Annotated in this window: 40 protein-coding genes and 2 tRNA genes (1 of these 42 running past the window's edge); 22 read left to right on the top strand and 20 right to left on the bottom strand. The window is 43.1% G+C overall.

The window, feature by feature from the left end; translation table 11 throughout:
• Positions 1-524: the 5' portion of a S41 family peptidase gene (locus tag DXD25_RS03475; RefSeq protein WP_089544833.1), read on the bottom strand. It extends 1,141 nt beyond the left edge of the window; 524 of the gene's 1,665 nt are visible here — the first part of the coding sequence; it begins with the start codon at positions 522-524; its stop codon lies beyond the left edge, outside the window.
• A 211-nt stretch (positions 525-735) separates the two neighbouring features.
• Between DXD25_RS03475 and DXD25_RS03470 the strand changes: the two genes are divergently transcribed.
• Positions 736-809, top strand: a tRNA-Asn gene (locus DXD25_RS03470).
• Positions 810-859: 50 nt separating this feature from the next.
• Positions 860-933 (top strand) — tRNA-Asn (locus DXD25_RS03465).
• Between the two features lie 320 nt (positions 934-1,253).
• On the opposite strand, the gene pnp is transcribed toward DXD25_RS03465, so the two are convergent.
• Complete coding sequence (gene pnp / locus DXD25_RS03460; protein ID WP_117661809.1) at positions 1,254-3,572, bottom strand: polyribonucleotide nucleotidyltransferase; 2,319 nt, start codon at positions 3,570-3,572, stop codon at positions 1,254-1,256.
• A 194-nt stretch (positions 3,573-3,766) separates the two neighbouring features.
• Between pnp and DXD25_RS03455 the strand changes: the two genes are divergently transcribed.
• The 17 genes from DXD25_RS03455 (at position 3,767) to DXD25_RS03380 (ending at position 25,002) form a co-directional block, all read left to right on the top strand.
• Positions 3,767-4,945 carry a TlpA disulfide reductase family protein gene (locus DXD25_RS03455; protein WP_089544831.1) on the top strand — a complete coding sequence of 393 codons (1,179 nt, stop codon included), beginning with the start codon at positions 3,767-3,769 and terminating at the stop codon, positions 4,943-4,945.
• A gap of 120 nt (positions 4,946-5,065) precedes the next feature.
• Positions 5,066-6,520 (top strand): sialate O-acetylesterase, encoded by a 1,455-nt coding sequence (locus tag DXD25_RS03450; protein WP_117661808.1) that lies wholly within the window; start codon positions 5,066-5,068, stop codon positions 6,518-6,520.
• A 63-nt stretch (positions 6,521-6,583) separates the two neighbouring features.
• Positions 6,584-7,117: an NUDIX domain-containing protein gene (locus DXD25_RS03445; RefSeq protein WP_117661807.1), complete on the top strand. Its 534-nt coding sequence runs from the start codon at positions 6,584-6,586 to the stop codon at positions 7,115-7,117.
• A 106-nt stretch (positions 7,118-7,223) separates the two neighbouring features.
• The gene (topA, locus tag DXD25_RS03440) at positions 7,224-9,560 is read left to right on the top strand and encodes a type I DNA topoisomerase (protein ID WP_117661806.1); all 2,337 of its coding nucleotides are present in this window, start codon (positions 7,224-7,226) and stop codon (positions 9,558-9,560) included.
• Position 9,561: 1 nt separating this feature from the next.
• Entirely contained in the window at positions 9,562-10,089 is a 528-nt protein-coding gene (locus DXD25_RS03435) for a shikimate kinase (RefSeq protein WP_117661805.1), read from the top strand.
• A 108-nt stretch (positions 10,090-10,197) separates the two neighbouring features.
• Positions 10,198-12,090: a biosynthetic arginine decarboxylase gene (gene speA, locus DXD25_RS03430; protein ID WP_117661804.1), complete on the top strand. Its 1,893-nt coding sequence runs from the start codon at positions 10,198-10,200 to the stop codon at positions 12,088-12,090.
• Positions 12,090-13,859 carry a hypothetical protein gene (locus tag DXD25_RS03425; RefSeq protein WP_117661803.1) on the top strand — a complete coding sequence of 590 codons (1,770 nt, stop codon included), beginning with the start codon at positions 12,090-12,092 and terminating at the stop codon, positions 13,857-13,859. The genes speA and DXD25_RS03425 overlap by 1 nt, the downstream gene beginning before the upstream one ends.
• Positions 13,860-14,021: 162 nt before the next feature.
• A complete protein-coding gene (locus DXD25_RS03420) occupies positions 14,022-14,390 on the top strand; it encodes a hypothetical protein (protein WP_147327837.1) in 369 nt (122 codons plus the stop codon).
• A 200-nt stretch (positions 14,391-14,590) separates the two neighbouring features.
• The gene (locus tag DXD25_RS16490) at positions 14,591-14,776 is read left to right on the top strand and encodes a hypothetical protein (RefSeq protein WP_147327836.1); all 186 of its coding nucleotides are present in this window, start codon (positions 14,591-14,593) and stop codon (positions 14,774-14,776) included.
• A gap of 42 nt (positions 14,777-14,818) precedes the next feature.
• Positions 14,819-16,087 carry a radical SAM/SPASM domain-containing protein gene (locus DXD25_RS03415; RefSeq protein ID WP_117661801.1) on the top strand — a complete coding sequence of 423 codons (1,269 nt, stop codon included), beginning with the start codon at positions 14,819-14,821 and terminating at the stop codon, positions 16,085-16,087.
• A gap of 5 nt (positions 16,088-16,092) precedes the next feature.
• On the top strand, positions 16,093-18,990 hold the full coding sequence (locus DXD25_RS03410) for a carboxypeptidase-like regulatory domain-containing protein (protein WP_147327835.1): 2,898 nt from the start codon (positions 16,093-16,095) through the stop codon (positions 18,988-18,990).
• Between the two features lie 13 nt (positions 18,991-19,003).
• Positions 19,004-20,020, top strand: a complete 1,017-nt coding sequence (locus DXD25_RS03405; protein WP_117661799.1) for a hypothetical protein — start codon at positions 19,004-19,006, stop codon at positions 20,018-20,020.
• Positions 20,017-20,784: a galactosyltransferase-related protein gene (locus tag DXD25_RS17085; protein WP_158556281.1), complete on the top strand. Its 768-nt coding sequence runs from the start codon at positions 20,017-20,019 to the stop codon at positions 20,782-20,784. Before DXD25_RS03405 ends, DXD25_RS17085 begins: the two co-directional genes overlap by 4 nt.
• Before the next feature lie 40 nt (positions 20,785-20,824).
• Positions 20,825-23,041 (top strand): peptidase domain-containing ABC transporter, encoded by a 2,217-nt coding sequence (locus tag DXD25_RS03395; RefSeq protein ID WP_117661798.1) that lies wholly within the window; start codon positions 20,825-20,827, stop codon positions 23,039-23,041.
• A 116-nt stretch (positions 23,042-23,157) separates the two neighbouring features.
• Positions 23,158-23,931 (top strand): acetylglutamate kinase, encoded by a 774-nt coding sequence (gene argB, locus DXD25_RS03390; RefSeq protein ID WP_117661797.1) that lies wholly within the window; start codon positions 23,158-23,160, stop codon positions 23,929-23,931.
• A gap of 65 nt (positions 23,932-23,996) precedes the next feature.
• Entirely contained in the window at positions 23,997-24,512 is a 516-nt protein-coding gene (locus DXD25_RS03385; RefSeq protein WP_117661796.1) for an RNA polymerase sigma factor, read from the top strand.
• Entirely contained in the window at positions 24,502-25,002 is a 501-nt protein-coding gene (locus DXD25_RS03380; RefSeq protein WP_089544823.1) for a pyruvate ferredoxin oxidoreductase, read from the top strand. Before DXD25_RS03385 ends, DXD25_RS03380 begins: the two co-directional genes overlap by 11 nt.
• A gap of 199 nt (positions 25,003-25,201) precedes the next feature.
• On the opposite strand, the gene DXD25_RS03375 is transcribed toward DXD25_RS03380, so the two are convergent.
• The 7 genes from DXD25_RS03375 to DXD25_RS03345 all read right to left on the bottom strand — a co-directional run bounded on the left by DXD25_RS03375 (position 25,202) and on the right by DXD25_RS03345 (position 38,163).
• A complete protein-coding gene (locus DXD25_RS03375) occupies positions 25,202-26,392 on the bottom strand; it encodes a glycoside hydrolase family 88 protein (RefSeq protein ID WP_233522183.1) in 1,191 nt (396 codons plus the stop codon).
• A 189-nt stretch (positions 26,393-26,581) separates the two neighbouring features.
• Complete coding sequence (locus tag DXD25_RS03370) at positions 26,582-28,423, bottom strand: RagB/SusD family nutrient uptake outer membrane protein (protein WP_117661794.1); 1,842 nt, start codon at positions 28,421-28,423, stop codon at positions 26,582-26,584.
• A gap of 29 nt (positions 28,424-28,452) precedes the next feature.
• Entirely contained in the window at positions 28,453-31,488 is a 3,036-nt protein-coding gene (locus tag DXD25_RS03365) for a TonB-dependent receptor (RefSeq protein WP_233522173.1), read from the bottom strand.
• 76 nt (positions 31,489-31,564) lie between these two features.
• Positions 31,565-33,157, bottom strand: coding sequence for an alginate lyase family protein (locus tag DXD25_RS03360; protein WP_117661792.1), 1,593 nt, complete (start codon positions 33,155-33,157; stop codon positions 31,565-31,567).
• Between the two features lie 5 nt (positions 33,158-33,162).
• On the bottom strand, positions 33,163-33,684 hold the full coding sequence (locus DXD25_RS03355) for a sigma-70 family RNA polymerase sigma factor (protein WP_233522182.1): 522 nt from the start codon (positions 33,682-33,684) through the stop codon (positions 33,163-33,165).
• Between the two features lie 212 nt (positions 33,685-33,896).
• Positions 33,897-36,677, bottom strand: a complete 2,781-nt coding sequence (locus DXD25_RS03350; RefSeq protein WP_117661790.1) for a helix-turn-helix domain-containing protein — start codon at positions 36,675-36,677, stop codon at positions 33,897-33,899.
• A gap of 226 nt (positions 36,678-36,903) precedes the next feature.
• Entirely contained in the window at positions 36,904-38,163 is a 1,260-nt protein-coding gene (locus DXD25_RS03345; protein ID WP_117661789.1) for a glycoside hydrolase family 88 protein, read from the bottom strand.
• 130 nt (positions 38,164-38,293) lie between these two features.
• Here DXD25_RS03345 and DXD25_RS03340 point away from each other — a divergent pair, with 130 nt between their 5' ends.
• Positions 38,294-39,967: a glycoside hydrolase 43 family protein gene (locus tag DXD25_RS03340; RefSeq protein WP_117661788.1), complete on the top strand. Its 1,674-nt coding sequence runs from the start codon at positions 38,294-38,296 to the stop codon at positions 39,965-39,967.
• 127 nt (positions 39,968-40,094) lie between these two features.
• Here DXD25_RS03340 and DXD25_RS03335 read toward each other — a convergent pair whose 3' ends face one another.
• The 7 genes from DXD25_RS03335 to DXD25_RS03300 all read right to left on the bottom strand — a co-directional run bounded on the left by DXD25_RS03335 (position 40,095) and on the right by DXD25_RS03300 (position 51,790).
• Complete coding sequence (locus tag DXD25_RS03335) at positions 40,095-41,933, bottom strand: glycoside hydrolase family 127 protein (RefSeq protein ID WP_233522172.1); 1,839 nt, start codon at positions 41,931-41,933, stop codon at positions 40,095-40,097.
• 41 nt (positions 41,934-41,974) lie between these two features.
• A complete protein-coding gene (locus DXD25_RS03330; protein WP_147327834.1) occupies positions 41,975-43,429 on the bottom strand; it encodes a hypothetical protein in 1,455 nt (484 codons plus the stop codon).
• 155 nt (positions 43,430-43,584) lie between these two features.
• Positions 43,585-45,495, bottom strand: coding sequence for a glycoside hydrolase family 97 protein (locus DXD25_RS03325; protein ID WP_187360425.1), 1,911 nt, complete (start codon positions 45,493-45,495; stop codon positions 43,585-43,587).
• Between the two features lie 12 nt (positions 45,496-45,507).
• Positions 45,508-47,868: a heparinase II/III family protein gene (locus DXD25_RS16910; RefSeq protein ID WP_187360424.1), complete on the bottom strand. Its 2,361-nt coding sequence runs from the start codon at positions 47,866-47,868 to the stop codon at positions 45,508-45,510.
• A gap of 137 nt (positions 47,869-48,005) precedes the next feature.
• The gene (locus DXD25_RS03310; protein ID WP_117661785.1) at positions 48,006-49,568 is read right to left on the bottom strand and encodes an ATP-binding protein; all 1,563 of its coding nucleotides are present in this window, start codon (positions 49,566-49,568) and stop codon (positions 48,006-48,008) included.
• 477 nt (positions 49,569-50,045) lie between these two features.
• Positions 50,046-50,798, bottom strand: a complete 753-nt coding sequence (locus DXD25_RS03305) for a LytTR family DNA-binding domain-containing protein (protein WP_117661784.1) — start codon at positions 50,796-50,798, stop codon at positions 50,046-50,048.
• Positions 50,795-51,790, bottom strand: a complete 996-nt coding sequence (locus DXD25_RS03300; RefSeq protein WP_158556280.1) for a sensor histidine kinase — start codon at positions 51,788-51,790, stop codon at positions 50,795-50,797. Before DXD25_RS03300 ends, DXD25_RS03305 begins: the two co-directional genes overlap by 4 nt.
• Before the next feature lie 260 nt (positions 51,791-52,050).
• Between DXD25_RS03300 and DXD25_RS03295 the strand changes: the two genes are divergently transcribed.
• Complete coding sequence (locus DXD25_RS03295) at positions 52,051-52,743, top strand: hypothetical protein (RefSeq protein ID WP_117661782.1); 693 nt, start codon at positions 52,051-52,053, stop codon at positions 52,741-52,743.
• Positions 52,744-52,777: 34 nt separating this feature from the next.
• On the top strand, positions 52,778-53,467 hold the full coding sequence (locus DXD25_RS03290) for an outer membrane beta-barrel protein (protein ID WP_117661781.1): 690 nt from the start codon (positions 52,778-52,780) through the stop codon (positions 53,465-53,467).
• 255 nt (positions 53,468-53,722) lie between these two features.
• On the opposite strand, the gene DXD25_RS16905 is transcribed toward DXD25_RS03290, so the two are convergent.
• The 4 genes from DXD25_RS16905 to DXD25_RS03275 all read right to left on the bottom strand — a co-directional run.
• Positions 53,723-53,884, bottom strand: a complete 162-nt coding sequence (locus DXD25_RS16905) for a hypothetical protein (RefSeq protein ID WP_187360423.1) — start codon at positions 53,882-53,884, stop codon at positions 53,723-53,725.
• A 62-nt stretch (positions 53,885-53,946) separates the two neighbouring features.
• Positions 53,947-56,199 (bottom strand): outer membrane beta-barrel family protein, encoded by a 2,253-nt coding sequence (locus DXD25_RS03285; protein WP_158556279.1) that lies wholly within the window; start codon positions 56,197-56,199, stop codon positions 53,947-53,949.
• A 215-nt stretch (positions 56,200-56,414) separates the two neighbouring features.
• Positions 56,415-57,149, bottom strand: coding sequence for a hypothetical protein (locus DXD25_RS03280; RefSeq protein ID WP_117661845.1), 735 nt, complete (start codon positions 57,147-57,149; stop codon positions 56,415-56,417).
• A gap of 35 nt (positions 57,150-57,184) precedes the next feature.
• Positions 57,185-57,671, bottom strand: a 487-nt coding sequence (locus DXD25_RS03275) for a relaxase/mobilization nuclease domain-containing protein (protein ID WP_148460934.1), incomplete at its 5' end; no start/stop codon positions are given.

Raw genomic sequence — 57,671 nt, 5'->3', positions numbered from 1 at the left:
GTTACCTTTACCTTCAGTATCTTACCTGTACTTGGTCGCTTTACCTTCAACATAAAGGAAGAACCCGGTTCTCCACGAAGATGATCGCTTACATAGCTCACTTCCTTATTGGTCATATCCTCGTCATCGATACTCAGGATGATATCACCCTTCTTCAGTCCCACTTCTGCAGCAGGCATATTGGCATAAGGTTCACTGATACACACACGCTGCAACTGGAAGTTATAGCGCACCACAGCACCCACACCAGCATATTTGCCGGTGAGCATATTCTTCAGTTCGTTGACTTTTTCCTCCGGATAGTAGGTAGTATAAGGGTCGAGGCTTCCCAACATCGCCTTAACGCCATTGCCCACCACCTCTTCGGCATCGAGCGTATCAACGTACATCAAGTCAAGATTCTTATAGATGGCATTGAAGATATCCATATTCTTAGCCATCTTGAAGTCGTGATCTTTATCTGTTTGTGCAATAGATGGCACCACGAGGAGCGCCATCAGCAATGAAACCAATACTTTTTTCATGTTTACCTTAGTCATATGATTATTCGACCACAAAAGTACTCATTTCTTCTCGAAAACTGCCATAATTGATGCAAAAAGTAGTGAAAACCACCGAAAAATGCACTTTTTTAAGGAAAAACAGAAAAAAGTTGCCGAAAAATTTGGCTGAATGAAGAAAAGTTAGTACTTTTGCACACGCAAATAAGGAACGCAACATTCCGCAATGCAAAATGCTTCAATAGCTCAGTTGGTTAGAGCACCTGACTGTTAATCAGGGGGTCGTTGGTTCAAGCCCATCTTGAAGCGCAAAAGAGTCGCAGGTTTTACTTGTAACTCTGTTCTTTTTCAAACCAAATGCTTCAATAGCTCAGTTGGTTAGAGCACCTGACTGTTAATCAGGGGGTCGTTGGTTCAAGCCCATCTTGAAGCGCATTACATAAGCCTTGCAAGTTTTCACTTGCAGGGCTTTATTGTTTTTAGACATCTTAAAGTTCCCCCCTGTTTACACCCAATGTTCTTAGGCTATCCCCCCTTTACACTCATCGCAAATCTTTTACATATAATTCTGCAATTAAAAGTTTCCTTAAGGAGAATATATTTTTTCCTTAAGGGAAATTATTTTTTTCCTTAAGGATATTTATTTTTTTCCTTAAGGAAATAGTTTCATAGGGTTCTGACAAAAAAACGGGTGCATTCCGCTTTTTTGACGAAATGCACCCATCTATATTATTAATGTATATAATACTAGGATTATTCTACATCATTGTTATGATCCAAAGAATCGTTGAAATCCTTAGGAGCCTGTTCCTCGTTACGATGCTCATAACGACGTGGCTGACGAGCTGGACGCTCACCACGGCCCTCATGACGATCATCACGACGACCACGACGCTCACCGCGCTCTGGACGTGGACGATGCTCACGCTCTACGTAACCCTCAGGCTTCTCCATCAACACACGGTGAGAAAGCTTGTACTTACCAGTCTTAGGATCAATCTCCATCAACTTCACCTTGATCTTGTCGCCTTCCTTGATGCCAGCCTCTTCAACTGTCTCAAGACGCTTCCAATCGATCTCAGAGATGTGGAGCAAACCATCCTTACCAGGGAGAATCTCTACGAAGCAACCGTAAGGCATGATAGAGCGAACAGTACCCTCGTAAACCTCACCAACCTCAGGAACAGCTACGATAGCCTTGATCTTAGCCAAAGCAGCATCGATAGAATCCTTGTTAGGAGCAGATACCTGTACGTGACCCTTACCATCAGTCTCCTCGATAGTGATAGTAGCACCAGTATCCTCCTGCATCTGCTGGATAATCTTACCACCAGGGCCGATAACAGCACCGATGAACTCCTTAGGAATATCGAATGCTACAATACGTGGAACCTGTGGCTTCATCTCAGCACGTGGCTCAGAGATTGTCTCCATCATGCAGTTGAGGATGTGCTCACGGCCAGCCTTAGCCTGCATCAAAGCCTCCTCGAGAATCTCGAAGCTCAAACCGTCGCACTTGATATCCATCTGTGTAGCGGTCAAACCATCACGGGTACCTGTGGTCTTGAAATCCATATCACCCAAGTGGTCCTCATCACCGAGGATATCACTGAGGATAGCGTACTTGTCCTCACCAGGGTTCTTGATAAGACCCATAGCGATACCAGAAACTGGCTTCTTCATAGGAACACCTGCATCCATCAGGGCGAGAGTACCGGCACAAACAGTAGCCATAGAAGAAGAACCGTTAGACTCCAGAATCTGACTTACCAAACGTACGGTGTAAGGGAAGTCTGTAGGAATCTGGCCCTTCAAACCACGCCATGCCAAGTGACCGTGACCAATCTCACGACGGCCTACGCCGCGCTGAGCCTTAGCCTCACCTGTAGAGAATGGAGGGAAGTTATAGTGAAGGAGGAAGCGCTGGTAGCTCTTCTCGAGCACACCGTCGATAAGCTTCTCATCCATCTTTGTACCAAGAGTACATGTAGAGAGAGACATAGTCTCACCACGCTGGAAGATAGCGCTTCCGTGAGGCATTGGGAGTGGAGACACCTCGCACCAGATAGGGCGGATATCTGTAGTAGCACGACCATCAAGACGCAAGCCCTCATCGAGGATGCAACGACGCATAGCATCGCGCATTACGTCATCATAGTAACGGGTAGCCTCAGCGTGCTTCTCCTCCAGGTCTTCCTCAGAGAGATCGGTATGAGCTGCGTCATACTTCTCAAGGAAATCAGCCAAAACCTTGTCGAAAGCATCCTGACGAGCATGTTTCTCCAAAGCCTGGTGGTTGATATCATAAGCAGGCTTGTAAAGCTCAGACTTGATCTGCTCACGGAGTTCCTCGTCGTTGATCTCATGATCATACTCACGTTTTACGTCAGTACCCTTCTCCTTAGCCAACTCATACTGGAGCTCGCACATAGGCTTGATAGCCTCGGCAGCAGCCTTGAGGGCGCCGATCAGATCCTGCTCAGAAACTTCCTTCATCTCACCTTCCACCATCATGATGTTCTCCTTGGTAGCACCAACCATGATATCCATGTCAGCCTCTTCCATCTGCTGGAATGTAGGGTTAACAACATACTCACCATTGATACGAGCTACACGAACCTCAGAGATGTAGTGCTCGAAAGGAATATCTGAACAAGCCATGGCAGCTGAAGCAGCGAAACCTGCAAGGGCATCTGGCTGGTCAACACCATCGGCTGAGAGCAACATTACCTGTACGTAAACTTCTGCATGGTAGTTAGAAGGGAAAAGTGGACGCAAAGCACGGTCCACAAGGCGAGAGGTAAGGATCTCCTCGTCGCTAGCCTTGCCTTCGCGCTTGGTGAAACCACCAGGGAAACGGCCAGCAGCACTGTACTGCTCACGGTAATCTACTTGCAAAGGCATGAAATCTGTACCCGGAACTGCATCCTTTGCTGCACAAACAGTTGCGAGAAGCACTGTGTTACCCATGCGGAGAACCGCAGCACCATCAGCCTGTTTTGCAACTTTTCCGGTCTCAATTGTGATGGTTCTTCCATCAGGCAACTGAACACTTTTTGTAATTACGTTCATCTAATTATTAAAACTTATTGTTTTGTCTAACATCTAATATCTAAAACGGTGCAAAGATACCTCTTTAATAATTAATAAACGAATATTTGGGCAACTATTTTCTACTTTTTTAATAATTTTATCTATCTAAGGTGCATTATTCCCGATTTTATTACTACCTTTGCAGTCGATAATTTAGCAAAATACTAAAATTCATGAAGATATCTAGAATCTATTCAGCGGCAGTGATTATGGTAGCTGCGCTGGCTCTCACTTCTTGTAACAACAAGAAATTTCATATCAACGGTAATATTACCGAGGCTCAGGACTCTATGCTCTACCTGGAGAACCTCAGCCTGAATGGTCCGGTAAAGATCGACTCGGTGAAACTGGGTGAAGACGGCTCCTTCGCTTTCGAAGAGAATGCGATGGACAGCATCACTCCTGAATTCTACCGTCTCCGCATTGCCAACCAGAGCATCAACCTCAGTATCGACTCAACCGAGACCGTCAACGTGAAGGCAGCTTATCCTCAGATGAGCTACAAGTACGAGGTGGAAGGCTCTGAGAACTGCAGCAAGATCAAGGAACTTTCGCTCAAGCAGATGACTCTGCAGAGCAACATCAATGGCATCATCAAGAGCCCTAACATCGGGGTAGATTCCATGGATGTTATCGTAGCCCGCATGCTGGCTGCATACAAGCAGGATGTAAAGACCAACTACATCTTCAAGGAGCCGATGAAGGCTTCCTCTTACTATGCACTCTTCCAGACTATCCAGTTGGGCAACACCAACTCACTCATCTTTAACCCTCGCAATAACAAGGATGACGTGAAAGTATTCGCTGCCGTAGCTACAAGCTGGGATACTTACTATCCAGGCGCAGAGCGTGGCAAGAACCTGCACAACATCGCCATCGAGGGCATGAAGGATATCCGTATCATTGACAGGCAGCGTGCACAGCAGCAGATTGAGGCAAGCAAGGTGAGCGTAAACGGATGCATTGAAATTGCCCTACAGGACAACAAGGGACAGGTTCGCCGCCTCTCTGATCTCACCGGCAAGGTGGTATTGCTCGATTTTCATATCTTCGCCAGCAACGAGAGCACCAAGCGCATTATGATGCTCCGTGAGCTTTACAACAAATATCATGCTGCCGGACTGGAAATCTATCAGGTTTCCGTAGATCCAGATGAACACTTCTGGAAAACATCTACCGCTGCCCTTCCATGGATCTGCGTACGTGAAGAGAACGGCATCCAGGGAACAAGTCTCCAGCTCTATAACGTGCAGAGCATCCCTACCTTCTTCCTCATTGACAGAAGCAATACTCTGAGAGCCCGCGACATACAGATCAAGGACATTGATGCAGCCATCAAGAACCTTCTTTAATACGAGCGTTCATACAACAGACAAGTCGGAAGTCTGGACTTTTCTCCAGACTTCCGGCTCCTATCATCCAATACGAGCTACAATAGATTAACAGCAACAATAAATTTTAAGCACTAAAAAATGAACAAGAAACTTTTAGCTTTCGCAGCATTAGCTCTCGTAACAGCAGGAGCAAACGCTAAAGTAAAGTTGCCACACATCCTGGGTGACAACATGATTATCCAACAAGATTCAGAAGCCAACCTCTGGGGTTGGGACAAGCCTGGTACCCTGGTAGAGATAAGCACCTCATGGTCGCAGCAGAAATATTCTGCAAAGACCGGAAAGGATGGCAAGTGGGCTGTCAAGGTACAGACTCCAAAAGCTAGCTACACTCCACTCTCCATTACCTTCGATGATGGCGAAAAGACTACCCTCAATAATGTACTGGCTGGTGAAGTATGGGGCTGCGCCGGACAGAGCAATATGGAGATGCCGGTAAAAGGTTTCGGCAACTGCCCTGTAAAAGGCTACAACAAGGCTGTATTGGAAGCCAACCAATATAAAGGTGTACACTACGTGAAGATTCCTAGCGTGATGAGCAGCAAACCGCTGGATGACGCCAACTGCGAATGGAAGACCATCAATCCAGAGACGGTAGGCGATGCATCTGCCACCGGATATTTCTTTGCACAGGTAGTCAACAAGGCGCTCGACGTACCAGTGGGACTGGTGATGGCAAACAAGGGCGGAAGCCGTGTAGAAAGCTGGCTCGATCGTGACTATCTGAAAAAGAACACGAAAGAAGACCTCGACTCCCTCAAGATGACGAAGAATCCTAAGTTCAAGTGGGACTTCCTCTACCCTCTTCTTTGGGGCAACGGAACCTTCCATCCTATCCTCAACTATAGCGTGAAGGGAATTCTCTTCTATCAAGGCTGTTCCAACGTGGGCGACCCGGCAGGTCAATACACACAGCGTCTTGCCGACCTCGTAGCCCAGTGGCGCAGAGACTTCAAGCAGGGCGAACTGCCATTCTATTTCGTGCAGATTGCACCTTATCATAATGGCGATGTGAATGGTGATGCAGGTCCAAGACTTCGCGAGCAGCAGTTTAATGCAGCCAAAATCATCCCGAACAGTGGCATCGTCTGCACCGAAGATCTGGTTTATCCATACGAGGTAGAGCAGATTCACCCATGTCAGAAGCAGCCTGTAGGTGAGCGTCTGGCTCTTCAGGCACTCAGCAAAACCTACGGTATGAAGGGACTCTTCTGCGAGAGTATGACTTTCAAGGAGATGAAGATTGTTGGCGACACGGTGAAGGTTCACTTCGACAACACCTACGGAGCCTATAACCGCTTTGAAGGCATCAAGGGCTTCGAAGTAGCCGGCGAAGACAAGGTGTTCCATCCTGCCACAGCCAAGCATTTCTGGCAGGAAGGCAACGACGGATGGAACGAGTGCATCGTCGTAACCAGCCCTGAAGTCAAGAAGCCGGTAGCTCTGCGCTACTGCTTCCGTAACTTCCAGCTCGGCAATATGGCGAATGCAGGCGGTCTGCCTCTCTTCCCATTCCGAACAGACAATTGGTAATTAATAACATAGCGGTCGATCTTTGTGAAATCCAAAGACCGACCGCTCTTTAATATATATATTATGAGTCACGTTTTAGACAAATTCAAGTTTTGCCCGGTTTGCGGCTCTCAACATTTCGAGATCAACAACTTCAAGAGTAAAAAATGCAAGGACTGCGGATTCACCTACTATCTGAATCCCAGCAGTGCCACAGTAGCCTTCATTCTCAACGAGAAAGAAGAACTTCTGGTGGTTCGCAGAAAAAACGAACCTGCCAAAGGCACCCTCGACTTGCCAGGCGGATTCGTAGATATGGATGAAACCGGTGAAGAAGGCGTGGCTAGAGAAGTAAAGGAAGAAACGGGTTTGGAGGTAATCGAGGCAAACTATCAGTTCAGCATCCCTAACCTCTATCTCTATTCCGACTTTCTGGTTCATACCCTTGATATGTTCTATGTGGTAAAGGTGAAAGACCTCTCTCATGTGGAGGCGATGGACGATGCCGAGGAGTCATACTGGATTCCTCTCAGCAACCTCCATCCCGAAGAGTTCGGATTAGAATCAATAAGACAGGGAGTGGCCAAATTTCTTGCAAAACACAAGACGAAAGAATGAAAATACGCCCCAAAACATTTAAAAAACCAAAAAAATCACTATATAATAAGGTATAAGCAAAAAGTTTATTTACTTTTGCAGACCAAAAGAAATTGTGTAGAAGCGTATGCAAGAAAATTTAGTAATCGTCGAGAGCCCTGCAAAGGCTAAGAAAATCGAAGAGTTTTTAGGTAAAGACTTCAAGGTGATGTCTTCTTACGGTCATATCCGTGACCTGAAGAAGAAGGAACTCAGTATAGACGAGAAGACCATGGAACCTTGTTATGAGATTCCAGAGGAAAAGAAAAAGCTCGTCACAGAATTGAAATCAACAGCGAAGCAAGCTAAGAAGATTTGGTTAGCATCCGATGAGGACCGCGAGGGAGAAGCCATCAGCTGGCACCTTTGCGAAGTACTCGGACTGGATGAAGCGAAGACAAGCCGTATCGTCTTCCATGAAATTACCAAACCAGCCATCTTAGACGCTATTGAGCACCCACGCCACCTGGACATGAACTTGGTGAATGCCCAGCAGGCACGTCGTGTGCTCGACCGCATCGTGGGCTTCAAGCTCTCTCCTGTATTGTGGAGAAAGGTGAAACCAGCCCTCTCTGCCGGTCGTGTACAGAGTGTTGCCGTACGCCTCATCGTGGAGCGTGAGCGTGAAGTTCAGAAGTTCAAGAGCGAACCATACTATCGTGTCAACGCCGTATTCGCCCTGATCAGCGAGAATGGCGCAGCCACAGAGGTAAAGGCAGAGCTCGATCACCGTTTCAAGACCCATGAAGAGGTGGAAGCCTTCCTGGAGAAGTGCAAGGACGCCAAGTTCACCGTAGAGGCTGTCACCAAGAAACCGCTGAAGCGTACACCAGCGCCTCCTTTCACCACATCAACCCTGCAGCAGGAAGCAGCCCGCAAGCTCGGCTTCACCGTAAGCCAGACCATGATGGTGGCTCAGCGTCTGTACGAGGGTGGACGCATCACCTACATGCGTACCGACAGTGTGAACCTCTCTACCCTCTGCAGCAATGCCAGCAAGGATGAGATCATCAAGGAGTACGGCAAGGAATACAGCAAGCCACGTGCCTATCACACCAACTCCAAGGGTGCACAGGAGGCTCACGAGGCCATCCGACCTACCTACATGAGCGAGACAAGCATTGATGGCACCAGCCAGGAGAAGCGTCTATACGACCTGATCTGGAAACGTACCATCGCTTCACAGATGGAGGATGCACAGTTGGAGAAGACAACCATCAATATCAGCATCGACAACACCAGCGAGAAGTTTGTTGCCAATGGTGAGGTTGTTGTATTCGATGGTTTCCTCAAGGTATATCGTGAATCTACCGATGAGGATGAGAACGTAGAAGATTCAACCCATCTCCTGCCAGCCATGAAGAAAGGCGATGAGTTGCAGCGCCGTGAAATCATCGCCACAGAGAAATTCTCTCTGGCACCAGCAAGATACACCGAAGCAAGTCTGGTGAAGAAGCTGGAAGACCTCGGCATTGGCCGTCCATCTACCTATGCTCCTACCATCAGCACCATCCAACAGCGTGAATACGTTGTGAAGGGTGACAAGCAGGGCGAGGAGCGCACCTACACCGTAGATACGCTGAAGGGTATCATGATTACCCAGAAGACCAAGAAGGAACAGGCTGGTTCTGAAAAGGGCAAGCTCCTCCCTACCGATATCGGAATCGTGGTAAACGACTTCCTGATGGCCAACTTCCCTAACATCATGGACTATAACTTTACTGCCAACGTAGAGCAGAAGTTCGATGATATCGCCGAGGGTAAGACCGAGTGGACCAAATGGATGAAGGACTTCGACAAGCGTTTCGAACCGGAAGTAAAGGGTGTGATGGAAGCACGCAGCGAGCACAAGGCCGGTGAGCGTGAACTGGGCAAGGACCCAAAGAGCGGCCGCCCTGTATTCGTAAAGATCGGAAGATTCGGTCCAGTGGTTCAGATTGGTACCGCCGAAGACGAGGACAAGCCACAGTTTGCCCAGTTGCCTGCCGACAAGAGCATCGAGACCATCACTCTGGAGGAAGCATTGGAACTCTTCAAGCTGCCTCGCCAGGTTGGTGAGTTCGAAGGCACTACCGTAACCATCGGAAGCGGCCGTTTCGGTCCATACGTACTCCACGACCGCAAGTATGTATCCATTCCTAAGGAAATCGACCCAATGGCCATCACCCTGGAACAGGCTGTGGAACTTATCAACGAAAAACGCTCTAACGAGCAGAAACGCCACATCAAGACCTTTGAGGAAGACAACAAGCTGGAGCTCCTGAATGGCCGCTATGGTCCTTACATCGCATTCGATGGCAAGAACTATCGCATTCCGAAGGCAAAGCAGGAGAACGTAGAGTCACTCAGCTACGAGGAATGCATGACCATCATCAAGGAAGCACCAGAACCAAAGGCTAGAGGCAGAAGAAGTAAAAAAGAATAAAATGAAGTCTATCATCATCATTGGATATATGGGAGCCGGCAAGACGACTGTCGGCAAGGCCCTCGCCAAAGAGCTTGGCGTGATGTTCTACGACCTCGATTGGTACATCGAGAGCCGTATGCGCAAAACCGTGAAGCAGATCTTTGACGAAGTAGGAGAAGAGGGATTCCGCCAGATAGAGCATAACATGCTACACGAGGTGGCGGAGTTTGAAAACGTAGTGGTTAGCTGTGGCGGAGGAACACCCTGTTTCTTCGACAACATGGAGTATATGAACCAGTCGGGCAGCACCATCTACCTCAAGGCAACGCCAGAAACCCTCTATGCTCACCTCAAGATGGGCAAGGGCGTACGCCCCCTGCTGCTCAACAAGACTCCGGAGGAAGTACAGGTATTCATCCGCGAGCAGCTGAAGCAGCGCGAGCCTTTCTACGAGAAGGCAAAACATATCATAGACATCAATGTGATGGACAACTTGGATAAAGTAAACGAAACGGTACAGGAGGTTCGTAGCCTGCTGAACGTATAAAGATAAAAGGTAAGCCAACTCAAGACAAGAGACGGCTTACCTTTCTACGATTTATCATAAACAGAAAATATTATAAAACAAACTTTTTAGCAAGACCAAGAACAGAAAATGAAGAAATGGACTATTGAAGACTCGAAGGAGCTCTACAACATTGGTGGTTGGGGCACTTCTTACTTTGGCATCAACGACAAGGGTGATGTCTATGTAACTCCATGCAAGGACAATACGCAGATAGATCTGCGCGACATCATGGACGAGTTGGCATTACGAGACATCAACGCTCCCGTACTGCTCCGTTTCCCAGATATCCTCGACAACCGTATCGAGAAGACAGCCAGCTGTTTTCAGAAGGCCAAGGAGGAATATGGTTACAAGGGGGAAAACTTTGTCATCTATCCTATCAAGGTGAACCAGATGCAGCCGGTGGTTGAGGAAATCATCTCTCATGGAAAGAAGTTCAACCTGGGACTGGAAGCCGGTTCCAAGCCTGAGCTTCATGCCGTTATCGCCGTACAGGCACAGAGCGACTCACTCATCATCTGCAACGGTTACAAGGATGAGAGCTACATCGAACTTGCCTTGCTCGCACAGAAGATGGGTAAGCGCATCTTCATCGTGGTAGAAAAGCTCAACGAGCTGGATATCATCGCCAAGGTGGCAAGCAAGCTCAACGTGAAGCCAAACATCGGTATCCGCATCAAGCTCGCTTCTTCAGGCTCAGGAAAATGGGCTGAGAGCGGTGGCGATGCATCGAAGTTCGGTTTGACAAGCGCCGAACTGCTCACTGCCCTCAACAAGATTGAGGAGATGGGATTCCACGACTGCCTGCGCCTCATCCACTTCCACATCGGAAGCCAGATTACCAAGATCCGCCGCATCCAGACGGCTCTCCGTGAGGCAGCACAGTTCTACATCAACCTCCACAAGATGGGCTACAATGTAGATTTCGTAGATTGTGGCGGTGGTCTTGGCGTAGATTACGACGGCACCCGTTCTGCCAGCAGCGAAAGCTCTGTAAACTACTCTATCCAGGAGTATGTAAACGATTGTGTCTATACCTTCGTTGATGCAGCCAACAAGAACAATATCGAGCATCCTAACCTCATCACCGAGAGTGGCCGCTCGCTTTCTGCCCACCACTCCGTATTGGTGATTGATGTGCTGGAGACAGCCTCCCTGCCGGAAATGCCAGAGGAGTTTGAAGCAAAGGAGACTGACCACCAGCTGGTGAAGGACCTTTATGAGATATGGGACAACCTGAATCCTCGCAACATGTTGGAAGACTGGCACGATGCTGAGCAGATTCGCGACGAGGCATTGCAGCTCTTCTCTCACGGCATCGTAGATCTGAAGACCCGTGCCGAGATTGAGGCGATGTACTGGAGCGTGTGCCACGAGATCAACAACCTTGCCAAGCACATGAAGCACGTGCCTGAGGAGCTTAGAGGATTGGACAAGATTCTTGCCGACAAGTATTTCTGCAACTTCTCATTGTTCCAGAGCCTGCCAGACAGTTGGGCCATCGACCAGCTCTTCCCTATCATGCCTATCCAGCGTCTGGACGAGCGTCCTACCCGCAACGCTACCTTGCAGGACATCACCTGCGACAGCGACGGAAAGATAGCCAACTTCGTAACCGATGGTCATATCGGCAACGTTCTTCCTCTTCATCCTTTGAAGAAGAACGAGCCATACTATCTCGGTGTATTCCTTGTAGGTGCCTATCAGGAGATTCTGGGCGATATGCACAATCTTTTCGGCGACACCAATGCAGCCCATATTTCCGTAAAAGACGGCAAATACAGCATCGACCAGATATTCGATGGCGAAACCGTAGAGGAGGTTCTGGATTACGTACAGTACAATCCGAAGAAGCTCGTCCGCCAGTTGGAGCAGTGGGTAACCAAGAGTGTGAAGGAAGGCAAGATTTCACTCGATGAGGGCAAGGAATTCCTGGGCACCTATCGCAATGGTCTCTTCGGATATACTTATTTACAATAATGAATAAACTGATATATATACTTGTCATTTTTGCATTGTTATGCTCATGCAATCATCAAAATGACATAAAACAAACAATTGCCCGTGCAGATAGCTTGATGGATACCAATCAAGATTCTGTGCGGGTTGCCTTAGGTATACTCGATAGTTTAGGGGCGAAAAAAACAAAGATGAGTAAAGCACAACGAATGCATTATGAATTGATTTATGCAAAAGGCATGAACAAGGGTTTTGTCGTCTTCAAGACAGACTCTATAATGAAGCAAGTCGTAGATTACTATACTAGCCATGGCTCTGCTAATGACAAGATGTTAGCAAATTATCTTTTAGGCTGCGTGTATCGTGACCTAAAGGATTCTCCAGCCTGTTTGGATTGGTATCATAGGGCTACAGAATGCGCAGACACGACTCGTGCAGATTGTAATTATGAATTGCTTGCGATTATTTATGGGCAAATTGGCTCATTTTTTTTAGACCAAGAAATGCCACAAAATGCTTTACAAGCTTTAGAGAAAACTAAAGAATATGCCAAGATTAGCAAAGATACTGTTTTGTTATTACAAGCGTTATCTAACCAAAGTCACGCTTATTTAAAAATGGAGAATAAAGCTAAATATATTCAAATGAAAGAATATTTATTTCATCAATATTCTATGTTAGGTATGCACCAGGATGCAGCATTAGAATTGTGTACGACCATTTGTGAATATGTTAATTCCTCTAATTTGTTAAAAGCAAAACAATTGATGGATTTATATGAGAAGCCATCGGGACTAATAGACAGTTTGGGCAATGTGGCTAAGGGAAAGGAAAAATATTATTTTACCAAAGGCAACTATTATTTAAAAAGCAATCAAGTAAAACTCGCGATAAAAGAGTATTATAAATTATTACATGAATCGCAAGCCGTAGACGAACGGGAGATGGCATATCGTGGTTTAGTGAAAGCTTATCAAATGCAACATAATTCAGACTCAATAGGCAAATATGGCTATTTGGCAACTGAAGCTAATGATTCTGTTTTTCGAAAAATGCAGACTAAAACTTTACTCAAAATGCAAGCGCAATATAATTATGATCAAATGGAACGTAAAGCCGAAAAGTTAGCCGTAATCAACAAATACATAGTGCATATCGGAGGGGGAGTTTTGATGATTATTTTGCTGAGTTGCCTAGTTATCGTATTCTTTTTACGCCAAAGGAATACAAAACGTGCATTACAATTTAAGCAGCTACAAGTACAAGCTATGCAATATTTGCAAGATAACAAAAAAATATTTAAAGCAAAACAACATCTAGATGCTATTTTGAGCAATGAAAAGAATTCGCATAACGAAACAATACGAGAATATGAGAAAAAAATAGAGATACTCAATAAACGAATCTCTGAATTTGAAAAGCCCATACCTTTTAAAAAATGTAATGAAGTGAATGTATATTTACGCAGCATAGCTTTACGTAAGATTATAGATAAGAAGGCTCTATTGGGACAGAAAATAACAAAAGAAGAATTGATCGAAATAGGAAAAATATTAGGTGAGCAAACTCCTAAGTTCTATGCTTTGGTTTTTAGCCTAGACATCTTAAATGAAACAGATATTGCTGTGTGCCTATTGGTTCGTCTATTTTTCTCTTCTTCCGATATACATGTGCTACTTGGTATATCATCTGGGCATGCCTCTACTATTAAAAGAAGAATAGCCTTAAAATTATTCGGTGAAGAACTTTCTCCAAAAGAGTTCGAAGAAAAATTGCATAATTTAGTCTAATAGAGTAGCTTTCAAAAACTTTCATTAAAGTTTAGAAAGCTATTCTTTTCATTTTAAGTTACTGATAATCAGAGATGAAAGTTCTTGAAAGTTTTTAATTCCTTTTTTCTTTGGTATATATATTTCTTTTTGCTACTTTTGTACAAAAAATATCGAAAGATTATGAAGAAAAAGCTATTAATTTTAATGATTTCACTGATTGTTCAGTATGTACCAATTCATGCATCTAATGGAATTGAATCTATAAATTTGAGGCCTATTTATGATGAATCTAGAATTGGAACACCTATTAAACGTACGCCAACTTATGTCCCTTTGATAGGTATTGATGGGCATACACTTATAAGATTGCAAGATGCAACAAATCAAACATTTCTTGTAGAGATTTTGCAAGGTGAAGAAGTCGTATATTCTTTTACTTGGGACTTTCAGACACCTAGCATTATGTTTCAAACTGATTTAAAAGGCGAATATAGTATCATCTTATCAAGTGCATCAATTAAATATATAGGTACTTTGTATATAGAATAAGAGCATATTCATAATGGAAAGATTTACTGATTTTATAAAATTAGAATTATCTGATAATAACTTAAAAAGAAAAAAACGAACCAGATAGAATGTTAAGCCCCTAATATAATCTTTCGTTATTTTGGAGCAACAACCCAAAGAAGATATGTACTTCTTTAGAAAGATATTTATAAAGTAAGTAAAATTAAACATGTAAAATTATGAAAATAAACAAAATAAAAATAATAGAGAATCCAGTAAAAGATTTTCAGTTGAGTGAAGACTCTATGGAGGCATTATTAGGTGGTGATACTTGTGGCGTTCGTACTTCTAATCACTGTGACTATTACTCTAGCGGATTGAGCTGTACACTTTTGGGAACAAAATGTGATCATTTTTCTTGGTAGTATTTATTAAGTACTATTCTTTGTACTTAAACTCTTAAAAGTATGATTTGGTCAAAATATAGCTATCTCTTTCAAGAAGCAGATAGATTTTATCTGTATAATTCCTTGTCCAATTCCTTTGCGGAATTGGACAAGAGTACCTATAACCTTATAAGCCAACAAATTAAGGATAAAGACGCCGTAAACATTTCAGATGAAAGCTTAAGAGAGACGTTGGTGAAAATGAAGGTGATTGTTGAAAATGAGCAAGAAGAGTTTGCACGAATTAAGTATAAGTCTCTTTTTAGGAGATTTTCCAATAGCCTGTTGTCGTTAACAATCAATCCAACATTAGACTGTAATTTCGCTTGTCCATATTGCTTTGAAGGAAAGCATCCTCAAGTGTATATGTCTGACCAAGTGGAAGAAGAGGTTATTTCTTTTGTAAAGAGACATAAAGCAGCCAAGACTTTAAAAGTTGTATGGTTTGGTGGTGAGCCTCTCTTGGCATTCAGCAGAATGAGATCCTTAACTCAAAAATTTTTGAATTTAGGGCTGAAATATGAGGCTGGTATTATAACAAATGGCTATTTGCTGACAGATAGAATTGTTAAGCATCTTGACGATTTATGCATCAAGTCAATACAGGTAACTATTGATGGTATGAAAGAAGTGCATGATAATCGTAGATGTTTGAGAACTGGTCATCCTACCTTTGACAGAATCATTGAGAACATAAAGTATGTACATGATATTTGCCCTGAAATAAAGTTGAATGTAAGGGTGAATATTGACCATACAAATGAACGTGACTTTTTGGAATTATACAAGATGTTTCAGAAAGAGGAGTTTCTTGGCATTCACTTAACTCCAGCTTTTGTAGATGACATAGAAAATACCAATAAGTGCGTCTTGAACTCAGAAGAACAAAACAAATACATAAACCGTTTGTTGAAAGAAAACGGAGTTGTTTTCAGAAAATTTTATCCCAAGCCAAGTCAAGAGTGCTTCGTCAGGAATCCAAATAGTGTAGTTATTGGTCCTGAAGGAGAGTTATATAAATGTTGGAATGATGTGGGTAAAAAGGACAAAGTATATGGTTACTTAGATGGTAGAATCACCAATGAGCCATTATTATTCCGATATTTGGCTGCATCCGACCCATTTGATGATACCCAATGTAAGGAATGTATTTTGTTGCCTGTTTGTGGGGGCGGTTGCCCATACAACAGAATAAAACGTGATTACGAAAATAATAATATAAACGTTTGTCCGTTAATAAAAGGGAATTTGAAGACATATTTGTTGAATCATTGCACAATCAAAAAATAAAGATTATGACAAAAACTATCCTATTACTTTTCGCCATGCTCTTGTCTATGACATGCACAGCACAAGAAAAACTCATACTCAAAAGCCGTGTATTGGACTCCAAGACTCGAAACGACATACCAGGAGTGACCATACAACTTTTGGCTTCAGACAGTACGGTGTTACAAACTCTTGTGGCGAATAATCATTGGACAAGGGATGAGCAAGATGGATATAACTCCATCTTCAAGTTTGAGGTGCCAAGAGAAAAGGGATGCTATATTTTGCGTGCCAGCTATCTGGGTTACAAGACAGCATACGTGAATGTGTCTATTGGTGACTTGAAAAAAAGGGAATACGAAAAAGAGCTTCCTCCTATAACCTTGCGACCAGACTCCAAGATGTTGCAAGAGGTAAATGTCGTAGGAAGCAAGGTGAAGTTCTATCATAAGGGAGACACCGTAGTCTATAATGCTGATGCATTCATCTTAGCGGAGGGAAGTATGCTTGATGCCCTGGTTAGACAGATGCCTGGCGTGGAAATTAAGAAAGACGGAAGAATTTACCACAACGGCAAGTTCGTGGAAAATCTCTTGCTCAATGGAAAGGACTTCTTCAAGGGCAATCAGGAAGTCATGTTGGAAAATCTGCCATCCTATACGGTGAAGCAGGTAAAAATATATGATAAGTATGGCAAGAAAAGTGAGTTTCTCGGACAAAAACGTGAGGATGATAAGACATACGTAATGGATGTCAACCTCAAAAAGGACTATTCCATCGGTGTACTGGCTAATTTGGAAGGTGGAGCTGGCACTGAAGACCGTTATCTTGGTCGCCTCTTTGCCATGCGTTATACAGACCATTCACGTCTTACATTCTACGGGAATGTCAACAATCTCAATGACAACCGCAAGCCTGGTCGTGACACAGACTGGACCCCCGTGGACATGCCAAGAGGAGATAGCAAGGAGAAAATGGGAGGTTTTGACTATGCAGTCAGTGACAGAAACCAAAAGTTTGACTTAAATGGCAATGTGCAGGTGAGCCATTCCAACCAAAACCTCATCACCAATACTGACCGTGTGAACTTCCTGCCTAATGGCAACACTTACGATTACGAGCGTCAGCAGGAAAAGATAAAGAATTTTCATTTGGCAACGAGCAATCAACTTTACTTTGTGCTCAGCAACAAGGTAAACCTAATCTTGCAGCCAAAGTTCAGCTATGACAAGTTTGACAACCATAGCGATTATCTGTCGGGCACGTTCTCCTCCATGCAGTACGATGTCAGCCGTGAGACGTTTGACAAAATCTACTCTGTGGGGGCTGAGAGTCTTCTTCGGCAATCGCTTATCAACAGATATAAGAAGGAAGGCTTAGATAAAGGACATCAGCTGTCAGGAAGTTTGGATGCTGCAAGTACGATAAAGCTCAAAGGCTCAGATGACTACATCAATCTGATAGGAAAAATCTCTAGTGACAGTCGTAAGAAGGACTTTTTCAACAAATATGCCATCCACTATGGTCAAGAACAGGAAGCAGCAAGTTCTGGCAACCAGTATTTCAAGAACCATCCAGACCGCAATTTGTTCTATCAACTGGGTGCATCTTATAATTTCCGCTTGAATCAAGCTGTGGAATTGTCTATGTCCTATGGTTTTGGACATCGAGACAAGAAACGCTGTTCTTCCCTTTACCAATTAGACCTGTTAGATGATCAAGATGAAAAGAATATGGCGATAGGTTGGTTACCATCTGTTGCAGAGTACGAACATACAATGGACAAGAGCAATAGCTATATGAGCAAAAATACAGAGGATACCCATAATATTTTCCCTGGCATCACATGGAATAAAAGCACCAAGCAGGGTTCCTGGAGCGCACAGGCTCAACTAGGCATTCAGCCCACTCAACAGAGACTGAATTACCAAAGGGGAAGTGTTGATACTATCCTTGTCAGAAACACGACACTTCTGTCTTTTCCTTTCACTCGACTAAGCTATTGGGTAAAAGACTACACCAAAGGATTTCAGTTGCTCTTCAAGGCAACTCCTAAGGCTCCAGACCTCGTCAATATGGTGAATATTTCTGATGCTACAGACCCAATGAACGTAAAGGTGGGAAACAATAGTCTGAAGAACGAAATGGTCTATGATGTAAATCTCCTCCTCAGCTCAACAAATACAGCCAAGCAAAGAAGCCAAAGCCTCCGCTTGTCCTACACCTATCGGGCAAACGCCTTAGCTATGGGCTATAGCTATGACGCCAGCACAGGTATTAGGACTTATCGTGCGGAGAATGTAAGTGGCAACTGGAACGCAGCCATATCCTACAACTACGAACAGCCGCTAGACAAGACGAAGAAATTGACATTCGGCTCATGGACACGTGCAGAATATGTGAACAGTGTGGATTTAATAGGTAAGGCCGAGGGCGCAAACTACCAGGTAACCCGCAACTCTGTGCAAACAAAATTGTTGGACGAGACTCTGAAACTCGATTACAAGATAGGTAGTTCTTCATTGGTGGGAATCAAGGCTTCCGCTGCCTGGCGTAACATTGATGGTGAGGCAATGGACTTCAACCACATCAATGCCATTGATTTCAACTATGGTATTACTACCTCCCTCAACTTGCCTTGGCACTTCCAACTAGGCACAGACTTGACTATGTATTCACGACGAGGCTATGAGGGAAGCTCTATGAATACCAACGACTTGCTATGGAATGCCCGTCTTTCCTATACGACGTTCAAAGGCAAGTTGACATGGATGCTTGATGGCTTCGACATCTTGGGCAACTTGAACAACATCACCCGCATGGTAAACGCACAGGGAAGAACCGAGACGTTTGTCAATGCCTTGCCACGTTATGCCATCCTTCATATGGCGTACCATTTCAGCATGAAGCCAAAGACACATTAAAGTTATATATTTTATGCTAACAAAAGAACTTGAATATAAAATAAACAACGTCCTTCAACAATTCAGTTTTACTGGATTGTTGAAGGGAGACATGGGAGTGTGTATATATTATTTTGTGTTAGGAAGAATGAGGCATGACCCTCAAATGACTCAACTCGGAGAGGCAACCTTGGAGAAAATCATGGCAAATATGGGACAAAACAAAATTTTGTTCATGGAAGAGGGCATAACAGGCATTGCTTTAGGCATATCTTTTTTGTTGAAATACAAGTTTGTTGAAGGAGATGTCAATGAAGTGTTGCAAGACATAGATGATCATATATATAAAGGTACATGTAGCCTCCTAGAGAAAGAAGTGACTCCTAACATAAAGCTCCCCATCTTAGATGTTTTGATTTATTTCATTGTGAGATATATCAATGTAAATTCCGCTATCAGAAAGAAACTTTACCTAAGATTCATAGAACATCTTTTTAATTATATATACATTCATCGGCAGGATAATTTCTATCAAGAGACATTTCCATTCAACCTGATGAAGGAGCAATACTTGTTTGTGGGAGTACTTGTATGGATTTACCAATTAGGAATAGATCAGAAAAGGATAGAAAATATTTTTCACGAGATGAAACTTTTTCTTTTTTCTTGTCATCCTGTATTGCATGCCAATCGATTCCACCTTATGACTGTAGCTCGTTGTGTTGGAAAATTTACTCATGACACAGAGTGGATGAATTTTGCAGAAAGATTGGCACAAGACATTGATATTAGACATATTTTGGAGAATGAATTGACAAATAAGAACATTATGCCACAAACTGGGGTTATTGGAATCTGGTTATTGCAGAAGCTCAATATATGGATGGGCTTTGCTATGAATGATGAAAATTATGACTTTGAAAAAAGAATAGTAGAGTCTTCTCTTTGGGAAAGAATTGAGCATGATGGAGAGTTCTTCTCTAACTATTACTCTCTAAATGGCTATTGCGGAATAAGGCTGTTTCTTGATTATTTAAAAAGAAAAGTATGAAATATGATATGAAAGATCTTACGGTGCTGATACCTATAAGGGTCGAATCTTTGGTGAGATTGGAAAACGTTTTGGCGGTAATTCGATACCTACGTAAATATTTTGAGACGAACATTATGGTCTTGGAAGCAGATAATCGCAACAATGGCATCTTATGCTCTTTGCTACCACAGGATGTGGATTACATCTTTGTCCCAGACAATGATCCCGTGTTCTATCGAACTAAATATATCAACCAGATGGCAATGAAGGCAACTACAGAAATTCTTGCCATTTGGGATGCTGATGTAGTTTCATTACCATCCCAAGTATATGAATCCATTATAAAATTACGTTCTGGCAAATACGACATTTGCTATCCGTATGAAGGAATCTTTCTTGACACGAGTAAGTTGATTCGTGACCTATATTTGGAAAGTGAGGATATTACCATTTTGGAAGAACTGAAAATGATGATGATTGCGCCCTATGGCACATATATGCATGGAGGAGCCCTTCTTGTCAATGCAAAGTCATACCATGCCTCAGGGATGGAAAATCTAAAGTTTTACGGTTGGGGACCAGAAGACACAGAGAGATATGAGAGATGGACAAACCTAGGTTATAGGATAGGCTATGCAAAGGGATGTTTATTCCATCTGTCACATCCTCGTGACTTAAATGGTACTCATAATTCTAACCAACAAAAGATGTATTCACATTACTTGAAAGATACAGCCATACTCTCTTCAAAGGAAGATATTAGAAACCAAATGAATTTGTAGCATAAATAGACTCTTTATATAATCAGGTCAAAATAAGTATATGAGTTTTTTCAAACCTTTCCCCCATTATCAGCAACTCGACGAGATGGACTGTGGTTCCACCTCGTTGAGGATGATAGCCAAGCACTATGGCAAGGAGTACTCGGCTGAGATGCTGCGCCAGCATTGCCACATCACCCGAAACGGAGTGTCGATGCTGGGCATCAGCGAGGCAGCCGAGTACCTGGGGTTTCGCACGCTCGGTGTGAGGATAACCATAGACCAGCTTGCCAACGATGCATCCCTTCCCTGCATCCTCCACTGGAACCAGAACCATTTCGTGGTCTGTTACAAGGTGAAGAAAAGCAGAAGCGGCCGCTATCACTTCTACATCTCCGACCCTGCCTCGCAAAAGCTTTGCTACACGGAGGAGGAGTTCATACGCAGTTGGCTCTGTACGAAGGTGCAGGGACAGGAATGCGGTATGGCTTTGCTGATGGTGCCTGGTGTAAATTTCGGCAAGCGCAAGGAGGAGTGCGAGAGCCATAAGCAGAGCCTTGGCTTCTTCTTCAAGTACCTCAAGCCCTACAGCCGCCAGATTGTCGTGCTCTTGTTGGGAATGCTGTTGGGCAGTTTGCTTCAGCTGGCATTTCCCTTCTTGACGCAAGTATTGGTTGACCGAGGTGTCAATGGCAAAAACCTTGGTTTTGTTACGCTTATTCTGATAGCCCAGCTCATGCTCTTCGTGGCGCAATTGGGCGTGGGCTTCGTACGCAGTTGGACTTTACTACAGGTGAACACCCGCATAGACATCGCACTGATTTCCGACTTCCTGATAAAACTGATGAACATGCCGCTCCACTTCTTCGATACCAAGAAAACGGGCGACCTGTTGCAGCGCATTGATGACCACTCCCGCATTAAGTCCTTTCTGATGGGCAACTCGCTGAATGTGATGTTCTCGCTAGCCAACTTCGTTGTCTTCTCCGTGGTGCTCAGTTGCTACAGTCTCCTAGTGCTCGGCGTGTTCATGCTAGGCAACACCCTGTACGTGCTGTGGATAACATTCTTCCTGAAATACCGTCGTGAGCTTGACATCAAGCGCTTTAACCAGTCCGCCACGGAGCGCAACAAGATAATTCAGCTAATACAAGGTATGCAGGACATCAAGCTCAACAACTGCGAGCGGCAGAAACGCTGGGAGTGGGAGCGTGTGCAGATACGCCTGTTCCGTATCAGCGTGAAGGGACTGAAGATAGGTCAGTTCCAGCAGTCTGGCTCCGTGTTCTTCAGCCAAACCACCAATATCCTCATCACTTTCCTCGCCGCTAGGAGCGTCGTCATGGGCAACATGACACTGGGCATGATGATGTCGCTCACCTATATCATCGGTCAACTGACAGCCCCCATCAACGATTTCATCGGCTTCATCCAGTCGGTACAGGATGCCAAGATAAGCTTGGAGCGACTGAACGAGATTCACTCACAACCAGACGAAGACACGGACATTGAGAACAAGACGACAAGACTGCCCGAGGACAAGACCATCCACGTGGAGCATGTCACCTTCAGCTATGATGGTGCGGAGCGCAATTATGCTCTAGACGACGTGAGCGTGGAGATACCTGGGGGTAAAGTGACGGCCATCGTGGGAGAGAGCGGCAGTGGCAAGACCACGCTCATCAAGCTATTGCAGGGCTTTTACCGGCCCAACAACGGCAGCATCAAGGTGGGCGATGTTGCACTATGCACGATAAATCCCCACTTGTGGCGCAGTGTCACAGGATCAGTAATGCAGGAGAGCTTCATATTCAGCGACACTATCGCCCACAATATCGCCCTTGACACAGACAAGCTCGATATGGAACGGCTGAAAGAGGCTGCAATGAAAGCCAATGCCGATGATTTTATCCGCAAAATGCCAATGGGTTACTATACGAAGATAGGTATGGAGGGCAATGGGATTAGCCAGGGGCAGCGTCAACGCCTACTCATTGCACGTGCCATCTACAAGAATCCCGAGTACATCTTCTTTGACGAGGCAACAAATGCGCTAGATACTTTTAACGAGGCAGAAATCATGTGCAACCTCGACAAATTCTACCATGACAAAACGGTGGTGGTGGCAGCGCACAGATTGAGCACAGTAAAGAATGCCTATCAAATATTGGTGATGAGGCAGGGCAAGATTGTGGAACGGGGCACACACAAAAATCTATTGGCACAACGAGGATATTATTATGAATTGGTGAAAAATCAATTGGAATTAAATCTGTAGAATTGCTATCATTTCCTGTATAGAGCGTTAAAGAATACAAAGAAATGTCCAAATATGAGCTTTATAGCCAAAAGAATCGTACCTTTGCATATAAGAAATTATTGATTTAAAAAAATATGGAAAAGATAACAATAGTAAAGGTAGGCGGTGCCATCGTTGAAGACAGCGAGCAGCTGGCGCAGCTCTTGAAGGATTTTGCAGCCATTCCCGGCAAGAAAGTACTGGTACATGGCGGTGGCCGCCGTGCCACCAAGGTAGCCGCAGCCCTCGGCATTGAGAGCAAGATGGTAAACGGCCGTCGCATCACCGATGCAGACATGCTGGAGGTGGTAATGATGGTTTATGGCGGTTTGGTAAACAAGAACCTGGTTGCCAAGCTTCAGGCTAACGGCGTGAATGCCCTCGGTCTGACAGGTGCTGACATGGACGTAATCCATAGTCACAAGCGCCCATTAAAGGATGGCATCGACTTCGGATTCGTAGGCGATGTAGAGCGTGCCAACGGCAAGATGCTCCAGACCCTGATTAACGAAGGCATCACCCCAGTGATGGCTCCGCTGACCCACGATGGTAAGGGCAATATCCTCAATACCAATGCCGACACCATCGCAAGCGAGACAGCCAAGGCTCTGGCTCCTTACTACGACGTGACATTGATATATAGTTTTGAAAAGAAAGGCGTGCTCAGCAATCCTGAGGATGACGACAGCGTGATTCCTGTGATTACCCATGCCGATTTTGAGAGATATAAAGCAGACGGTACCGTAGCAGGCGGCATGATTCCAAAACTGGAGAATGCTCTCGCAGCCATCAATGCAGGCGTGAAAGAGGTGATTATCACCCTTGCTACCGCCATCGACGGAAAGCACGGAACTGTTATTAAGAGTTAAAAATAGAAATAATTCAGAGTTGCCTGTAACTTTCTTACAGGTGAGTCGTCATTAATTATAGAGGGATGAAAAAAATCAGTTTCCAAAACGATGTTTTGCCACTGAAGAATAAACTCTTCAGGCTGGCACTTCGCATTACTCTCAACCGGGAGGAAGCGGAGGACGTTGTGCAGGATACCATGATTAAAGTCTGGAATGCCCGCGACAGATGGCAGGAGCTCGAGTCCATCGAAGCCTACAGCCTCACCATCGCCCGCAACCTCTCGCTCGACCGCATCAAGAAGATGGATAATCAGAATGATTCGCTGGAAGAGCAGACCACGGAAAGGCTCGACGAGACATCATCCACTCCTTCCGAACGAATGATTCAGAAAGACAAGCTGAACATCGTAAGGAACATCATTAATGAACTGCCCGAGAAGCAGCGCAGCTGTCTGCAACTTCGAGACATCGAAGGAAAATCCTATAAGGAAATAGCAGACATCCTCAGCATCACCGAAGACCAGGTCAAGGTGAACATCTTCAGGGCTCGACAAACAGTTAAACAAAGATTTCAACAATTCGACAGTTATGGATTATAAGTACATCAACCAACTTTTGGACCGCTATTGGAAGGCCGAGACTTCTCTCGAAGAAGAGGAGATTCTCCGTGCATTCTTCAGCCAGGACGAGTTGCCTGCCGAGCTGAAGCCATATCAGGCGCTCTTCTCTTACGAGATGGGCGAGGCTAAGCAAGAGACACTGGGTGATGACTTCGATCAGAAGATGATGGCGATGATTGAAGATGAATACACCAAGGAGCCTAACAAGGCGAAGGTCGTTTCATTGACAGAGCGTCTGAAGCCTCTCTTCAAGGCTGCTGCCGTGGTAGCCATCGTCTTGACCTTGGGCAACGCTGCTCAGGTTCCATTCCAGAACGATGTCGATAACCAGATTGAAAACGTAGGATACACCAAGAGTGGCAAGGGCGTTTCCGTAGCCATGGGCGATTCTGCTTCGGTTGACTCCATGCAGCGCACGGGCATCGACCAGATAAGCACCACCACTGCTTCCCCTACGATATTGAAGTAGTTATTTCTATGCTTTCTCTATATAAAAAATCATGTTTAGTAAAACAATTCTGAAACTGTGAAGTTTCAATTCTCTCAAATTTTTCATAACATACTAACGTAATAGGGCTGCCAGGATGTACTGGCAGCCCTTACTGTTTATACAATAAGAGGCAGCCCTCACGGGTTGCCTCTTATCATATAAACCTAACAAATAAAACCTAAAAAACTATATCTTGAGCCCTATTCAATGCTTCCAGATAATAATAATCTGCATAGATGATGCTGGCATCTATCTCGCTTCCTGCAGGATGATGTCCTGTGCTATGCATCAGAAACGCTACATTCTTCTTACCACTCTGGTATTTATCGGTACTCAGCTGGGCTAGCGACTGGATGGCAAACTGCTTGTACTCCTCTCCTTTCTCGCCTCCCACATACTGCTGGAGTTCCAGTAGAGCATCGGCAACCACACAGGCTGCACTTACATCCTTAGGAGCACCTTTCACGCCTCTAGGATCATCCATGTCCCAAAGCGGAATGAGATCATCGCTGGTTTCCTTCAATCGCTTGATGTAGATATCCGTCACCTTCTGGGCAAAATCCAGGAACATCTTGTTGTGGGTATAGCGATACACCATCGTATAACCATAGATAGCCCAGCTCTGTCCTCTCGCCCACATCGAATTGTCGGCATAGCCCTGATGTGTTACCCCCTTGATCAAATTACCATTGATGGTATCATATACTGCCACATGATAGCAACTTCCATCCGGACGGAAATGATTCTGCATCGTGGTCTTAGCGTGGGTTACTGCCAAATCATAAAGCAGTTTGTTTCCACCATTTTTAGCTGCCCAAAACATCATATCGAGGTTCATCATGTTATCCATGATGGTATTGTGCGGCCAGTTGCGAGGCTTCACCTCTCTTGGCCAGCTCAATATCGTTCCCACGATAGGATTGAAGAGTGTGGCAAGCGAATCGGCAGAAGCCAGGATTACGTTCTTGTATTCCTGCGAATGATTCACCTCGTAGCCTTTGCCGTAGGAGCAAAACATCAGGAAACCGATGTCATGGTCGTAGCAAGGGCGATAGGCAATGCCTTTCAGCGATTCCGTATATCCTTCGGCAGCCTTGCGCACAGCCTCATCCTTCGTATTCTGATAATCCATCCAGAGGATACCTGGCCAGAAGCCGTCACACCACTCCTCTGGTGTAGCCTTGCGACAGTTCCATCCCTTCTGCTTATCCCCCTTCAGGATATTGCGAGGTTCCATCGTATAATCGTAAGAACCATCCTTCTGCTGCAACTCAGCCAGAGCATGCTTCACCTGCTTGTGGCAGTATTGCAACTGCTTATCAACATCGAGTGCCGGAACCAGCGCAGCAGTCTGCACCTTCTGCGCCATGCTTATCTGCGATATGGCAACCATGGCCATACAAAAAAGTATTCTTCTTATCTTCATTGTCTTTGTTTTATTAGTAATACGAATCGAACGAGAAGAATACTTATTTCAAACCAACCTTCATTATACGTACTTTTATAAAGACTAGAAAAAGATAATCTGCAAAAGTATGCAGATTATCTTTTTTCATTTTTAATCCCAACCAGGATTATTTCCCAATTCCTGTCCGTTGGACAATGTACTCAACCAGTTTCTAGGAATAGGACGAAGACTATATTTAGCCTCAGTTTCCTTACTAAGCTGAGTTTTAATCAAGCCACCGGAGATATGAGTCACATCCCAATTATATTTCAATACTCGCTCAGCCAACTTGCCTGTTCTAGTTAAGTCATTCCATCGAGGAGCTTCACCGAATAATTCCAAAGCACGTTCATCCAAGATGTCATCAATGGTAACAACACCGGAATAAAGAGACAAGCCTGTCTCAGAAGCACCGTTCATGGCACGTTTACGAACCGCATTGATATATTTCAAGGCATTTGCATTATCATTGTTTTTAACTGCTGCCTCAGCTGCAATCAGATAAGTTTCAGCCAAGCGGAACAACACAATATCACGAGAGCCATTCAATACACCAGAACTACCTTCATTATACTTGATGCCAGCATCCTTAAACTTATAGACAGGCAACCATGCACGAGTAGTTGAACTATTACCTTGCATACCAGTAATATAATAATCGTCATTAGAACAATCCGAGAATGAACCCTCAGGATAATTATAGATGAACTTCATAGGAGAACTGGTATTGGCTGTTTTTTGCTCTTCTGCAGAATATTTTCTGAAGCCAGTTTCTCCAGGCACAGGGAAATATATGACGGTATCAGCCAACAAATCCGATGCCTTTTCAAGTTGATCCGTATTCATGAAAGCATTACGGCCTAAAGTTCTTCCATCAATAGAGGTAGCAGGGTTGCCATTATAAGGACTCATGAAGGTAACCTCTGTGCGATGATCTTTTTTCCAATCAAACAGCAAGTATGAATATTTTGTAGGCATTACACTACCATAATCATTACCATAGAAATTACTTTTGCCCAATCCTTCCCAACCTTCACGATAAGAAAACAGCCAGTGCTCTGTCGAGAGGTTGTTCATATAATTGTTGATATTATTGAAATTGATAGCAAACACAACCTCATCATTAGCCTCATTAGACTGTCGATGAACCAAGGCATAATCATCCAATAACTTATGACCTGAATTGTTTATGACATCTACGGCATCGGCAAAAGCATTCTGGAAATCAGAAGTTTGTCCAAAACTTTGGTAACCACGAGTGAGGAGAACCAGCGCACGGAGATGCTTAGCTGCAGACTTAGATACGCGTCCGAAATTAGAAGCCGGTTGTCTTTCTGGCAAATCAGAAGACAAAACATCAGATAAATCACTTAATATCTGCTCATAAAACTCAGATGCGCTATTCAATTCTCCAGTTGTAGAAGCAGAACTTGGCTCATGGAGTATAAGTGGAGCTTGTCCCCAATTCTTGACAATTTCAAAGAGATACAAGGCACGCAAGAACTTAGCTTCAGCTACATGCTGCTTAATCAGTTCAGATTTCATACCATTAAACTTATCCTGCTCTAAAGTCTTCACTGTCGCAGAACGGTCTATGACTGCATTTACATTCTTCAAGGATGTATAAAGATTCTTCCACAGATTATATACTGAGGAATTATCCGCAGTGTAAGTAACCACATACTGATTTAAATCAGAAGTGGTTGTACCGTTATTCTGAGTACCAAGATCTGTACCTAACTGAGTAAGTTTAAAATAGTCTAAATTGTTATAAACAGTCTTCAATGTAGCATAAGAGCCATTCATTAAAGACTCAAATCCAGTTGCAGTCTCATAATACTCCTCTGCCGATTGACTAGACCAGTTCTTCTCTTCCAAGAAATCTGAGCAAGCAGTCAGGGATGCCGCACTTACGACGAGCATTCCCTTTATGATGATATTATTTACTTTCATTTTCTTCATTATTAAAATTAACCTCTATATTAGAAAGAAACATTAATACCAAAAATCATATTGGTAGTCATAAAATCTGTACCAGCAACATTCTGGGTCAACTGTTCTGGGTAGTATACAAAATCAGCTGTCAACAAAAGTGGATTCTGCAACATGGCATATAAGCGCACATTAGACAGGAATATTCCAGCCAACCAGCTCTTAGGAAGCGTATATCCCAATGTAACCTGAGTGATACGGAAGAAGTCTGAAGATGACATCGTATGAGACACATCTGACTTTTGATTTCCCCAAGGACCAGCCTTTCCACGATAAGTTCCCATATTACCAGGCTGAGCCCACTCATTAGTAGGATTCTCAGGAGTCCAATAATTACGATTCAAGTTATTCAAATTCATATTATTGTTCTCCAAGCAATAACTTACCAAGAACTGATTTCTCAACCTTGCACCTGTCTGGAAAGCAGAACCAATAGAGAGGTCAAAATTCTTATAAACTAAGTTATTGGTCATACCACCTGTCAAAGAAGGAGTACGCTTACCATCTATCACTCTATCTGCATCATTGATAGCACCATCACCATTCAAGTCGAGCACCTTGTACTGACCAGGTTTGCAACCATATTTAGCAGCTTCTTCAGCCTCATCCAATTGCCAAACGCCAATGGTTTTGAGATTATAATTGATATCGATTGGCTGTCCGATAATCCAAAGATTGGCATAATCTCCCAGCATACCTTCCATAGATTTTCCACGAGAGCTTAAATCTTCCTTATACTGCAAGTCTATGATTTCATTCTTGTTGTGAGCAATATTGAAAGAAGTGGACCAACGGAAGTTTTTATTTTCAATGTTCACCGTATTCAGAGTAAACTCAAAACCTCGGTTACGAACAGAGCCAACATTTGCCTTAACAGAACCATAGCCAGAAGTGATTGGCACAGTTTTGTTCATGATCAAATCTTTTGTCTCTCGATTATAGAACTCGAAGGTACCGCTAATTCTACTACGTAAAAAAGCGAAATCAAGACCTATGTTATATTCTGTGGTTCGCTCCCATCCAAGATCCATATTGCGGAGATTATTAGGAACATTACCTATCACGTCAGTCGTGCCAAAGGTATAATATTTCGCCCCACTAATCTGACCTTGTGTCTGATAAGCAGAAACATTATCATTACCCGACTGTCCCAAACTTACACGAAGTTTCAAGTTGTCAATCCACTCAAACTGCTTCATGAAGTTTTCTTCAGAAATTCGCCATGCCAAAGCTGCAGCAAAGAAGCCACCCCACTTATTCCCCTTGGCCAACTTAGAAGAACCATCCTCACGATAGCTAAGTGTAGCGAGATACTTGCCTTTATAATTATAATTCAAACGTCCGAGATAAGACAGCAAAGATGTCTGCGTATAACCTGAAGACAATTTGATATTGGCAGAACCATTCTGAAGAGCATACCAATGTGAATCAAAAGAGAAGGTACGAGCCTCTCCATGAAGATTATCGCTTACATACTTGGTCATAGAGAACACGCCGGTCACATCAAAATGATGATCTTTCGCTACATCAAACTTATAATTTGCCAGGTTATCCCAAACCCAGTTGGTCGTAGTTGTTCTCTCATTCCAAGCCATATTGGTACTACCCTGCATGCGCTTGGTATATTTATCTGCCCACATTCCATAGTCAACAAATCGGATATCTGGCGAGAATGTTGTACGAAGAGACAAATTCTTAATTGGATCAATCTCAATATAAGCATTCATCAAGGCATCATACTTCTTATATCTCCAAGATTGGTTCTTCTGAGTAACATAAGGATTCCACTGACCACTTCCGTATTTGAGTTCCTCTTCACCTGTTACATAGTTATATCTACCATAGGTAGGACGAAGACGCAAAACGGTTTGCAATCCATCCTCATTACCAGTCTCCTGATCGCTATGCGTTGCATAAATACTAGCACCAAACTTCACATATTTATTTGGTTGAGCATCCACTGCAGCACGCACATTATAACGTCTATAGAACTGTGGATCCAAAGTACCATCTTCATCATAGAAACCAACAGAAGTAACATACTTCACCTTGTCGGTTCCACCAGTAACAGACAAAGAATGACTTGTAATAAAGCCTGTAGAAGTCATTTCGTCAAACCAATCGGTATAGGTTCCCGTCTCGATAGCTTTCAATTCAGAAGAAGAGAACAAGGCACTGTCATCTACATACTGTCCTTTTCCCTTGGTTGCACGACCATATTCACGAGCCAATCTCACATACTGCTCACCATTCATCATATCAGGCTTATACCAATAGTCCTTAAAGCCAACAGAACCGCTGTAGCTTACTTGAAGAGCACGGTTAGCACCTTTTTTGGTTGTAACGATAACAACACCATTGGTTGCACGAGAACCGTAAATGGCAGTAGAGGAAGCATCCTTCAAAATATCAATTTTTTCAATATCATCAGGATTAATGTTTTCTAACTGAGCACCAGGCACACCGTCAATCACTATCAAAGGAGAAGTAGAACCATTGATAGTATTAAGACCACGAATCAAGATATTATAAGAACTACCAGGCTTACCAGAAGAACGCTGAATATTAACACCAGAAACAGCACCCTGCATTGCACCAGCAGCACTAGCTAATCCTGTTGCCACCAAGTCCTTGGTTGACACCGATGCTACAGCACCTGTCAAATCTGATTTCTTAACAGCACCATAACCAACTACCACAACTTCATTAAGCAAGCCGTTAGCCTCTTCTATCTTTATCGTATTATTTTTACCTGCAGATACAGCCTGCTCTGTTGTCTTGTATCCCACATAAGAGACTACAACAACTCCCTTGGCTACATTAGGGAGTACATAGTTACCATCTAAATCTGTCACTGCTCGCTTATTGGTTCCTTTCAAAGTCACAGTAGCGCCAATAATCGGTTCACCATTTACGTCAGTTACTTGTCCTTTCACTTTCGCATCCTGCTGTACATTCTGCACAGCAAAATTATTTTCCGCAAAAGAAGGCAAAGTTACCATAGTCAAGGCAGAAGCTATTATCATAGAATAAAGTCTACCATTAGTTTGAAAAATAGATTTACTTTGCATAATTAGTAATTTATTGTTAAAAAGTTGTTTATTATTTTATATCTTCTATTGATGAACAAGACTTAATCCAATCCACTATCACTCCTTCATCTCCTGTTTTACCAAAATCAAGGATAAGTGTTACGTTCTGTCTGCGCTTAGCAAAAGGAGTAGAGTTATTGGAACGGACACCATCTATATTGAAAACATAAATGTCTTTACCCACCCGCTTTGAATTGCTTTCTGCAAATGTCCAATATTCAGGCGCACTATTCACACTATAGCACAAGCGGAACCAGTTTTTATTGCGTTTCTTAGGCATCTTACTCACCTTCACAGCAATCAAAGGATACTCTCCTGCAGCATAATCCAAAGATTTACTCATGGACAATGAAGGAACACAGAATTCATATTCACCCTGATTAGCTCTCCAACTCAAAGAAGGAGTTTTCCAACCTTTCCATGCTTGCATCGGAAACTCGTTGACTTTTCCAGGCACAGCCTTCTCAACACCCTTGCCCAAATAAAAAAGCAGAGTTCCAAAACCAGGATTATCACATTTAAAACCTTGCCATTCCGGACGGATCAATCCCAGCACCTTGTCTGTATAAGGCATCTGTAGATGACGGCGATAGACATAGTGATTGTAAGCCAATTCGAACACAGATCTAAACTCACCACGAGAGCTTTCTCCTAGAGTGATCCAATTATTGTATCTTCCGGTCTTGTCAGTCCATGTTTTAAAAGGTACATTATAACCAAGGTTATATTTAGAGAGATACTCCATGCCCTTCATGATGCGATTATCATAAGCTGCATAAAGATCAATACCTTGCTTCCAAGCTACCTCAGCCATTTCTGAAAGACAACCGATTGCCAACATGGTGTGAGCCTGATCACGTCCACTTTCCTGCAATTGCCCCGTTTCTGCGATGTAATGCGGAAGAGCACCATTATCGTTTCCATGGTCAAAAAGCTGCAACGCCTGTTCAAAAATCTGATCATCATCCAGATATACTCCCATTGCCAGCAACATCTTGTAAACACTTTGTCCCCAGTTGCCATTGGCATAAGGTTTAGAATGTACAAAAGTATCCAACACCGGATAGAAAACATTTCTCAAAAGCCCCTCAACCTGCTTCGTATCCTCATTTTGCCAACCGTTTGAATATTGTGCAACTGGATATGTATAGCGCATCAACTCAGAAGCATTCACAAAAATAAAGCCTTGAAGTCCCGCACAAAGAGGATCGTCAGGACCATAGATCTTCTCTGTTGTCTTGGCATAAGCCCTGATTATTTCCATGGCTTTGTCAGCGTGCTTGGTATCTCCCGTAATACTCCACATCAAGGCATTATAGTAAGCAGCATTGAAATCTTCTTCACAAGGATTTTTGGTATAACCGTATTTTCCTGCTCGAGCAATATTTTGGAAAGGTCCCTGCACCTGATAATCAGCATGCGACTTTCTGTCTGCTTTCAAGATGACAAACGATCCAATAGAAGGTTCCACCTTTTGCTCTACCAAATGACGAATACGTTCTAAATCACCCTTTGTGTGCAAGATACCTGGATGAACAAAATGCCGAGCACTCACATTCATAGACATCATGCCTGCAATGAATAGGATAATTATTTTCTTCATAATGATTATATAATGTTTTTAAGATAAGACTTCATTTCTTTCGTTGACAAATAGATATGACTTTCTACTGTTCGCTTGTTCAAATTGAGTTTAAGAGCTATCTCCTGAGCTGTCATTTCCTCATGCTTGTACATCTTATATATACAAGCACGCTTTACTGGCAACTGAGACAAGTAACGCTGTTCAAAAGACAAGAGGTCGGCAGATTCCACACGCCTTACCAAAGAGTCCTCATCCATATAGGAATTGTATTTCAAGAACCTTTCCTGAGACTGACGAACAAAAGCCCGATGTCTCTGCAAATCTATCACCATGCGTCTTGCCATGATAAAAAGTAAAGAATGTACTGATTTCTCAGGAATCACCTCTATATCCATAACCTTAATAAAAAGATCATGTAACATATCTTCTGCATCATCCATATTATGGAGACAGCTACACAAATAACGTCTCAGGTCATCTGCATACTCATTATAGAGTGATGATATGAGTTTACCATCAGGCCGAAGTTGTTTTTTTTGTTCCATCATTAATAGGTTTATTAATAAAACATTTCGATTGTCGATTGCAAAAGTAGAAAGTTTTATCCATAAAAACAAGAAAAAACGATGGAGTCTACACCAAATAAATTAGGAAGCAATCCATTGAGTTTAGGTTACTGTCAATCAATCAGTTATACTGAATACATCTAAATTTACCACACTTGTGGTGTATGTTTTACACACCACAAGTGCAAGGTTTATAACTTAACATTTCTCTTCTTCAAATACTCCATAGGTGTCATTCCCTCCACTCTTCGGAAGGTACTGAAGAAGCTCGATTTCTTAAAGCCACACTTTTCACTCAATGCAGTCAAAGTAAATCGCTTATACTCGCCAGTTTCTATCAATCTCTTGAATTCTGCCAAGCGGTATTTATTGATAAATTCGTAATAGTTTTCCTTAACATACAAACTGAATACCTGGCTCAGTTTGCTCGAAGACAAGCCTAAGGCATCTGCCAGGTCACCCATCTTAAAGTTTGGGTCAGTATAGCAGCGATTCTTCTCTATATACGCTTTCATCCTACTCACTATTTCCGCAAATTCCTCCTCATCAATCTTTACTCGAGTATATTTAGGAATTTGCAATCCTGCCTGTTCTGTTTCCTGCTGTTCTTGCTCCACCTCCATCAAGGCGCCTTCTATTTCATTACGCTCCTCCAACAGAACTTTAGTATCCTTATGATATCTACGCCAAAACAGCAGCAGTATCAATGCTACTATAAGGATGACGAACTCCATGATGGCCAGCCAAGATGGATAAACCAAAATTTCTATGTTACTCTCAGAACTAGCCACTCCTGCCAAACGTAGTTTCAGACGATGCATTCCCAAAAAGAGATGACTCAACGAAACCTCATCACCATCAGCAAAAGTTACCCATTTGTCACCATCACCCAAACAATACTGATAAAGTCTGTCCTTATTATGCGAATAATTCAAAAGTATTACTTTGAGAGCTAGTTTTGCAGACAAGATGTTCCAAGGAAGCAAAATTCTCTTAGTACTGTTAACCTTATTCTCATCGGTAAAGTCGAGCAAATCACTTCCTATTCGGATATCAAAAAGCGACAAGTTAAACTTCTTGCGATGAAGCCATTGGTCTAAAGCCTTGGAATTGAGACGCATCAAACCATTTGTAGTAGCTACCCAGACAACACCATCTTGGTCAACCTGAATACCATCTACATTTACAAATTGGCACTTCAGTCCTTCCCCCGCTCCTAAATGTACAAAATTCTGCATTTGATAATCCAAACAAAATAAGCCATTATCAGTAGCAAGCCAAAAAGAACGATTACGATCGTCCAAGAAAGCATAGCAGCATTTATCACTCAACTCTGCAGGAAGTTGCAACTGACCAAACAGCTTCATGTCTTGAGTTGTAAAAAAGATCTTGTTTTGCTTGAAGAAATAGATACGCCCATTCTTACCAGGAATAGCTTCTACATTTTTCTGGATATTGAAAAATCCCTTAGGGAAGACCGTATTATCATAACTTTCCTTTTGAGCGCTATAATAGGCCATCTTTTCAGAACACACCCATCCATTGCCACCTTTATCAAAAAACAAACCTGTGACAGTGCCACCAAAGCCACCGTTTTTCTTCACTATACGTCCAGCTTTATCCAACACAAAAAGGCCTTCTGCCGTACCTATCCACAAATCACCATTATTGCGGCTTGCCAGAGAAATAATCGTAGTATTAGACAACACTTCCGGAGCATTAAGAATGGGACGAATAGTTAAGGAAGCAGGATCAAAAATTTTCAATCCTCCATCATAAGTCGCTATATAGAACAAGCCAAGATGATAGTAAATCTTGGTAATAATGTGTGCGCCTCCTAGCATTTCCGCAGGAAAATGCTTCACGATATTCTTTGTCTCATTGATATAATACAATCCCTTATTCGTTCCTATCACCTTTACATCCTTATTAATGTAAAAAGAACGAACATTCAACTTTTCTGTTGTAAAGTCTCCAAAGCGATATGGCTCAAAGATATGCTGATTATAATAAGAATGTGCCAACCCAAAACGATAAAAGCCTAGCCAATCATTGCCATGCCCATCCTTCATATAATAATAGACAGCATCACAAGGAGTACGATGTTCCTTGTCACCATTCATATCAAACTTCTCTTTCAATTGTCCAGTCTTTCCATCCAGCAAAAAGGCACCAGAGCCATCCGTACCCACACAAACATCCCCTTTAGATGTAACCTGAATAGAGGTTATGACATTACTTACATAAGGAATCTTTCGAATTTTCTTTAAGTTAAAGTAATAAACAAACAGTCCATTATTCTTGGTTCCAATGTAAGCTTTATCACCCAACAGCCCGAACTGGCTCATCGCGGCCCTCTTAGGCATGTCTGCAGCCAAATAAAAAGAACTTACTTTTCCCGAAGAAGGAACATAACGATTTAAGGCATAACGAGTCAAAAACCACAGATTGCCATCTTCACCTACCTTTATGCTTCTCACGCTATTTGCTAAGATCTCTTTAGCAAAAGACTTAACAGCCACTTGCTTAACCTTCTTCCCGTCATAAACATAAAATCCATTTGTATTACCCAGATACAGTTTACCCTCATGAGCAGCCAGCGTTTCCATCCTATCAAATTCCTTCAAGATAAGCTGAAAAGAAGCTTTATTAACCTTCTTTTCAAAAACTCCCTGGGCTGTAGCAACATAGATGTTTTGCAGATTATCTATACATACATCATATACATAATTAGGCATATTAGCATCCCTGCGCATCTTGAATGTTGTAAAACGCTTACCATTATAAATACTTATACCATCATTCGTTGCAACAACAGCGCGTCCATATTTGTCAATGATGACACGAGACACGGTTTCCCCCGCCATTCCATCGTCCTTTGTCAAGAGATGAATGGCATCTACTTTTGTTTCCGCATGCAAAGCAGAGACGCAGCACCACAACAAGAGCAAAAGTCTATATAACTGTTTCATATTCAAATATTGCAATTTTGGCACAAAGATAACATAAATATTTTAGCTAGCCAACAGAAAAGATAGTTTTTTATCCTCATCAAGATATTCCTCACAAAAAAGATAATCTGCCTTTCCTCTTACATAAGAGTTCCTGCAGATTATCTTCTTTCACCCTTTTGTTTTCACATATGCTTCAACAAAACCTATAAGTCTAACTGATATATAAACCTAAAGCTTATAAAAACTATGATATCCTATTCAACAATCCTAACATCTTGACTTTAACTAAAGCTTCCATATAATAATAGTCCGCATAAATTATACTTGCATCAATCTCGCTTTTTGCTGGATGATGACCCGTAGAATGCATCAGGAATGCAACGTTTTTCTTGCCACTCTGATATTTATCCGTACTTAATTGAGCCAAGGATTGTAAGGCAAACAGTCTGTATTCATCACATTTTTCCTTATCTACATATTGTTGCAACTCCAACAAGGCATCGGCTACAATACAAGCTGCACTCACATCTTTAGGAGCCAACTTAACGCCACGAGGGTCATCCATATCCCAAAGAGGAATCATATCGTCACTCGTCTCCTTCAAACGTTTGATATAGATGTCGGTAACCTTTTGCGCAAAATCAAGAAACATCTTGTTCTTTGTATAACGATAAACCATTGTGTAACCATATATTGCCCATGCCTGCCCTCTTGCCCACATGGAATTATCAGCATACCCCTGATGGGTAACTCCCTTGATAAGGTCTCCATTGATGGTATCATATACCGCCACATGATAGCAACTTCCATCCGGACGGAAATGATTTTTCATTGTTGTCTTGGCATGAGTCACAGCCAAGTCATAAAGGAGTTTATTACCGCCATTCTTTGATGCCCAGAACATCAGGTCCAGATTCATCATATTATCAATAATAGTATTGTGCGGCCAATGCTCACGTTCTACCATTCTCGGCCAGCTCAATATGGTTCCCACAATTGGGTTAAAGAGCGTTGCCAAGGAATCAGCCGATGCCAAGATTATCTTCTTGTACTCAGGTGAATGATTGACTTCGTAGCCTTTTCCATAAGAACAGAACATCAAGAACCCGATATCGTGATCATGACAAGGACGATAGGCAATACTTTTCAACGACTCAGTATAGCCTTCTGCAGTCTTCTTCACAGCCTCATCCTTCGTATTCTGATAGTCCATCCATAAGATGCCTGGCCAAAAGCCAGAACACCAATCCTTATCCATTTTTCTACAGTTCCATCCTTTCTGCTTATCCCCCTTCAGAATATTGCGAGGCTCCATCGTGTAATCGTAAGAACCATCTTTCTGCTGCAACTCAGCCAGGGCACGCTTCACCTGCTTGTGGCAGTATTGCAACTGCTTATCAACATCGAGTGCCGGAACCTGCGCAGCAGTCTGTACATTCTGCGCTATGCTTATCTGTGATATGGCAATAGTAGCCATACAAAAAAGTATTCTTCTTATTTTCATCGTCGTTGTTTTATTAATAATACGAACCGGATAAGAAGAATACTTAAAGTCGTAGTAGAAAAGCTGACAATAAACATATAAGTAATCTTCCTTTATCATACGTATCATTATAAAAGAATAAGAGAATCATATGAATAAGAGAATTACATCATTGCTCTTTTCGAGCATCTTGCTGGCAACGCCTATGTCGATCCAAGCCCAGTATCATTCGCAGGTCTGGAATCCCGATAATGGCAACGGTACTTATACCAACCCCGTAATTTATGCCGACTATAGCGACCCAGACGTGGTAGCTGTTGGAGAAGACTATTATCTCACGGCTAGTTCTTTTAATTGTATCCCAGGTCTGCCTATCCTTCATAGCAAGGACCTGGTAAACTGGGAGATTATCGGACATGCCCTGCAGGAACAGGAACCCAAGGAACTCTTCGCCCAGCCTCAACACGGCAAGGGAGTATGGGCACCAGCCATCCGACATCACAACGGAGAATTCTATATTTATTGGGGCGACCCAGACCACGGCATCTTTATGGTGAAGACCAAAGACCCACGTGGCACATGGGAGGAACCCGTCTGCGTTTTGGCAGGAAAAGGAATGATTGACCCTTGTCCACTCTGGGATGAAGACGGAAGATGTTATCTCGTGAATGGATGGGCAGGAAGCCGTTCCGGTTTTAATTCCGTTCTCACTGTTCGTGAGCTTTCTGCCGATGGAACCAAGGCGATAGGCAAGCCTCGCATCGTTTTTGATGGAGGACAGAAGAACCACACCACAGAAGGTCCGAAGTTCTATAAGCGAGATGGATATTACTGGATTATGTGCCCAGCTGGAGGCGTAGAGATGGGCTGGCAACTTGCCATGCGAAGCAAAAACATATATGGCCCTTATGAAGCCAGAAAGGTGATGGCACAAGGCAAAACGAAGATTAATGGTCCTCACCAAGGAGCATGGGTTCATACATCGCAAGGCGAAGACTGGTTCCTTCATTTCAATGACAAGGCAGCATACGGTCGCGTCGTCTTCCTGCAGCCTGTAGATTGGAAGACAGGATGGCCAGTAATGGGCAATGACAAGGATGGCGACGGATGTGGCGAGCCTTATCTCACCTATCGCATACCGAAATCGACATCAAAGGTAAAGATGAATCCTCAGGAATCTGATGAATTCAACAGCACAGAGCTAGGCTTGCAATGGCAATGGCACGCCAACTATAACCAGCTTTGGGGAATGCCAACCAATAATGATTGTCTGCGATTATATACCGCAGATCTTACCGCAACAGATGAAGCTGGCAAGCCATTACCATTCAAGAGTCTTTGGCAGGCTGGCAATCTTCTACTCCAGAAGACTCCAGCCAAGGATTTCACTGCTACCGCAAAGATTCGCTTTGCATCGAAAGAGGATGATCAGTATGGCGGTGTCATTATGATGGGCAGGGATTATCAGGCACTGGTTGTCCGTCGCATGGGAGATAACTTCCTACTCCAGCAGCTTTCTTGCAAGGATGCTGATTTAAGCGGTATTGAAACAGAGAAGACACTCGCTACCTTCAAGCCATCAGAGAAGGATACCATTCCATATTCTCCAGCCATCTATCTCGATATCTATCTCCAGATGAAGGTAAAAGACGGCAAATGCCAGTTTGCTTACAGTCTTGACGGCAAGCGATACAGAAACGCAGGCAATCTTTTTACCTTGAGACAAGGCAAATGGATCGGAGCCAAGATGGGATTTGTGAGCGAGCGCAAGAACACCAAGGGCAACCGAGGATGGATTGATGCAGACTGGTTTAGAGTTAATTAAGAGCAAAGACTACAGATACAAATATATGCGCTAATCTACAATCAATATATATAAAGGTGGATGACAGAGCCTCTTGTCAAAGAGAATTCTGCATCCACCTATTTTCTTTTTAAATTTCATTACACCATTACTTCTGCCAATATACCACATAACGGCAGTGATGGGCGTCATAGAATGGCACTAATTCAATACCTTGCTTGGTTTTGAAGTTCTTAATGTTCTTTAAGCCATCATACTTAGACTTTTCTACTGTTGCAGCAGGTATCTTGAAGTCAAAGGTATAATAATCGTTGTACTTCGTAGGATCGCAGAAAGGATGCTCCACGGCATCGAGCTTGCCAGCCATCACGATAGGACCATATACCAAGGCTACCTTGGAAGCATCATCCTTGGTTGATTCTTCACGAAGTTTCATTCCGAAGTTTACCTCAACTTGATCGCCAGCCTTCCAGAGACGGGAGATTGCCACATAGCCATCTGTTCCCTTGACAGCTTTCACCTTTCTGCCATTTACCTTGACCTCCATCTTGGTAGTCCAGAATGGATAGCGGAGACGGAGGGTAAAGTTTCTCTGCTTGCCCTCAACTTTAAAAGTGGTCGTCGATGACTGCGGGAAAGCGGTCTGCTGAGTGAAGATTGTTCCCTCCCAATCCAACTTGGATGGAATGAAGAGATTCACATAGAGATCTTTGGCAGAATGGAAGTAGATGCTCGAAGCATACTTCACATGACTCTCGAAACCACTACCCACACAGCACCAGAAGCTATTCTCCTTGGTTGAATAAAGACGATAAGCACCTGTCTGCAATGGAGTAAAGTAACAAACCATACTTGTCTCTGGATCCTGCTGACCGAGGATATGATTATAAAGCGCACGCTCGTAGTAATCGGCAATCTTGCTGTTTGGATTCCAAGAGAAGAGATGGTCGGCGAGTTTCATAAGATTGAAGGTGCAGCAGTTCTCACCATCATAGCCAGAGAGATGCTTACTCTGCTCGGTTGGCTTGAAGAGATGCTCCTTATCGGAAAGCTCGCCTGTTACAAAGGCATGGTCATTGACCAATGTCCAAAAGAGAAGCTCTGCCGCCTTACGACTATCTTTTGCACCAAATATCTCATAGTTTCTCGCCTCACCCAAGAGTTTCGGGACGAAGGTATTGGCATGGTTGGTGCCGAGGTCGTTGTTGCCATTCTTCAATGGGTCTATCTTCTCGTTATGATAGAAATACTTTGCCACCCAGAGATACTTCTCATCCTTGGTCAAGGCATAGAGTTCGTACATCGTCTCATTGAAACCACCAAACTCATTGCGAATCATCTTTTTTCGAGTCTCCTCTGAAAGAGGTTTGAGTTTGTTATAAGCCCAGTTGCCCATGCCCTTTGCTATCTCCAAGGCTTTTTCATTGCCGCAGAGTTGGTACTGGTCTATCATGCCCTGCACGATTTTATGGAGCGTATAGAAAGGTGCCCATACACTCTTGCCTTGGATATTTCGGTCGATGAGACCTTCGGCAAAGGCACTCAGATAGCCATCTCTACCATATGCCTGCTGCACCTCGGCAAGACCATTCACGATGCTATCCGCCTTCGCCTTCACTGCTGCAGAGCCAGTCTGTGCATAGAGCGTGGCGTATGCCGAAAGGAGATGACCTGTGGTATGACCGCGGAGATCACAATCAAGAGATTCCCAACCGCCGAGTTTCTTCACCGTCATGTAACCACCCTCACGATTTGACCAGGCACCGCTGGTATTGCGGAAGCTCTGCAAAAGTGAGCTAACAGGTATCGACATCATCCAAGCCGAATCTCGCTTCATATTCTCTTGAAAACGGGAAGGAAGGAGATGTACCTGCGACAACACAAAAGGCTGGCACTTAATTGCTTTCTGCTGATTATCTGCTGGTGTCTTTGCCTGAATTGAAAGCGCAGATGCCACCAACAAGGAAAAGAGGAAAAACTTCTTCATTTTTACTATCTTACTTTATGGAATAAATTACACTACACATTTTATAAACCCCTGCATAGACTTGCTGGCAGGTCGATACGCAAAGGCTGCACAGCACCCTTGTATCCACCATCAGCATCTGCCACAGCAACCAACCAGGCAGTAAAACTTCTACGTGGATTGTCCCAACCAGCCTCGTATGGATAAACCTCGAAGGTTGTATCGTTGATTTTCTTCAAAGGTCCGCAGATCACCTCGATATGAGGAGCCTTCTTGCCATGCACACTCGAAAGAACGTTATAGGAGGCATCGGTATAAACAGCCTTCAAATGAATACGAATAGCCTTCTTTTCCTTGGAATTAGCATTTACAGAAGAAGAATTCTCTGAAGAAGCATCCTCTATCTTGATTTGCATTCCGCCCTGCGCCTTTTCGTTGAAAGAAATCAGATTGCCCTGATACTCAAAGCCTACATACTGCACCTTCTTGCCTGCGGTCTCCTTATAGCGAGCCTCTGTGAGTTCTGCCATTTCCTTATCAAAATACCAGAAGGCATCGTGCTTGTCGCCCTTATACAGAGCATAAGGAGCCGGTTGAGGACGGGAGGTATTGGCATTCTCTGGAGCCTTGCCCTTATCTGCACCATCCGTACCGATCATATCTGAATGGAAACGCTCGGCAAGATAGCCACCCTTCGGATTAAGCTTACGCAAACTACCATCTGCATTCAAGCGCTGTTCCAATGATTTCTGAATGAACTTGGCGATATAATCAGCAGTTCTGTCACCACAGTCGAAATGACCTCTGCCCGTATCACAAAGGAAGGAGATGCAACTCTCCGGATACATTATGCGGAAAGCCAGAGCAGGATTCACACGAGCCTCCCACCATTCATACTCGCCTTCTACCATCAAGCCAGGAATGCCATCGATGTTGCGGTTGCGTCCCCACTCTACGTTTGCCGCACCATAACCGCAGAGGTTGGTACGAGGCGCATCACCATGGAAGGAAATGATACAGAGGGTGCGGTCTGGATTCCAAGCCGCGAAATTCCAGGGGAACGTGGCTTGCGCCGAATGTCCCAGAGGAATAATAGGAGCCTTCGCTATCTCGAGATGGCCGCTATTATCAGCAAGATTCGCCATCAATTCCTCAAAGATATTCTGTGCACCAGAGTTAGAATCCCAATTGTTATTAAAAGCAGGAGCCACCCATACCATGGCAACGCCCAGTTTCTTCATCTTTGCCTGAAAACGAGGGTTCTTATAGATAGCCTCCTCTGTCATGTTCTGCTGCGAGAGCATCACTGCCTTTACTTGCTTGCAGCCCTCTGGAACCCAGAGATAAGCCACAGGCGCCTTGCCTGTTTCATTGGAAATATATCTTCTCAATTCCACAGACCACTGAAACATTCCACTGCCTCCCACACCTACGGCATGGACTACAGAGACTAAGCCTTGCATCACCAAGACAATAGCCAATACGCTTACACGCATCATTATTCTTGTTTTCATCATTGCTTATTTTGATTTATCTGATTCTTTTATTTTATACGTGCAAAGATATATAAATACGTAATAATCGCCAAATATTCCCACAAGAAAAAAGCCTCGACCACCCAATGGGCAACCGAGACTTTTAATTACTATAACGCTAAAAAACTAATTATCTGTTATCTTACAGGAACAAAACGCAGGGCTGCACCTCCAGAAGCCTGTAGATGAAGCTTCAGCTGCTTGCCCGCCTTGACATTCACCACTGTAGAAGAAACCTTGGTGCGGGTCTGCAAAAATGGATCATCATTGTAGATTTCCACACGATATTTCTTGCCTTTCTGCAGGAAATCAGCAGTATTGAGGGTGATATCACGAGCCTGCAAGCCATTCATCGCTCCCACAAACCAATCATTGCCTGTGCGGCGAGCCTGAATGATGTACTCTCCAATCTCGCCAGCCAGAGCCTTGCTCTCATCCCATACAGTAGGACAATACTTCCAGAAATCCAATTCCTTCTCGCCCTTGTAGACATTTGGCAAATCGTACCAATACAGGAAAGTAATCGGACTGTAATATACCACTGGCATTGCCAACTGATGAGCCTTCGTATTCTTCACTCTGCCATTGAAATAACAAGGAGTGTAATCAGCTGGACCACAGAGGAATCTTGTGAATGAAAGAATCACATTGTGCTCTGCATTCGGCATTTCCTCATTACCTCCGATACCTTCCTGAGTCATCAGGTTAGGATAAGTGCGACTCCATCCCGTAGGACGATATTCATCGTGAACATCCACCATGATATGATAATCGGCACATTTCTTTATGGCATCGTGCATCCAGGCTGTCCACTTCTGGGAGCCCACCTGTACAAAACCGAACTTGATGCCGCTGACGCCCCACTTCTGATACAAAGGCAAGATGCTGTCCAATTGCTGGGAAAGCGCACGCTGATTCACATAAAGCCATACGCCAATGCCCTTGCTCTTTGCCTGCCTACATAGCTCAGGCATATCAATGTCACGAGTTTCCAACACCTTCAGGGCAGATGAAGACATTTTCCATTCCGGTCCATACCAGCCTGCATCCAACTCGATGTGTTGCAATCCGCGATCTACGGCAAAATCAATAGCCTGCAAAGCCGTTTTCATATCCAGTCGACATACACGGAATGCCTTACCTGGACGAATCCAGGAAGTATCAGCTATCTTGCAAGGTGTGTTCAAGTTGAGCATCAACTGCTTGTTGTTTATCAGGTCGATAGCCCTTTCAGCAGCCATGATAACGCGCCATGGCATGTCGTAAGCCGTGATAACACTTGCCGTATCAAACATTGACATCTGAAGTTTATTGTCTGCAACCAACTTTAACTTTCCTCGTGAAAAATCAGACAAGGCTGCTTCGCCGATGGAAGTATAAATGCCGTTCGACAACTTCAAGACCAGAGGTCGGTCTGATTCTTCCTTCCATACAGGTTCGCTCTTCAAGAGTTTTACTTTCTTAGGAGAAGCTTGTGCCCATGCAAAATGATAGGCCTCAGCACCTGGTGCCAACTGGAAAGAAGTCAAGTCTTCCGTAATATTCATAAACAATCCATTCGTTGCCTCAGGGAAGTGATAACGGAAAGCCACTCCCTCATCGTATGCTCTTACAATGATATCGAAGAGATACTGCTGGCGTTTGTCATAGCCATTATCATTGGAGTTTCCTTGTTTTCCACCTTTCATCAAATGGATGGTCATCTCATTGTAATGGTCACGGATAGTTGCATACTCACCATAGACCGGTTTCCAAGTATCATCCTTGGCAGAACGCTCCACCTTGATGACTTCCATACCGGTGGTCCAAACCCGGTTGGTATCCACAGGAATTCCCATCGCTGACTCTACCAGATGGTTGTCGATGTTCACACCTAGTTCGCCTTCCTCAACCACTTGCTTATCAGCATAGTTTAGATGATAGACAAGACGACCTCCTTTCTGCTCAAAGACGAAATGATACTTGCCATTAGGCGACTGCAAGGTTTCTGCAGCATGAGCAGAAACCAACGCAAAAATCATCAAAATTGCTAAAACAATCTTTTTCATTGTCTGTTTGTTTTAATTCAACTTCACTTTTCCATTCTCTGAGCAGACAATGCGCTGCTCGGTTCCATCCTTCAGTTTCACGATGATGCCCACGGCACCCTGCTCGCTTGGAGTAAAATAATCTACCGATGCTATATCGCCCGGTTCTGTATCAGAACTTGGTTCATATACGCAGACGAAAGGATGATTCCATGCCTCACCCTTCTGGCGAGCCACGAAGGTCAATACCGGCTGGTCGATTACCTTATAAGGCTGGTTAGGCATACGCTCGTATTCCAGATTGGCAGGAGAGAGCGCCTGGAAGAGGGTACGGTTTGCATCCGCCTTCATCCACATCGTCATCGTTATCTCCTTCTGGTTATCCATCGCTGCCACCACCTTCTCATCTTCTATCCTGGTTACAAACTGGGTCTTTACAGAAGAGGTCATTTCGGCACTCACCTTATTATATATATAGGAATAAGCATAGAGATGACCACCGGCAAAGGCGAGTTCCTCGGTAGGCTTCATATCGAGTGCCTTACCGCTTGCCGCATCCATCACCTTCATCTCCTGTCCCAGGTTATGATAGAAGTAATCGTGGGTCTTGTCGCCCCCTTCCTTCTTTCGGCTGCGGAACACGTCGATGTAATAACCACCCTTATCGCTGGTCTTCACGATAGCTGTGGTACGCTGCTGCTCTGCCTGCGTTTCTGGCTCCATAAAGCTTACTGTAGCGTAAGTCATCTTCTCCTTCTGCTCCGAGAGTTTCCTGCTGGCAGGCTTCTCCGCGCTTACCTCAGGAGATGAAGTCACTATCTTGAAAGCATGCTGCGACATCATTACCGGATAGCTCGATACGCCATCTACCACCACCGTGTTATGGGCTGGCATCTGGGAATAATACTCAGAATAATCCAGTCCGCTATAGAGATTCTTGCCGATACCTGCATCAGGCCCCAATACATAGCCCTTGCCATAAAGCTCCAGAGAGATGCCGTTGGCATGGGCGTGGTTGCCCAGGCTGGCATTGATGGAAGCCATCAGGTCGTGTTGCCTGTCCATTCCCGTACGTATCGCTATCCACGATACATTAGGAGCATAGAACATCGTACTGGTATATTTCTCTATTTCTGATACCGGAGCATCGCTTGAAACGGCGCTCTTAAAGAGATTCATATCTGCGATAAGACTCTTGTTCTTATGACGGGTGGCATATTTCAGGATGTTATCGATGCCGCCCTGGTTCAGATAGTTCGGATGGGTATCGCCAAAACCTGCTATCATACGGTTAGGGAAGAGATATTCGGCAGAGGTCTTCACGCCGTCAATCAGGATAGGACGCAGCTTGAACATATCGATTTCCGCCTTTTCATCGAGCATGTTGGCGAAATCACAGATACTGCTCAATACCGTGGTACTGTAGCCTGGCGATTCATACCAAGTCTTGCTCTTCGCATCAAAGCCGAAGTCGATGAGCTTGTTCATACTCCACTGGCGAATACTATTTTGATTTACGATATAATCCAAGTAGTATTGCTTGCCCTTGCCATCTGCGTATGCTTGGTTATCTTGCAATACCAAGGCTATCTTCGTGATGAAATCGGCCTGAAACAAGTCCCAGTTGTTGTGAGGCACACCATTGGCAATGATGTTCTCCGCCCATTTCTTAAAACCAGCCTCGATAACGGCTTGGTCATCCTTCACGAGAGGTTTGATGAGGGGATACATCTGGGTGAGTTCGTTGATGATATCCTCGTGGATAACCTCGAAGGTAGTCATTCCCACCAGTGTCTGCTGATGACCATGGTTCAAGTCGATAGGCACATTGCGATAGGCGATGCCTTTCATATAGACATCGAAAACCTTAGCTGCCATCATTCCGTATCGCATATCGCCGGTAGCGGCATAGATGCGGGCAGCATCTCGGGCAATGCCCATAATCTGTCGGTTTACGCTGGCGATATTACAACCCGTCTTGGCTGGCGAAGTCTTCTCCATCTTGCCTGAAGCCTTGCTTACATAGGTTACATTGCCCAATTCATCGTCATCGAAAGGAATCATATCTTCCAGACGGGGACGATTGTATTGCGAAGCCGTTCCACGGGTTCCGTTATATTTCACGGTGGGTTCCGGGGCACGTTCTCCCCCCACCTTCGCAAAGGTTTCACCATTTACGAAGACATCAGAAGCGTGGGTGTTCCAGAACATCTGCAGTCGGGAATAGAGCCAGTCGGGCTGCGCATCTACCTTCTGCATCACGTTTTCTATCTTCCCCTTGAGCTTGGTTATCTCTGGGTCTTCCGCCTTTTTTCTGCCTTTGGCAACACCATCAGAAGCATTAGCCAGGAGCAGGCAAGCCACTAAAATCATGTATAAAACTTTCTGTCTCATGCGATATTTCTTTTGTTTTATTTGCTAATAATACGATTGAAAAGGGGGATATACGTAGTATTTGCATAAAAACAAATTTCAAAAAGCCCCAACTACATCTTAGTAGCCGAGGCTTTCTTTCAAAATCTTGTATATTTTTATGTTTCTTCTATCTTCCAATCCCCTATAGTTCGCTTTTGGCTATCATAATTAATTCCCACTTTAACCAATCGCTTTCCATCTGCCGAATAAGGTATCAGATATCCCTTATCGTCAATCTGCCTCAAAGCCTCATCCGCCGATTTATCATATTTCAACTCTATTACATACACAGTATCAGGCATGTGCAGAACGGCATCAGCCCTACCTATTGCACTATCTTCTTCCACCAGGATATAAGCACCCAAGAGGTTGAAGATGAGATAGAACACCGTTTGAAAATCTTTCTCGTTTTTATTAGACAGACGGTTGGAGATACTAGCAAGATAAGCTTGCATCTTCTGAAGGGCGCCATCCATGTTGTTGCCATAGAGCTGTTCCAAAAAGGCAAAGATAAAACTATTATTATCCAATTGAATTGGAGACAGATAGTTTGGCGCCAGCGATTTCAACATTCCTATGCGCACTTCCCTGTTAGGATAGTCCAGCTGATAGCATTGCAATAGCGGATTATACTTCTTGATGGTAAGATAACCACTCTGGTAGAGCAAAGGAAGTGCTGAAGTCATCTGCTCTGGCGAAACATCAAAGTCATCAACCCCTACACTTTTCTGCTCTATATCCATTACTCCCACATGATACTTCTGCAAAGTCTTGATGAGATAACTTGGCGTACCGGAACTGAACCAATAAGCCGAAACCTTTTTGTTCTTCAAGGCCTTCACAAGACTGAAAGGATTGAATATATCTTCAGAATGATCACTGAAATGATAGCCATCATAATATGACGTCAGTTCACCTATTGTCTCTTCAAAGGTTCTGCCTAAATGCTTTGCCAACAACTCCACATCTGGCTTCATATCATTCAGAAGTTCCGCCTTACTGATACCGCAGATAGCAGAATACTGGTCGAACATGCTGATATTATCCAGGTTGTTGATTTCACTAAAGATACTTAATTGAGAGAACTTGGTAATACCAGTAATAAAAACGAAACGCAACCAAGGGTCCAAGTATTTTATAGGGCTATAGAAGTTCTTCATGATCAAACGGAGTTCTACCAGATTTTCCTTCTCATGCACGACATCCAGCAATGGAGCATCATACTCATCGATGAGAATGACTACCTTCTGTCCCGTCTGCTTATAAGCACGTTTTACCAGACATTCCAAACGCTGGTTAGTCTTAATAGCCCAATCTTCCGTACCATAGATTTGTTCCAGCTGGCTTAGCTTACCTTCCAATTCATTGATTAAGTCAGCAGGATTCATGTGCTTTGCCGTACTCATATCAAAATGAAAAACTGGATACTTTACCCATTCCTTCTCATAATCCCCAAGGGCAAGCCCATCAAACAGATTCTTTCTTCCTTCAAAATAAGCCTGAAGCGTAGAGACAAAAAGAGACTTTCCGAATCGTCTTGGGCGACTCAGAAACAGATATTTGGATCCATTTCTTACGAAATCTACAATATACTTAGTTTTATCCACATACACATAGTTTTCTTCTCGTATCTCAGAGAAGGTTTGTATGCCCACCGGATATTTTCTAATCTCTTCCATTGTTTTCCTTCTTTATATTCCGCTGCGAAGTTACGAAGAAAAATGCATATACGCAAAGGTTTCATCGAAAAATTTCAATGTTAATATTTCTAACTCGCTCTAAATTGGACTTTGATTGAAAATCAAGAAGTTGGGCGTTTGCCTATATTATATAGGTAACAATATGGAAACGAGCGGACTTCTGCTCGTTTCTGTATTTTGCAATATGCAAAGAACGCCTCAATTCGGGGACAAAGATACGATATTTTTCTAAATATCCAATGATTTACAAGAGGAATTTTATGGAAATTAGAACTTTTTATAGTAAAACCTTGCTTCGCAAGTAATTTGAGATTAGAAACATCAGTGAATCCAAATTTAATGTATATTGTCTGTTTCCATAATTTTCACCGTGGTACGCCTCCCTTCAATATGTACCACAGTGAAACTTCTTTTTTTATATAGTTGTGCGAAAAAACATCAAGTCAATTCTTGTCTTCATCTGTCGAGCCAATTCTTCAATTGCATGATTTTGTCTTTGCTGACCACAATTCGCAACTCAGGAAATCCATGAAGGCTAATGGTCATTTTGTATTTGAAGAAATTGGTGAGTTTGTCTATGCGCTCGATATTTACCATATATTGGCGGCTGACACGGAAGAACAAATTGGGATTTAATTGCAGCTCCAAGTCATTCAAAGATTGGTTGATGGGTACAGAATTACCATCACTAAGGTATGCCCTAACGACACCATTCTCTGATAAGAAATAACTAATGTCAGTTGTCTTGACAAGTTTGAAGCCATCATAGATATGCACAAGGAAATGGTCTCTCCATTTCTTGCCTGTTGCCATCCCCATTTTCTCCATCAGAGCTGAGTAATCTATGATTTTATTGCACAGGGCTTTAGCCTTTATTAGAGCTTTCTCCAATTCTTCTGGCAATATCGGTTTCTGAAGATAGGCGATGCCATTGCTCTTGAATGCTTCCAAGGCATATTCATTATAAGCCGTGGTGAATATCACAGGCGAAGTTGGGGCTATCTCCAAGAAAGCCTCGAACACATCACCATCGCCCAGTCTAATATCCGCAAAGATTACATCCTCGTCATGCGGATTTTGCAGATAGTCGATGACCGCTCTCATTGTTGTTAACGGTCCTTGTATTTCCATAGAGTTGTCTATGTTTTGCAAGAGGCGTTTCAGTCTTGAAAAGCCACGTTCTTCGTCTTCTATGATTAAAACTTTCATGATTTTGATAAGATTGGAAGTTTAACTTCAAAATATTTATTGTCGTTACTAACGACTAGTTCCTTTCCTAATAGACTATAGCGCAGACGCAAGTTTGACAATCCCTTTTGTGTTGTAGGTAAAGTGCTCTTTATCGGATTCACTACATTTCTAACGATAATATATTCGCCATGACAATACACTGAGATAAAAAGCGGTCTTTCCTTGGTATGACAGTTATGCTTTATCGCATTCTCTACCATCATTTGTATCGCCAATGGCAAGGTCTTATTCTTGCATATTTCCAGTTCTTCGGCAATTTCCACATGTATGGTATGAGGAGAACTTATCTCTTGAAGCTCACAATAGTTCTTCACGAAATGAATCTCTTCATGTACTGGCACCGTCTCATCATCCAGATGTGTGACTACATATCTATAGATTTCTGAGAATTTCAGAGTGAAACTTTCTGCCTGTACAGGATTCTCCTCAATCAAGTCTGCCAACGTGTTGATGCTGTTGAATATGAAATGCGGATTCATCTGCTGACGCAAGAGATTATTGGTAAGCACTACGGTTTCCTTCTCTTTTCTGATGAGGATGGAACAATAATATAGGCACGCATTCACCATGGTCAGCAATGTGGCGATTAATCCAAAAATATATAATCTGTCCCAATACACATCGTTCCCAGCATGCCAAAGATTATCAAATATGTTTTCAAATGCCACAGCCCAAACAGAATTGGCTAGCAGCAACAATAGAATATGGGTGGCAAAGCGAGGATAGCTTATCTTGTTTTTAACAAAAATGTTACCCAAAGAAATAGAAATCCACAAAGAGAATAATGTATAAAAAGAACAATATACTATGTCGAAGCACAAGTCCTTGAAAGTGACACCTGTACCCACAAACGTATCAAAGTCCATCAGTGCCCATAGCAAGTAGGAAAAGATGCATGTAGCGATGGATATGATGAACCAATTCTTTATAAGACTATGATATTTCTTCATATAACTCATTTTTTTGCTTGCAAATTTAGTGTTTTTTTTCGAGATAGACAATAGTAAGAACCATGAATGACGAAAAAACGCTCATGAATCCGCTATTTTCGCTTATAAACCATTCATAGCATAGTAAGATAAGGTTCATCTGTTGTTTTGAGTGATTCACACCTCAATTTCTCCGAATCACGATGATTGTACTTGCATAGTCTGAAATATCTTAATATTTTTGCACTCGAAAAGTTTAGGTTAAATCAAAAATTCAGAATATGCTAAGAATGTTTTTTATAGGTATCGCACTTCTCACTACAACGGCAGCACTTTGCCAGAACAAGAAAGAGATGGATGAACCTGTACATCACTTCTGCGTAAATTTAAATGCAGGGTTAGGCGCGAATTACAATACTTGGTTCTTGGAAGTACAAGGGGAATATAATCCTATTTCTTTCCTTGGCATAAATGTAGGGATGAAATTTCTCAATCCGTGTAAGCAAGATGAAAGCCTACACATAGTATGCCCCGAAGGTAAATATGAACTTGACGAATATTCCACATTTATGTATCAATTTATCTTACATCCATCTATCCACCTATGCGCTCCATCTATAAAACTTGATAACGTTGGAGATAAGTTGATATTTAGAATGGAGTATGGAATTCTTTTACCTCTTAATCATTTCACAAAAGGGCATGCATATCCCCAGCCTGACAATGGGCAACTACCAGATTCATATTCGCCAATAGATATAAAGAACATAAAAAGCGGAACGCCATTTTATCATGAGACAAGTGTTTCAGCCAATCTTGTCAGTGACAGATGGAAATTTACTTTAGGATACACCTTTTCCAACCTTGACATCTACGGAAGTGCTAGAAATGCGTACTTAGGAAACACGCATATAGAATTTGAGAAAAAGAAAAGAGGAGATGAGGTATTTATAGGCATTGGATATTATTTATAATATATTTTAAAAGTAAAAATAGCAACATAATAAAATGAAAAAAATTGCATTAATAAGTCTTGCTATTATGGCAAGCCTTTTTCCTTTGTGCAGCATGGCACAACAGGGAGTCAAAGTAGATGTACATACTGGTGCAAACTTATCTGGTTTTGCTGGTGGAAAATCCTATGCTGCCCAAGATAGAAAAATGAAAATGGGTGCTAGTGTAGGTGTTGGTGTATCCTATGAAACAAGCAAGAAGTTTGTCTATTCTTCAGGAATAGACTTCTTGATGACGGCAGGTAGCTATACCGCCATGTCGGACTATCTTTATAATGGTGGACTAACAGCTGCATTCCCTTCGGTAAATTCAAGAGAAGTATCTATCCAAATTCCAGTCAAGTTTGGATATGACTTCACTTTGGGTGAAAAATTGCATTTCATTCCATCAGTTGGTGCATATGGTAGATTTTCCATGGTATCTATCAAGGAGAATGTAACAGAGAATACTGGTGAAAACTCAGGAAATAGCTTCAAATGGAACAGCTTCAACAACTATCAACATAATACCAATCGCCTTGATGGTTATAAGCGATGGGATGTTGGAGGCTTAATTGAAGGAAAGTTTGTTTATGCCAATCGTTATGCTGTAACATTAGGCTATTCTCGTGGTTTTCTTGACAAGTCACCTCAGTTTAAATTCAAGAACCACAGCTATCATCTGACATTGGGATATACATTATAGTGGTTCTCCTTGATTTTACAACAACAATGAAGACACTTTGTGGCAATTCTTGTAAAGAATAACCACAAAGTGTCATTTTTTATATTTGCTTACTAGAATTATCCAAATACCTGCTGCCACAACGTTTTGTTGCTTACGATGATCCTGACATCGGCTTTCATATACTTTTGCAGTATAGGAGTATTTTGTCCCTGTGACTTTTTATGTCAAACAAGGCACAAAAGGCCAACTCTCAAAAACATACTAAGTACCATTTTAGGCACAATTGCCAAATAAGCAGTTGTTGTAACTGCCAAAGCAGACAAACTTTCCACCATAAATGTCATCGGCGTGTTCGTCTTCAAGGACAATGCACTCGTCCTCTAATCCACAAAGCTCTATTTTCTCTGAGAGCTTCAATACAATGTTTGTTTCCATAATGTATAAAATTACGAAATATTCCTACTCTTTTTAAGATTTTCGGATACCTCTTTTTATCTTTAGAAGCGATTCAACTCCTCTTTACCAGCACCTTGTCCCTTGTATCTGCTTCTTGATGTATTGAAGTTATACTGCAATGTCAAGAGCAAGGAACGGCTGTCGTTTGTGATGCTTTGCCAAAGCGTAACATCCTTGTTGTAGAATTGTACGTCACGATTGCTCTTGTTGAAGATGTCGTTACCTTCGAGCGTAACCGAGAAACGATTTCTGCAAAAAGCCTTGTAAAGTTTGGCATTGAGGTATGAGGAAGAACTGAGTTTCATATTTTCCTTGTTACCACGGCTGTTCCATTCTATGTCTATGTTCATCCAGATGTCGCCTGGTAAATGGATGGCATTCTGAAACTGTACTACAGCTAATGGATTATAGAAGGACTTGCGTTCACCCAGATATTCCCCAGTGAACCACTGTTTGATGATGCCGGCATTTACCTTTGGTTGCCAAAATCCGATTTGGAATTGTGCGCCAAGAAAAGCCTGCAACTCTTGTATCTTTGGCGTATTCTCCATCGTGAGCAACTTCATTTCTCCATCCTCGCCGTATGGTTTCGATTCGTTGATGATGGCATTCTTCTTGTACTCGTATGATACCTTTGCAAAGAATTGCTTCCAAGCACCCATCAACTCCACGGAATGAATCTTGACAGGAGAAAGATAAGGATTACCACTTTGCAAGGTCAAGCGATTGACATAGTTGAGTGTTCCATCAAGGTCATCGTATGATGGACGCTGCATCTTGCTGTTGTAGCTCAATGCCCATTGTGTCTTACCTATCTCTGTAGAAATGGCGAGTGAAGGGAACACGTTGTTGTAAGTCTTGCTCTTATCTTCCTTGAGTTGTCCATCCTCTGTATATTTAAAACGAACATGCTCATAGCGAAGACCTGCCTCTACTGCGATTTTCCCAAACTGTTGACCGATGGAGAAGAAACCAGCCATGTTCTTCTCGTCACTCTTGGTATTGCTGTTGCCAATGGTTGCCATATTGATATTGAAATCATTCAGCACCTGAGAGGCTGTATATTCATTTCCCACTTCGATTTGTCCTTTCCACAAAGGATAGCTCAACACCAACTTTTCCGCAAACATCCGTGAGTGTCCAATGCTTGTGGATGCCACCAAATTCTTCTGCTGATTCATATTCGTCTCAGACTGATCGGAATTTTCATGCTTCTTTCTCCACATATAATCCATGTTGAAGTCAATGCCCAGTTTGCCTACATCACCATTATAATAGATATTGGCATGGTGCTTCGGCACAGCATGAATTCTCTCCTCTTTCACAGCGGAAACCTCATCGTCCAATTTACCATTGGCATACGATATAGAGCTATAATCTGAATGAGGCTTTTGTAAACCCACTCCATTCATATAGTAAGCACCGATGGAATGACGTTCATTGATCATCCATGACAAGCCAAACTTGCCAAAGAACTCATTATTTCTCATGCGGTTGATGCTCTCTATGTTCTGAAGCCAAGTAGTAGAACCTTGCGTTTCCATGTTCGTATTCTCATGACTATAGAATTTGCCGCCATAGTAATTGAGATTGGTGAACAACTCCAGTCCACCCGTACGGTATTTCAAGTTAGCTTGCTCCATGCTCGAAAAATAGTGGCGGAAGCCATTTTGCGCACGAAGTGTTCCACTAAAGCCGTCACCTTGTGGCAACTTGGTGCGAATGCGGATGACAGACTTGACGGAGGCATCATACTTGGAACCAGGATTTGTAATGACTTCAACATTCTTGATGTCCTGTGAATTGAGCTGTGCAAGTTCATTTTTGTCTTGGACAAGACGACCATTGATATAGATGAGCGGCGTACCCTTACCAAACACCTCGAAGTTTCCATCCCTGCCAGTAACCATCGGCACTTGGCGCAACACATCGTTCGCCGTGCCTGCATGAGACAGTTGAGAATTAACTACAGTAGTAACCAAGGCATTGCCCTTGATGGCAATAACAGGGCGTGATGATTTCACCACAACTTCACCGAGTATCTTGCTGTCCTCTTCCATCTTGATGACACCCACATTTTCACCCTCGCAATCCTTGCAGATGGTTTTGTAGCCCACGGATGTCACCTTGATGATTCCGCCATTGCAGACGGAGTCTATTGAGAAGCTACCATCCTCTCCACTCACCGCTCCCTTGACGAACGCGGAGTCTTGCCGGTTTAGGAGCACCACATTGGCGAAAGCCAAAGGCTCACCCTTGGTGTCCACTACTTTTCCCATGATATTCTGTGCCATCGTCGAGGTCATTACAGATAGGCACAAGACCGTTGTTAAAATCCCCTTATTATTCATTGTATAATTATTTTTTTATTGCTTAATCTATTATATTCTTATCAATCCTCAGTATATAAGGAATTATGACGTTGCAAAGGTACTATATAAAAATTACAGCGTATTTGCGGAAATATTAAAATTGTGTTACATAAAGAAAAAGTCCTTTATTTGGCTTTTCAAGGCATATTCTTACCTTCAATTTCAAGTAATTTGCAATTGGTAAGACTATCCTTGTATGTTGCCATTTCTATCATTTTATAATGGTGGCGAACAGAATCCTCGTAAGCAGCAACACGATTCCTCACATTATTTATAACATTTTCGTCTCGACATATAGAGAAGTACTTTTCAATGTAGTGAATGTTTGGGTCATCAGTAGAAAGCACCATCTTCAATGCCCTATATTTCAAGTCTGCCTCCTCCCAATCTTGGTAATCTCGCCATTGGGTGAGATTGCCCCAAATGGAAATGACAAGGGATAGAGCCAAGCCACCAATGAAAAGAAGAACATTCTTTGAGGTTGGCTCGAAGCGATGGGTTACAACCTTCTTTTGAGGTGAATTGTTCAACACTTCAAGTTTGTCCTGCAATGCCTTCGAGGAAACATCATTCTCTTGTCTCATCAGCTTGATGGCATCAACAAAGAACTTGCTTCGCTGCTCATTTTTGCCAAGTTCTACCTTGATAAGGTCAACAAAAACAACAATGGCATCTCTTAATTTGGATATTTTACCTCTGACTTCCTCTTCCTTGGTAAACATCGCATTGATTGACTTATCCAACTTGGTTATGTCATTACTTGCAGGAACGTTTTCTGCTCCTGCGTTCTTTGTGGAGTCAGAAAGTTCATCGACTTTCTGCTCCAATCTCTCAACTGTGCCGTAGATGGCTTCCAATAGTTCTTCTTTCATATTTCTTTTGTTGTTTGAATGGTTTGTAACTTGCATCAAAGGCTAAAGCCTTTTCTGCGTTTCTTCTTTTTCTTCTTGGCTGATTCATCCTCTGGGAAAGACTCAAAGGTCTGAGCGTTGGCAGAAGCAAAAAGTCCAATGGAAGAAATGCCGTCCCAAGGGTCTTGGCTGCTATCCGACATGGATGGCTCATGGTTGCTCTTGTGATAGCCTTGCTCGTATTGCAAAGTAGAGTTGGATTTTGGTGATACATGGTTCTCCATTCCCTCAAACCTTGCATTCAGCTTGCCAAAGCTATAGCCTCGGCTAATCTGCGTACCCTTGAAGCTATATCCGTCCTTACAGAATCGGATGCCTTGAACCTTGGTTCGCTCCTTATCCTTATAGACAAACTCTAAGTGAACACCTCGTTTTGCAAGTTCATTCTTGAACTTCTGCCAACTACCTGTGACTTTCAAGGCATCCTTGACGGCATTGTGAATCTCGTATTTGGCACGCTCAGCATTGCGTAACTTGCGAGTA

Origin of the sequence: Prevotella sp. TF12-30 (assembly GCF_003436715.1) — a bacterium.
GTDB classification, from domain to species: Bacteria; Bacteroidota; Bacteroidia; order Bacteroidales; family Bacteroidaceae; genus Prevotella; species Prevotella copri_A.
Note: the sequence above shows the minus strand (reverse complement) of the source record. Positions and strands in the feature narration are given on the sequence as shown.

Excerpts from the sequence above, each read along its gene's own strand:
- DXD25_RS03340 (WP_117661788.1), top strand. The coding sequence starts at position 38,294 with ATGAATAAGAGAATTACATCATTGCTCTTTTCGAGCATCTTGCTGGCA.
- DXD25_RS03370 (WP_117661794.1), bottom strand. The coding sequence starts at position 28,423 with ATGAAAGTAAATAATATCATCATAAAGGGAATGCTCGTCGTAAGTGCG.
- DXD25_RS03295 (WP_117661782.1), top strand. The coding sequence starts at position 52,051 with ATGCTAAGAATGTTTTTTATAGGTATCGCACTTCTCACTACAACGGCA.
- DXD25_RS03335 (WP_233522172.1), bottom strand. The coding sequence starts at position 41,933 with ATGAAGAAGTTTTTCCTCTTTTCCTTGTTGGTGGCATCTGCGCTTTCA.
- DXD25_RS03280 (WP_117661845.1), bottom strand. The coding sequence starts at position 57,149 with ATGAAAGAAGAACTATTGGAAGCCATCTACGGCACAGTTGAGAGATTG.
- DXD25_RS03355 (WP_233522182.1), bottom strand. The coding sequence starts at position 33,684 with ATGGAACAAAAAAAACAACTTCGGCCTGATGGTAAACTCATATCATCA.
- DXD25_RS17085 (WP_158556281.1), top strand. The coding sequence starts at position 20,017 with ATGAAATATGATATGAAAGATCTTACGGTGCTGATACCTATAAGGGTC.
- DXD25_RS03300 (WP_158556280.1), bottom strand. The coding sequence starts at position 51,790 with ATGAAGAAATATCATAGTCTTATAAAGAATTGGTTCATCATATCCATC.
- DXD25_RS03435 (WP_117661805.1), top strand. The coding sequence starts at position 9,562 with ATGAAGTCTATCATCATCATTGGATATATGGGAGCCGGCAAGACGACT.
- DXD25_RS03350 (WP_117661790.1), bottom strand. The coding sequence starts at position 36,677 with ATGAAACAGTTATATAGACTTTTGCTCTTGTTGTGGTGCTGCGTCTCT.
- DXD25_RS03380 (WP_089544823.1), top strand. The coding sequence starts at position 24,502 with ATGGATTATAAGTACATCAACCAACTTTTGGACCGCTATTGGAAGGCC.
- DXD25_RS16490 (WP_147327836.1), top strand. The coding sequence starts at position 14,591 with ATGAAAATAAACAAAATAAAAATAATAGAGAATCCAGTAAAAGATTTT.
- DXD25_RS03425 (WP_117661803.1), top strand. The coding sequence starts at position 12,090 with ATGAATAAACTGATATATATACTTGTCATTTTTGCATTGTTATGCTCA.
- DXD25_RS03345 (WP_117661789.1), bottom strand. The coding sequence starts at position 38,163 with ATGAAAATAAGAAGAATACTTTTTTGTATGGCTACTATTGCCATATCA.
- topA (WP_117661806.1), top strand. The coding sequence starts at position 7,224 with ATGCAAGAAAATTTAGTAATCGTCGAGAGCCCTGCAAAGGCTAAGAAA.
- pnp (WP_117661809.1), bottom strand. The coding sequence starts at position 3,572 with ATGAACGTAATTACAAAAAGTGTTCAGTTGCCTGATGGAAGAACCATC.
- DXD25_RS03305 (WP_117661784.1), bottom strand. The coding sequence starts at position 50,798 with ATGAAAGTTTTAATCATAGAAGACGAAGAACGTGGCTTTTCAAGACTG.
- DXD25_RS16905 (WP_187360423.1), bottom strand. The coding sequence starts at position 53,884 with ATGGAAACAAACATTGTATTGAAGCTCTCAGAGAAAATAGAGCTTTGT.
- DXD25_RS03290 (WP_117661781.1), top strand. The coding sequence starts at position 52,778 with ATGAAAAAAATTGCATTAATAAGTCTTGCTATTATGGCAAGCCTTTTT.
- argB (WP_117661797.1), top strand. The coding sequence starts at position 23,158 with ATGGAAAAGATAACAATAGTAAAGGTAGGCGGTGCCATCGTTGAAGAC.
- DXD25_RS03455 (WP_089544831.1), top strand. The coding sequence starts at position 3,767 with ATGAAGATATCTAGAATCTATTCAGCGGCAGTGATTATGGTAGCTGCG.
- speA (WP_117661804.1), top strand. The coding sequence starts at position 10,198 with ATGAAGAAATGGACTATTGAAGACTCGAAGGAGCTCTACAACATTGGT.
- DXD25_RS03415 (WP_117661801.1), top strand. The coding sequence starts at position 14,819 with ATGATTTGGTCAAAATATAGCTATCTCTTTCAAGAAGCAGATAGATTT.
- DXD25_RS03375 (WP_233522183.1), bottom strand. The coding sequence starts at position 26,392 with ATGGCGCAGAAGGTGCAGACTGCTGCGCTGGTTCCGGCACTCGATGTT.
- DXD25_RS03330 (WP_147327834.1), bottom strand. The coding sequence starts at position 43,429 with ATGATGAAAACAAGAATAATGATGCGTGTAAGCGTATTGGCTATTGTC.
- DXD25_RS03445 (WP_117661807.1), top strand. The coding sequence starts at position 6,584 with ATGAGTCACGTTTTAGACAAATTCAAGTTTTGCCCGGTTTGCGGCTCT.
- DXD25_RS03385 (WP_117661796.1), top strand. The coding sequence starts at position 23,997 with ATGAAAAAAATCAGTTTCCAAAACGATGTTTTGCCACTGAAGAATAAA.
- DXD25_RS03325 (WP_187360425.1), bottom strand. The coding sequence starts at position 45,495 with ATGAAAAAGATTGTTTTAGCAATTTTGATGATTTTTGCGTTGGTTTCT.
- DXD25_RS03410 (WP_147327835.1), top strand. The coding sequence starts at position 16,093 with ATGACAAAAACTATCCTATTACTTTTCGCCATGCTCTTGTCTATGACA.
- DXD25_RS03365 (WP_233522173.1), bottom strand. The coding sequence starts at position 31,488 with ATGATAATAGCTTCTGCCTTGACTATGGTAACTTTGCCTTCTTTTGCG.
- DXD25_RS03310 (WP_117661785.1), bottom strand. The coding sequence starts at position 49,568 with ATGGAAGAGATTAGAAAATATCCGGTGGGCATACAAACCTTCTCTGAG.
- DXD25_RS03285 (WP_158556279.1), bottom strand. The coding sequence starts at position 56,199 with ATGGCACAGAATATCATGGGAAAAGTAGTGGACACCAAGGGTGAGCCT.
- DXD25_RS03420 (WP_147327837.1), top strand. The coding sequence starts at position 14,022 with ATGAAGAAAAAGCTATTAATTTTAATGATTTCACTGATTGTTCAGTAT.
- DXD25_RS16910 (WP_187360424.1), bottom strand. The coding sequence starts at position 47,868 with ATGAGACAGAAAGTTTTATACATGATTTTAGTGGCTTGCCTGCTCCTG.
- DXD25_RS03360 (WP_117661792.1), bottom strand. The coding sequence starts at position 33,157 with ATGAAGAAAATAATTATCCTATTCATTGCAGGCATGATGTCTATGAAT.
- DXD25_RS03450 (WP_117661808.1), top strand. The coding sequence starts at position 5,066 with ATGAACAAGAAACTTTTAGCTTTCGCAGCATTAGCTCTCGTAACAGCA.
- DXD25_RS03405 (WP_117661799.1), top strand. The coding sequence starts at position 19,004 with ATGCTAACAAAAGAACTTGAATATAAAATAAACAACGTCCTTCAACAA.
- DXD25_RS03395 (WP_117661798.1), top strand. The coding sequence starts at position 20,825 with ATGAGTTTTTTCAAACCTTTCCCCCATTATCAGCAACTCGACGAGATG.